General features: G+C 76.6%; 40 protein-coding genes. 15 read left to right on the top strand and 25 right to left on the bottom strand.

Annotation, left to right across the window (positions count from 1 at the left end; translation table 11 throughout):
- Positions 1 to 21: 21 nt before the first annotated feature.
- The 18 genes from wag31 to mraZ form a co-directional block, all read right to left on the bottom strand.
- Positions 22 to 747 carry a DivIVA-like cell division protein Wag31 gene (gene wag31, locus ACI79Y_RS16400; RefSeq protein ID WP_457159510.1) on the bottom strand — a complete coding sequence of 242 codons (726 nt, stop codon included), beginning with the start codon at positions 745 to 747 and terminating at the stop codon, positions 22 to 24.
- 97 nt (positions 748 to 844) lie between these two features.
- A complete protein-coding gene (locus ACI79Y_RS16395; RefSeq protein WP_457159509.1) occupies positions 845 to 1,144 on the bottom strand; it encodes a YggT family protein in 300 nt (99 codons plus the stop codon).
- Positions 1,145 to 1,196: 52 nt separating this feature from the next.
- Complete coding sequence (locus ACI79Y_RS16390) at positions 1,197 to 2,018, bottom strand: cell division protein SepF (protein WP_457159508.1); 822 nt, start codon at positions 2,016 to 2,018, stop codon at positions 1,197 to 1,199.
- 95 nt (positions 2,019 to 2,113) lie between these two features.
- Entirely contained in the window at positions 2,114 to 2,902 is a 789-nt protein-coding gene (locus tag ACI79Y_RS16385) for a YggS family pyridoxal phosphate-dependent enzyme (protein ID WP_457159507.1), read from the bottom strand.
- Positions 2,899 to 3,648 carry a peptidoglycan editing factor PgeF gene (gene pgeF / locus ACI79Y_RS16380; RefSeq protein ID WP_457159506.1) on the bottom strand — a complete coding sequence of 250 codons (750 nt, stop codon included), beginning with the start codon at positions 3,646 to 3,648 and terminating at the stop codon, positions 2,899 to 2,901. The genes ACI79Y_RS16385 and pgeF overlap by 4 nt, the downstream gene beginning before the upstream one ends.
- Before the next feature lie 4 nt (positions 3,649 to 3,652).
- Positions 3,653 to 4,927, bottom strand: coding sequence for a cell division protein FtsZ (gene ftsZ / locus ACI79Y_RS16375; protein ID WP_457159505.1), 1,275 nt, complete (start codon positions 4,925 to 4,927; stop codon positions 3,653 to 3,655).
- 371 nt (positions 4,928 to 5,298) lie between these two features.
- On the bottom strand, positions 5,299 to 5,970 hold the full coding sequence (locus tag ACI79Y_RS16370; protein ID WP_457159504.1) for a cell division protein FtsQ/DivIB: 672 nt from the start codon (positions 5,968 to 5,970) through the stop codon (positions 5,299 to 5,301).
- 143 nt (positions 5,971 to 6,113) lie between these two features.
- Positions 6,114 to 7,574, bottom strand: coding sequence for a UDP-N-acetylmuramate--L-alanine ligase (gene murC / locus ACI79Y_RS16365; RefSeq protein WP_457159503.1), 1,461 nt, complete (start codon positions 7,572 to 7,574; stop codon positions 6,114 to 6,116).
- A gap of 162 nt (positions 7,575 to 7,736) precedes the next feature.
- Entirely contained in the window at positions 7,737 to 8,882 is a 1,146-nt protein-coding gene (murG, locus tag ACI79Y_RS16360; RefSeq protein ID WP_457159502.1) for an undecaprenyldiphospho-muramoylpentapeptide beta-N-acetylglucosaminyltransferase, read from the bottom strand.
- Positions 8,879 to 10,573 (bottom strand): putative lipid II flippase FtsW, encoded by a 1,695-nt coding sequence (ftsW, locus tag ACI79Y_RS16355; RefSeq protein WP_457159501.1) that lies wholly within the window; start codon positions 10,571 to 10,573, stop codon positions 8,879 to 8,881. Before ftsW ends, murG begins: the two co-directional genes overlap by 4 nt.
- A gap of 22 nt (positions 10,574 to 10,595) precedes the next feature.
- Positions 10,596 to 12,053 carry a UDP-N-acetylmuramoyl-L-alanine--D-glutamate ligase gene (murD, locus tag ACI79Y_RS16350; RefSeq protein WP_457159500.1) on the bottom strand — a complete coding sequence of 486 codons (1,458 nt, stop codon included), beginning with the start codon at positions 12,051 to 12,053 and terminating at the stop codon, positions 10,596 to 10,598.
- Between the two features lie 11 nt (positions 12,054 to 12,064).
- Positions 12,065 to 13,141 (bottom strand): phospho-N-acetylmuramoyl-pentapeptide-transferase, encoded by a 1,077-nt coding sequence (mraY, locus tag ACI79Y_RS16345; RefSeq protein WP_457159499.1) that lies wholly within the window; start codon positions 13,139 to 13,141, stop codon positions 12,065 to 12,067.
- Positions 13,138 to 14,574: a UDP-N-acetylmuramoyl-tripeptide--D-alanyl-D-alanine ligase gene (locus ACI79Y_RS16340; protein WP_457159498.1), complete on the bottom strand. Its 1,437-nt coding sequence runs from the start codon at positions 14,572 to 14,574 to the stop codon at positions 13,138 to 13,140. The genes mraY and ACI79Y_RS16340 overlap by 4 nt, the downstream gene beginning before the upstream one ends.
- Positions 14,571 to 16,124, bottom strand: coding sequence for a UDP-N-acetylmuramoyl-L-alanyl-D-glutamate--2,6-diaminopimelate ligase (locus tag ACI79Y_RS16335; protein WP_457159497.1), 1,554 nt, complete (start codon positions 16,122 to 16,124; stop codon positions 14,571 to 14,573). The genes ACI79Y_RS16340 and ACI79Y_RS16335 overlap by 4 nt, the downstream gene beginning before the upstream one ends.
- A gap of 119 nt (positions 16,125 to 16,243) precedes the next feature.
- Complete coding sequence (locus ACI79Y_RS16330) at positions 16,244 to 18,097, bottom strand: peptidoglycan D,D-transpeptidase FtsI family protein (RefSeq protein WP_457159496.1); 1,854 nt, start codon at positions 18,095 to 18,097, stop codon at positions 16,244 to 16,246.
- A 3-nt stretch (positions 18,098 to 18,100) separates the two neighbouring features.
- The gene (locus tag ACI79Y_RS16325; protein WP_457159495.1) at positions 18,101 to 18,673 is read right to left on the bottom strand and encodes a hypothetical protein; all 573 of its coding nucleotides are present in this window, start codon (positions 18,671 to 18,673) and stop codon (positions 18,101 to 18,103) included.
- The gene (rsmH, locus tag ACI79Y_RS16320; RefSeq protein ID WP_457159494.1) at positions 18,670 to 19,683 is read right to left on the bottom strand and encodes a 16S rRNA (cytosine(1402)-N(4))-methyltransferase RsmH; all 1,014 of its coding nucleotides are present in this window, start codon (positions 19,681 to 19,683) and stop codon (positions 18,670 to 18,672) included. Before rsmH ends, ACI79Y_RS16325 begins: the two co-directional genes overlap by 4 nt.
- 390 nt (positions 19,684 to 20,073) lie before the next feature.
- Positions 20,074 to 20,508: a division/cell wall cluster transcriptional repressor MraZ gene (gene mraZ, locus ACI79Y_RS16315; RefSeq protein WP_457080880.1), complete on the bottom strand. Its 435-nt coding sequence runs from the start codon at positions 20,506 to 20,508 to the stop codon at positions 20,074 to 20,076.
- A gap of 248 nt (positions 20,509 to 20,756) precedes the next feature.
- On the opposite strand from mraZ, the gene ACI79Y_RS16310 reads away from it, so the two are divergent.
- The 4 genes from ACI79Y_RS16310 (at position 20,757) to ACI79Y_RS16295 (ending at position 26,541) form a co-directional block, all read left to right on the top strand.
- Positions 20,757 to 21,812 (top strand): AAA family ATPase, encoded by a 1,056-nt coding sequence (locus tag ACI79Y_RS16310; RefSeq protein ID WP_457159493.1) that lies wholly within the window; start codon positions 20,757 to 20,759, stop codon positions 21,810 to 21,812.
- A 25-nt stretch (positions 21,813 to 21,837) separates the two neighbouring features.
- Positions 21,838 to 23,181, top strand: coding sequence for a DUF58 domain-containing protein (locus tag ACI79Y_RS16305; protein WP_457159492.1), 1,344 nt, complete (start codon positions 21,838 to 21,840; stop codon positions 23,179 to 23,181).
- Positions 23,178 to 25,505, top strand: coding sequence for a transglutaminase family protein (locus tag ACI79Y_RS16300; RefSeq protein WP_457159491.1), 2,328 nt, complete (start codon positions 23,178 to 23,180; stop codon positions 25,503 to 25,505). Before ACI79Y_RS16305 ends, ACI79Y_RS16300 begins: the two co-directional genes overlap by 4 nt.
- Positions 25,506 to 25,584: 79 nt before the next feature.
- On the top strand, positions 25,585 to 26,541 hold the full coding sequence (locus ACI79Y_RS16295; RefSeq protein ID WP_457159490.1) for a ribose-phosphate diphosphokinase: 957 nt from the start codon (positions 25,585 to 25,587) through the stop codon (positions 26,539 to 26,541).
- A gap of 87 nt (positions 26,542 to 26,628) precedes the next feature.
- Here ACI79Y_RS16295 and ACI79Y_RS16290 read toward each other — a convergent pair whose 3' ends face one another.
- Both ACI79Y_RS16290 and dinB read right to left on the bottom strand, forming a co-directional pair.
- Complete coding sequence (locus ACI79Y_RS16290) at positions 26,629 to 27,039, bottom strand: DUF3040 domain-containing protein (RefSeq protein ID WP_457159489.1); 411 nt, start codon at positions 27,037 to 27,039, stop codon at positions 26,629 to 26,631.
- Between the two features lie 154 nt (positions 27,040 to 27,193).
- On the bottom strand, positions 27,194 to 28,453 hold the full coding sequence (dinB, locus tag ACI79Y_RS16285; RefSeq protein WP_457159488.1) for a DNA polymerase IV: 1,260 nt from the start codon (positions 28,451 to 28,453) through the stop codon (positions 27,194 to 27,196).
- A 216-nt stretch (positions 28,454 to 28,669) separates the two neighbouring features.
- Here dinB and ACI79Y_RS16280 point away from each other — a divergent pair, with 216 nt between their 5' ends.
- From ACI79Y_RS16280 to ACI79Y_RS16270, 3 genes are read left to right on the top strand one after another with little or no spacing between them, the layout of a single operon-like run.
- Positions 28,670 to 28,930: a BatC protein gene (locus ACI79Y_RS16280; RefSeq protein WP_457159487.1), complete on the top strand. Its 261-nt coding sequence runs from the start codon at positions 28,670 to 28,672 to the stop codon at positions 28,928 to 28,930.
- 2 nt (positions 28,931 to 28,932) lie between these two features.
- Complete coding sequence (locus ACI79Y_RS16275) at positions 28,933 to 30,273, top strand: cupin domain-containing protein (protein ID WP_457159486.1); 1,341 nt, start codon at positions 28,933 to 28,935, stop codon at positions 30,271 to 30,273.
- Between the two features lie 25 nt (positions 30,274 to 30,298).
- On the top strand, positions 30,299 to 31,228 hold the full coding sequence (locus ACI79Y_RS16270; RefSeq protein WP_457159485.1) for a sucrase ferredoxin: 930 nt from the start codon (positions 30,299 to 30,301) through the stop codon (positions 31,226 to 31,228).
- 9 nt (positions 31,229 to 31,237) lie between these two features.
- On the opposite strand, the gene ACI79Y_RS16265 is transcribed toward ACI79Y_RS16270, so the two are convergent.
- Together ACI79Y_RS16265 and ACI79Y_RS16260 are read right to left on the bottom strand one after the other, a co-directional pair.
- Complete coding sequence (locus tag ACI79Y_RS16265; protein ID WP_457159484.1) at positions 31,238 to 32,410, bottom strand: alkaline phosphatase family protein; 1,173 nt, start codon at positions 32,408 to 32,410, stop codon at positions 31,238 to 31,240.
- A 16-nt stretch (positions 32,411 to 32,426) separates the two neighbouring features.
- Positions 32,427 to 33,182, bottom strand: a complete 756-nt coding sequence (locus ACI79Y_RS16260; RefSeq protein WP_457159483.1) for a methyltransferase domain-containing protein — start codon at positions 33,180 to 33,182, stop codon at positions 32,427 to 32,429.
- Between the two features lie 170 nt (positions 33,183 to 33,352).
- Here ACI79Y_RS16260 and ACI79Y_RS16255 point away from each other — a divergent pair, with 170 nt between their 5' ends.
- Positions 33,353 to 33,559, top strand: a complete 207-nt coding sequence (locus ACI79Y_RS16255; protein WP_457159482.1) for a hypothetical protein — start codon at positions 33,353 to 33,355, stop codon at positions 33,557 to 33,559.
- 114 nt (positions 33,560 to 33,673) lie between these two features.
- On the opposite strand, the gene ACI79Y_RS16250 is transcribed toward ACI79Y_RS16255, so the two are convergent.
- Genes ACI79Y_RS16250 through ACI79Y_RS16240 form a run of 3 tightly spaced genes read right to left on the bottom strand, consistent with a single transcriptional unit; the run spans position 33,674 to position 38,267 of the window.
- Entirely contained in the window at positions 33,674 to 37,432 is a 3,759-nt protein-coding gene (locus ACI79Y_RS16250) for a DNA polymerase III subunit alpha (protein WP_457159481.1), read from the bottom strand.
- Complete coding sequence (locus tag ACI79Y_RS16245; RefSeq protein WP_457159480.1) at positions 37,429 to 37,944, bottom strand: SAV_6107 family HEPN domain-containing protein; 516 nt, start codon at positions 37,942 to 37,944, stop codon at positions 37,429 to 37,431. The genes ACI79Y_RS16250 and ACI79Y_RS16245 overlap by 4 nt, the downstream gene beginning before the upstream one ends.
- Positions 37,944 to 38,267, bottom strand: coding sequence for a DUF6504 family protein (locus tag ACI79Y_RS16240; RefSeq protein ID WP_457159479.1), 324 nt, complete (start codon positions 38,265 to 38,267; stop codon positions 37,944 to 37,946). Before ACI79Y_RS16240 ends, ACI79Y_RS16245 begins: the two co-directional genes overlap by 1 nt.
- A gap of 287 nt (positions 38,268 to 38,554) precedes the next feature.
- Between ACI79Y_RS16240 and ACI79Y_RS16235 the strand changes: the two genes are divergently transcribed.
- From ACI79Y_RS16235 to ACI79Y_RS16205, 7 genes are all read left to right on the top strand, one after another.
- Positions 38,555 to 39,076: a YbaK/EbsC family protein gene (locus ACI79Y_RS16235; RefSeq protein ID WP_457159478.1), complete on the top strand. Its 522-nt coding sequence runs from the start codon at positions 38,555 to 38,557 to the stop codon at positions 39,074 to 39,076.
- Complete coding sequence (locus ACI79Y_RS16230; RefSeq protein ID WP_457159477.1) at positions 39,073 to 39,654, top strand: GNAT family N-acetyltransferase; 582 nt, start codon at positions 39,073 to 39,075, stop codon at positions 39,652 to 39,654. Before ACI79Y_RS16235 ends, ACI79Y_RS16230 begins: the two co-directional genes overlap by 4 nt.
- Complete coding sequence (locus ACI79Y_RS16225; protein WP_457159476.1) at positions 39,651 to 41,285, top strand: phytoene desaturase family protein; 1,635 nt, start codon at positions 39,651 to 39,653, stop codon at positions 41,283 to 41,285. The genes ACI79Y_RS16230 and ACI79Y_RS16225 overlap by 4 nt, the downstream gene beginning before the upstream one ends.
- Positions 41,282 to 42,085, top strand: coding sequence for a carotenoid biosynthesis protein (locus ACI79Y_RS16220; protein WP_457159475.1), 804 nt, complete (start codon positions 41,282 to 41,284; stop codon positions 42,083 to 42,085). Before ACI79Y_RS16225 ends, ACI79Y_RS16220 begins: the two co-directional genes overlap by 4 nt.
- The gene (locus ACI79Y_RS16215) at positions 42,082 to 43,215 is read left to right on the top strand and encodes a glycosyltransferase (RefSeq protein ID WP_457159474.1); all 1,134 of its coding nucleotides are present in this window, start codon (positions 42,082 to 42,084) and stop codon (positions 43,213 to 43,215) included. Before ACI79Y_RS16220 ends, ACI79Y_RS16215 begins: the two co-directional genes overlap by 4 nt.
- A 117-nt stretch (positions 43,216 to 43,332) precedes the next feature.
- On the top strand, positions 43,333 to 43,893 hold the full coding sequence (locus ACI79Y_RS16210) for a peroxiredoxin family protein (RefSeq protein WP_457159511.1): 561 nt from the start codon (positions 43,333 to 43,335) through the stop codon (positions 43,891 to 43,893).
- 31 nt (positions 43,894 to 43,924) lie between these two features.
- Positions 43,925 to 44,581: a flavin reductase family protein gene (locus ACI79Y_RS16205; protein ID WP_457159473.1), complete on the top strand. Its 657-nt coding sequence runs from the start codon at positions 43,925 to 43,927 to the stop codon at positions 44,579 to 44,581.
- Positions 44,582 to 44,698: the final 117 nt, after the last annotated feature.

The raw sequence follows: 44,698 nt of genomic DNA, 5'->3' as shown, positions 1-44,698 counted from the left end.
GGGGGGGAGGGTGGTCCTTCGTCAGGCGTTGACGTGCTGGTTCTGCCGGCTGTTGGACGACGGCTCGGCCGAGCCGCGGCTGTCCAGGTCGCGCAGGTGCGACTCCAGGTAGGAGCGCAGCCGGGTCCGGTACTCGCGCTCGAAGGTGCGCAGCTCGTCGACCTTGCGCTCCAGGCTCGCGCGCTTCTCCTCCAGCGAGCCCATCGCCTCGACGTGCTTGCGCTCCGCGTCCTGCTGCAGGGCCGTGGCCTTGGCGCGGGCCTCGCGCTCCATCGTGTCGGCCCGGGTGCGGGCGTCGCCGAGCATGGCGTCGGCGCGCTGCTTGGCCTCGCCGACCATCTGCTCGCTCTTGGTGCGGGCCTCGGTCAGCATGCGGTCGCTGGTGCTCTTGGCGCTGCCGACCATCTGGTCGGCCTGGGCCTTGGCCTCGTTGACGTGCCGTTCGGCGGTCTCGGTGGCCAGCGCGAGCATCCGGGACGCCCGCATCGCCTCGTCCTCCCGCGACTGCGCGGCCGCCTGCGGCGGGGGCGGCGGCGCGGTGACGGTCATCGGTGCGGACTCGACGCGTTCCTCCGACCGGGCCGAGCCACCGGAGGCGCGGAGGTCGTTGTTCTCCTCGATCAGGCGGGCCAGCTCGGCCTCGACGACGTCGAGGAAGGCGTCGACCTCGTCCTCGTCGTAGCCACGCTTGCCGATCGGCGGCTTCTTGAAGACGACGTTGTGCACGTCGGCGGGAGTCAGTGGCATACGGCTCACCTCAGGTCGGACGGGCGGAACGAGGACGGGTGCGAACCGGCGGCGGACCGCCTGCGGCCCGCGCCCCTCCCCGGCTCGGTGGATCGGGTCATGCGGCGGAGTAGGCCATGCTCTGGATCACGCTGCGCAGCACGATCACCGCGATCAGCAGCACCATAAACCCGAGGTCCAGCCGGATGGACCCCAGGTTCAGCGGGGGGATCACCTTGCGCACCGCCTTCAGCGGCGGGTCGGTGGCGGCGTAGACGACCTCGAGCCCGGCGGCCACCGCACCCTGCGGACGCCAGCTGCGGGCCAGCACCATCACCCAGTCCACGACGAACCGGGCGAAGAGCAGGATCAGGAAGACGAGCAGGATCGACGAGACGATCTGCAGGAGAAGTGGCACGGTCCTCGCTCGTTCGGGGCACCGCGTGGCCGGGGGTCACGCGGTCGACTGGTCAGGACTGGTTGAAGAACCCGCCCTCACGGATCCGGGCTTTGTCCTCCGCGGTCACGTCGACGTCCTGCGGGCTGAGCAGGAACACCTTGGCCGTGACCCGCTCGATACTACCGTGCAGCCCGAACGTCAGGCCGATGGCGAAGTCCACCAGTCGCTTCGCGTCGGCGTGGTCCATGTCGGTGAGGTTCATGATCACCGGCATGCCGTCGCGGAACCTCTCACCGATGGTCCGCGCCTCGTTGTAGGAGGCCGGGTGCACGGTGGTGATCCGGTAGGAGTCCGGCTTCGGGGCGGGCTCGGGCGCGGGCGCCAGCACCGGAGCGGCCACCGGCTCGCGCATCGCCAGCCCGGCAGAGCCCGCGGCCCCGCCGCCACCGGCCGAGATGCCGCCGCCGCGCCCCGACCCGGCAGAGGCCAGCGGGGCCCCGGCCGAGGTGAGGCCGGCGCCACCGGCCAGCCGCGAGGAGGCGCTCGTGGAGCCGGTGGACCCGGCGAGGTTCAGCGGCCGGGCGGCCGGGCGACGCCCCAGCGAGACCGCGGGCTCGGGAGCAGCCTCGGCCGCCGGCTCGAACGGCTCCTCGGCGGCGTAGTCGTCGGCGTACTCCGACTCGTAGCCGTACTCCCCGGCCGGGTACGCGTCGTCGGCGAACCGGGCCTCGGTGTCGTAGCCGGCCTCATCGCGGGCGGCGTAGCGGTCGTAGCGCCGCTCGTCGCGGTCGTAGTCCGACTGCCGAGCGGCATAGCGGTCGTACCCGCCGCGGGTGTCGTCGTCCTCGACGAGGCCGAGGTAGATCCCCATCCTCCTCATGGCTCCGGCCATCCGGCGTCTCCCTCTGGTCTCGTGCGCTGGGCGACTCGCGCGCTGGTGCGGTGATGTCTTCGGCTGGTGCGGTGTCGTCGGGTGGTGCGGTGTCGTCAGGTGGTGCGGTGGTGCGGCTGGGGCTGGTGTGACTCGGGAGATCGCACGGGTCCCGCGGCAGCACCCCGATCGGAGGCTAGGGGGCGAGCGCCGAACAACGCGGTACCGACACGCACCACGGTGGCCCCAGCTGCCACAGCCGCCTCCAGGTCCTGGCTCATGCCTGCCGATAGCTCCGTGGCACCAGGATGGTCATGGCGCACGCGGACGGCGAGCTCGGCCAGCCGGGCGAACGCCGGGCCCGGATCGGCACCGCGCGGTGCCACCGCCATCAACCCACGCAGGCGCAGCGCGGGCTCGGCGGCGACCGTGTCGGCGAGCCCGGGCACCTCGGGGACGGCGGCCCCACCGCGGGCGCCGAGCTCCCCCGCCGGGCCACCCAGGTCGACCTGCACCAGCACGTCGAGCACCCGGTCGGACCGCTCGGCGGCCCGCGCCAGCGCCTGGACCAGCGACGCCCGGTCGACCGAGTGGACCGTCGCCCCCAGCCGGGCCACGGCCGCCGCCTTGTTCCGCTGCAGCTGCCCGACCAGGTGCCACCGCAGCGCCGGGACCGCCGGGTCGTCGGCGAGCTCACCGGCCTTGCCGAGCAGCTCCTGCACCCGGTTCTCGGCGAAGTCGCGCTGCCCCAGGGCCGCGAGCGCCCGGACGTCCTCGGCCGGCCAGGTCTTGCTCACCGCGAGCAGCCGGACCTCGGCCGGGTCCCGCCCGGCGGCCCGGGCGGCGTCGTCGATCCGCCGCCGGACCGCGCCGAGGTTGGCGCCCAGCCGGTCGGCGTCGGTCACCCCTGCCCCAGCGACGGGTCCAGCCAGACCAGCCCGGCCTGCCGACCGGTGACGCCCTCGCGGCGGTGGGAGAAGAGGGTGCGGTCCTCCACCGTGCACCGGGGGTCGTGGACGACCTGGCCGACGCCTGCGTCACGCAGCACCCCGGCGATGCCGGCCCGCAGGTCCAGCCCCGGGGTGCCGGCGCGGGTGCGCACCGCACTGGCCGGTGCGACCCGGGCCACCTCGGCCTGCATCGCCGCCGGCACCTCGTAGTCCGCCCCGCAGACGGCCGGGCCGAGGAGCGCCTCGACGTCGGCCGGGTGCGCACCGAGGCGGGTCATCGCGGCCAGCGCCGCCGGCACCACACCCCGCCGGACGCCCTCGCGCCCGGCGTGCACCGCAGCGACCACCCCGGCGACCGGGTCGGCCAGCAGCACCGGCACGCAGTCGGCGACCAGGACGCACAGCACCAGGCCGGGCGTGGCGGTGACGAGCGCGTCGACGTCGGCCACCGGGTTCTCCTCGGCGTCCTCGACGATCGCGACCCCGGTGCCGTGCACCTGGGTCATCCAGACCAGCTGCCGCCCGGGCACGCCGATGCCGTCGGCCAGCCGCTGCCGGTTGGCCGCGACGTCGGTCGGGGCGTCACCGACGTGGCTGCCGAGGTTGAAGGAGTCCCAGGGCGGCGCGGAACGGCCGCCCCGCCGGTCGGTGACCACCCGTCGGGTGCGCACCGCCGGCCGGGCGGCCGGACCGTCGCTCACTGCTCTACTGGCTGCGGAGGAACTCGGGGATGTCGAGCTCCTCCTCGAAGTCGTCCGTGGCCAGCGGGCGGCTCTTGCCGCCCGTCGCGCCCTGCATCGGCGGCAGCGGCGGGACGGTGATCCCGCCACCGGCCGGGGCGGCACCCGGCTGGCCGGGCCTGGGCGCGGCGGCCGACGGCGCAGGGGCGGCCTGGGCCGGGGGGACGGGGACCGCCTGCGCCGGGGGCGAGGAGACCTGCCCGGCCGTGCGTTCACCGGCCTGCGCCGGAACGGCCGGCCGGGACGACGCCGGGGCGGCGGTGGCCGCCGGGACGTCCTTGCGGTTGCCCGGCTTCCCCCCGTCGAAGCCCGCCGCGATCACGGTGACCCGGACCTCGTCCCCGAGGGCGTCGTCGATGACCGCCCCGAAGATGATGTTGGCGTCCGGGTGCGCGGCGTCACTGACCAGGGACGCCGCCTCGTTGATCTCGAACAGGCCCAGGTCCGACCCACCGGAGATCGACAGCAGGACGCCGTGGGCGCCCTCCATCGAGGCCTCCAGCAGCGGGCTGGCGATCGCCTGCTCGGCGGCGAGCAGTGCGCGGTTGTCGCCCCGCGCGCTGCCGATGCCCATCAGCGCCGAGCCGGCCCCCGACATGACCGACTTGACGTCGGCGAAGTCCAGGTTGATCAGGCCGGGGGTGGTGATCAGGTCGGTGATCCCCTGGACGCCGGACAGCAGCACCTGGTCGGCGGTGCGGAAGGCGTCCATCACGCTGACGTTCCGGTCGCCCAGCTGCAGCAGCCGGTCGTTCGGGATGACGATGAGCGTGTCGCACTCGTTGCGCAGCTCCTCGATCCCCGACTCGGCCTGGACCGCGCGCCGCTTCCCCTCGAAGGAGAACGGGCGGGTGACCACACCGATGGTCAGGGCACCGAGCTTGCGGGCGATCGAGGCGACGACCGGGGCACCCCCGGTGCCCGTGCCACCGCCCTCGCCCGCCGTCACGAAGACCATGTCGGCGCCCTTGAGCACCTCTTCGATCTCCTCGCGGTGGTCCTCGGCGGCCTGCCGGCCGACGTCGGGCTGGGCGCCCGCGCCGAGCCCGCGGGTGAGCTCGCGGCCGACGTCGAGCTTGACGTCGGCGTCGCTCATCAGCAGCGCCTGCGCATCGGTGTTGATGGCGATGAACTCGACCCCCTTGAGGCCGACCTCGATCATCCTGTTGACCGCGTTCACCCCGCCGCCGCCGATGCCGACGACCTTGATGACCGCAAGGTAGTTGTGCGGAGGTGTCATGCCGCGCTCCCCAACTGAACCCTCATCCTCATGTAGAGCCTTATAGTTATGTCAACTCGGGCGTTGGGGACGAAGTTAGGTGCCCCCCAGTGGCCCAGCAAGCACCCCTCTGGGCTCGGCGTGTCCCACGGGCACCACCTCACGAACCTCGGTCGACCCGTCGGTCACATCTGCCTCACTCGCCGTTACGACCCGCGCCAACGGCGTCTCATGTCCAGGTGCAGACGACCCGGACGTCCATCGGAACGCCGAGCTGAGGAAGTCGCTGGACAATTTCACTCCCGGGCGTGTCGCTGCGGGCGGCGCGTCCCCCCGCAGGTGGACGACCGGACCCCGTTCCGTCCAGCTCCCGCCGGCGGCGACGCGCAGACTCAGCGCAGCACGACGGCGTCGGGCGTGCTGACGTCGAGGGTGCCGGCGGGGTCGAGGGTCCCCGCGTCGATCTGGTCCAGCAGCGCGTCGAGCACCTCGGCCTTGCGTTCGGTGCGGGCGGCGCTCCCCCACAGCACCGCCCGGCCGTCGGTCAGGGTGAGGGTGACGTCGTCCGGTCCGGTCGCGGAGACCGCGGTGACCTGGGCCCGCACGTCGCCCGGGAGCGCGGTGAGCGCGCCCAGCGCGGCGGTGGTGGCGGCGTCGTCGGGGCCCGGGGTGCGGACGTCGAGCGGGACGACGCCGTCGGGCACCGGTCCGGTGATGGTGTCGAAGACGACGCCGGTGGCGTCCATCAGCTGCCGGCGACCGGCGTCGGAGACGACCGCCACCGGGCGCCGCTCGACCACGGTGACCACCACCGTGTCCGGCCAGCCGCGGGTGACCTCGACCGAGGCGACCGGCGGCAGCCGGCCGACCCGCTCGGCGGCGCCGACGGTGTCGACCCGGACCAGCGGGGTGCCCTCGGCGATCCCGGCACTGGCGACGACCTGCTCGGGCGAGAGGGTGACCGCACCGTCGACGCGGACCTCCTGCACGGCCAGCACCGGCGAGCCGAAGAGCAGCCAGGCGACCGCGGCGACCAGGCCCACGGCCACGGCTGCGGCGGCCACCAGCCGGCGCCGGCGCCGGGGCCGGGCCGTCCGGCGCGACCGGCGCCGGGGGCGCAGCGGCGTGACCGAGCTCGCCCCCCGCCCCGGGGCCGCCCCGCGCCGGACCGACCGGGCCCGGTCCCGCGTGGTCGACCCCGTGCGGTTCACCGGGGGGCCACCGGCGCGGCGATCCCCTCGGTCCCCGGCTCCGGCTCGGCGATCGCCGCCAGGATCTCCGGGCCGACCATGGAGACGTCCCCGGCGCCCATGGTGACCACCAGGTCGCCGGGGCGGGCCCGGGCGGCCATCGCGGGCGCCGCCGCCGACCACGACGGCTCGAACGCCACCCGACCCGCCGGCAGGGGCACCGCCTGGGCCACCAGCGCACCGGTCACCCCGGGCACCGGGTCCTCGCGGGCGCCGTAGATGTCCATCACGACCACCTCGTCGGCCAGCCCCAGCGCCGTCCCGAAGCCGACGGCGAACTCCGCGGTGCGGCTGTACAGGTGCGGCTGGAAGAGCACCAGCAGGCGGCCGGACCCGGTCACCGCCCGGGCGGCGCGCAGCTGGGCCGCCACCTCGGTGGGGTGGTGGGCGTAGTCGTCGTAGACCCGCACGCCGGCCGCGGTGCCCTTCAGCTCGAACCGGCGGTGCACACCGCCGAACCGGCCCAGGCCGCCGATCAGCCCGGCGGCGGGCAGGCCCAGCTCGAGCCCGGTCAGCAGCGCGGCCGCGCTGTTGAGCGCCATGTGCTCACCCGGCAGCTGGAGGTGCACCTCCCCGAGCACCCGGCCGTCCAGGACGGCGGTGTAGCGGGTGCCGTCGGGCCCGACCCGAACGTCGGTGAGGCGCAGGTCCGCGTCGTCGCCCTGGCCGTAGGTGCGGACCCGGGCGGGCGCCCCGACCCCGGCGAGCCGGGCGGCGCCCGGGTCGTCGGCGCAGAGCACCAGGAACCCGTCGGCGGGCACGGTGTGCGCGAAGGTGTCGAAGGCGGCCTCGACGGCTGCCAGGTCGCCGTAGTTGTCCAGGTGGTCGGCCTCGACGTTGGTCACGATCGCCGCGCGGGGGGCCAGCAGCAGGAAGGAGCGGTCGCTCTCGTCGGCCTCGGCGACGAACACGTCGCCCTCCCCCGCGTGCGCGTTGGAGCCGGACTCGTTGAGCGTGCCGCCGATGGCGAAGGAGGCGTCGACGCCGCAGGCCTGCACCGCCACGGTCAGCATCGACGTCGTCGACGTCTTGCCGTGCGTGCCGGCGACCGCGACGCTCCGCCGGCCGGCCATCACCGCGGCCAGCGCCACCGCGCGGGGCACGACCCGCAGGCCCCGCTCGCGGGCGGCGACCAGCTCGGGGTTCTCGGCCCGGATGGCGGTGGAGACGACGACCGTGGCCGCGTCGCCGAGGTGGGCCGCGTCGTGGCCGACCTCGACCCGGGCGCCCAGGGCCGCCAGCGCGCGCAGCGCCGGGGAGTCACGGCGGTCGCTGCCGGAGACCCGCAGGCCCCGGGCCAGCATGATCCGGGCGATCCCACTCATGCCGGCACCGCCGATGCCGATGAAGTGCACCGCCCCGAGGTCGTCCAGCGCCGGGATCGGCTCCCGCCACCCGGCCACGTCCGCTGCGCTCATCGCTCCACTCCGGACTCGTTCCGCTCCTCGGTCGCTGGCGCTCCCTGCGATGCTCGCTCACCCGTCGTCATCGCAGCGCTCATCGCTCCACTCCGGACTCGTTCCGCTCCTCGGTCGCTGGCGCTCCCTGCGATGCTCGCTCACCCGTCGTCATCGCAGCGCTCATCGCTCCACCACCGCCAGCACCATGTCGGCCAGTCTCTCGTCCGCGTCCCTGGCTCCCGCCGCGGCGGCGTGCCCGGCCAGCGCGGACAGCCGCGCCGGGTCGGTGAGCAACGGCACCAGCTCCGCGGCGATCCACTCCGGCGTCAGGTCCGCATCGGCCACCAGCAGCGCACCGCCGGCCTCGACCACCGGCAGCGCGTTCAGCCGCTGCTCGCCGTTGCCGATCGGCAGCGGCACGAACGCCGCGGGCAGCCCGACCGCGGACAGCTCGGCGACGGTCACCGCGCCCGACCGGCACAGCGCCAGGTCGGCCGCGGCGTAGGCGAGGTCCATCCGGTCCAGGTAGTCGACGACGACGTAGGGCGCGGCACCGGCCGGCCGGGCGGGCACCGCCACGTCGGTGTTCTTCGGCCCCCGCGCGTGCAGCACCTGCACACCCGCGGCGGTGAGCGCGTCGGCGGCGGACACCGCGGCCCGGTTGAGCGAGGCCGCCCCCTGGGACCCGCCGAAGACCAGCAGGGTGGGGCGGTCGGCGTCCAGGCCGAAGGTGGCCCGCGCCTCGGCGCGCCGCGCCGTCCGGTCCAGCCCGCTGATCGAGGTGCGCAGCGGCATCCCGACGTGCTCCCCCCCGCGCAACGGCGTGCCGGGGACGGTGACCGCGACCCGGGCGGCGAGCCGGGCCCCGACCCGGTTGGCCAGGCCGGGCAGCGCGTTCTGCTCGTGCACCACCACCGGGATGCCCGCCCGCCGGGCGCCCAGGTAGGCGGGCAGCGCGACGTACCCGCCGAACCCGACGACGACGTCGGCGCCGAGGCCGGTCAGCAGCGCGCGGGTATCCCCGACGGCGCGGCGCACCCGTCCGGGCACGCGGAGGAGGTCGACGGTCGGCTTGCGGGGCAGCGGCACCGGCGGGATGAGGCGCAGGTCGTAGCCGCGGGCCGGGACCAGCCGGGTCTCCATGCCGCGGGCGGTGCCCAGGCAGGTGACCCGCGGGGCGCCACCGGGTGCGGAGGTGCGCCGGGTCAGCGCGTCGGCGAGGGCGAGCATCGGCTCGATGTGGCCGCCGGTGCCGCCACCGGCGAGCACCACGTGGACGCCGGAGGGCACCCCGGCGGGGCCGGGGGCGGGGTGGGGCTGGGTCACTGCGGGCGTCCTGGCCGTTCCGTTCTCGGGCGGGACCGCGGGACCGACCGGCCCCGCGCCCCGGGAGCCGCCCCCGCGGCACGGCGGTCGCGGGGGTCGATGGGAGCGGGCACGGCCGGGGTGCGGCCGCGGTCGGTCGGGCGGTCACCGGCGGGCTGCCGGCCCCGCCCAGTCTGCCGCTGGACCACGTTCGGGCGCGCGTCCGGGGCGCCGGCCCACGGCGGCGGGGCAGCGCCGCGCGGCCCCGGGGGGGCGGCCCGCACGGCCTCCTGCTCCTGGGTGCGCAGCCCCGGCACCCGGGTCACCGTGCGGCCCTGGCGCCGCCGATCGGCGTCGGCCGCCGGCTTGGGGCCGGGACCCCGGCGGGCAGCCCGGCGCCGGCGGGACGGCGGCGGGTCGACCGGGGCAGCCGGGATCGGGAGCAGCAGCCGGGCCGCCCAGCCGCGGCGGCTGGCCCGCTGGTGGGCGATCGCGGCCGGCTCGGACCGGGCGAAGCGGGCGAGCAGCCCGATGACGAAGAGCGTGAGCACCAGCGAGGTGCCGCCGGCGGAGATGAGCGGGAGCGTGACACCGGTGACCGGCAGCAGACCGACGACGTAGCCCATGTTCATCGTGGCCTGCCCGACCAGCCAGAAGGTGATCGCGACGCTGGCCAGCTGGACGAACCGGTCGGTGCTGCGGCGGGCGATCCGGAAGCCGGCGTAGGCGAGCAGGCCGTAGAGGCCGATCACCACCAGGCAGCCGAGGAAGCCCAGCTCCTCCCCGATGATGGCGAAGATGTAGTCGGACTCCGCGTGCGGCAGCAGGTTCCACTTCATCGCGCTGTTGCCCAGCCCGACGCCCCACACGCCGCCGGTGGCCAGCGCGTAGAAGCCGCGGATCGCCTGCATGCCGTCGCCCAGCGGGTCGGCGAACGGGTCGAGGAACGAGGTGACCCGGGCCATCCGGTACGGCGCCACGGCGACCATCACCGCGACCAGCGCGGCGACCACCCCGACGGCGCCGGCGATGTAGCGCCGGGACAGACCACCAGCCCACATCAGCCCGGCGACGACCAGCCCGAGGCTGACCACCGCGCCCATGTCCGGCTCGGCGAGCAGCAGCAGGCACATCAGCAGGAAGACCGGGATGACCGGCACCAGCAGCGAGCGCGTGGTCAGGTAGCGCTCGCGCACGGCGATGACGTGGGCGCCCCAGAGCGCGAAGACCAGCTTGGCCAGCTCCGAGGGCTGGAAGTTGGTGACCTTGAGGTCGATCCAGGCCCGGGACCCGTTGAGCTCCAGGCCGATGCCGGGGATCAGCACGATCAGCAGCAGGAAGAAGCCCAGCAGCATGCCGCGGCCGGACCACTGCCGGATGCGCCCGACGGGCAACCGCATCGCGACGAGCATCCCGGCCAGGCCGATCAGGGCGAAGACCAGCTGCCGGACGCCGGGCAGCCAGGCGGGCTGGCCGGAGGTGGCTGCCTCGATCGCGGAGGCGGAGAACACCATGACCAGGCCGATGGCCAGCAGCATGCCGGCCGAGCCGAGGACCAGGTGCGAACTGGTCATCGGCCCCTCGAGCCAGGCCGGGCCGCGCAGCCGCCAGCGGACCCCGCCGGCCGGCCGGTCGCCCTGGGTCCGGTCGCCGGGGCGCCGGTCACCGGTGGGGTCGGCGCGCGGGCCGCGCTCGCGGGTGGTCGCGGTCATCGGCTGCTCACGGTCGGCTGCCTCAGCCCAGCGCACGGACCGCGTCGGCGAAGGCGCGGCCCCGGTGCGCGTAGTCGGTGAACACGTCCATCGAGGCGGCGGCCGGGGCGAGCAGCACCGTGTCGCCGGGGCCGGCCAGCCGCGCCGCGGCCGCCACCACCTGACGCATCACCTCGTCGCCGTACGTCACACGGCCCCCATCGGTCACCACCGCCCCATCGTCGCCGCTGGGGACCACGGTGCGCGGGACCGCCGGGGCGTGTCGCGCGAGAGACCGGGCGAACTGCTCCCGGTCCCGGCCCAGCAGCACCACCCCGGCCAGCCGCGGGGCGACCGCGGCGACCAGCGGGTCGACGTCGGCGCCCTTGAGCAGCCCCCCGGCGATCCAGACCACCCGCGGGTAGGCGGCCAGCGAGGCGGCGGCGGCGTGCGGGTTGGTGGCCTTGCTGTCATCGACGAAGTCCACGCCGTCGACGGTGCCGACCAGCACGGTCCGGTGGGCGCCACCGCGGAAACCGGCCAGGCCCCGGGCGATGTCGGCCGGTGCGATGCCGGCCACCCGGGCCAGCGCGGCCGCGGCCAGCGCGTTCACCGTGTTGTGCGGGCCGCGGACCTGCAGGGTGTCCAGCCCGGCGAGCACCTCACCGGCGGGCGCGGTGGCGAAGGCGCGGTCGACCAGCGCGCCGGAGCGGACGCCGAGCTGGCCGCGGGCGGGCTCGTCGAGGGTGACCGTGACCGGACGCCGGTGCCGGGAGACCAGGGCCGAGGCGACCGGGTCGCCCGCGTCGGCGACCGCGACCGGGGCGTGCAGCAGCAGCCGGGCCTTCGCGTCGCGGTAGGCCTCGGGCGAGCCGTGCCAGTCGACGTGGTCGTCGGCGACGTTGAGCACACAGGCCCCGGCCGGTGCGATCGAGGACGACCAGTGCAGCTGGAAGCTGGACAGCTCCACCGCCAGTGCGTCGTAGGCCGGGGCGCCGTCGGCGTCGGTGGCGGTGACCACCTCGACCAGCGGCCGCCCGACGTTGCCGGCGGCGACCGCGCGCCGCCCGCCGGCCTGCAGCACCGCCTCCAGCATCGTGACGGTGGTCGTCTTGCCGTTGGTGCCGGTCACCGCGTACCAGGGCGCCGGCTCACCGTCGGGGCCGGGCAGCCGCAGCCGCCAGGCCAGTTCCGGCTCCCCCACGACCTCCAGCCCGCGGGCCGCGGCGGCGAGCAGCAGCGGGTTGTCCGGGCGCCATCCCGGGGAGGTGACCACCAGGTCGACGTCCTCGGGCGGCTCGGTCAGCGGCCCCAGCCAGCGGGCGCCGGCGGCGACCAGTTCCGCCACCACGGCGGGCTCGGCCGCGTCGGTCAGCGCGACGTCCGCGCCGCGGGCCAGCAGCACCCGGGCGGCGGCCGCACCGGAGACGCCGAGGCCGGCGACGATGACACGGTCAGGCACACGGTCGGGGACGCGGGAGAAGTCGGTCGGGGAGGTCACCGGCCCAGCCTTCACAGTCCGGCGAAGGAGAGCCAGTCGGCGTAGAACAGCCCCAGGCCGAACGCCACCGCCATGCCGGTGACCAGCCAGAACCGGACGATGACGGTGTTCTCCGCCCAGCCGGCCAGCTCGAAGTGGTGGTGCAGCGGCGCCATCCGGAAGACCCGGCGCCGGGTGGCCCGGAAGAAGCCGACCTGGATCACCACCGAGAGGGTCACCGCGACGAACAGCCCGCCCAGCACCACCAGCAGCAGCTCGGTGCGGGTCACGATCGCCAGCCCGGCCATCAGACCGCCCAGGGCCAGCGACCCGGTGTCGCCCATGAAGATCCGGGCCGGTGACGTGTTCCACCACAGGAAGCCCAGGCAGGCGCCCATCGCCGCGGCGGCGACGAGGGTGACGTCGAGCGGGTCGCGGACGGTGTAGCAGCCGTCGACCAGCTCGGTGGCGCAGTCGTGACCGAACTGCCAGAACGAGATGATCACGTAACTGGCGAAGACCATCGCCGAGCAGCCGGCCGCCAGCCCGTCCAGCCCGTCGGTGAGGTTCACCGCGTTGGAGAAGCCGGCGATGAACAGGTACGCGAAGGCGACGAACAGGAACGCCGGCAGGGTCAGCGGCGCGATGTCCCGGACGAACGAGACCGCCGTGGTGGCGACCGCGGCGCCCTGGTCGTCCTGGATGAGCGCGAGGACGGCGAAGGTCACCCCGATCACCAGCTGCCCGACCAGCTTGGCCGTCTTGTTCAGGCCCAGGCTGCGCCGGTACCGGATCTTGAGGTAGTCGTCGAGGAAGCCGACGGTGCCCAGGCCGATGAGCAGGAACAGCAGCAGCAGCCCGGTGGCGGTCACGCCACGCCCGGGCTGGTCGATGAGGAACAGGTGGGCGATCAGGTAGCCGCCGACGGTGGCCAGCACCATGACGGTGCCCCCCATGGTCGGGGTGCCCTTCTTCGCCAGGTGGCTCTGCGGGCCGTCGTCCCGGATCTCCTGGCCGAACCCGTGCCGGCGGAACGCCTTGATCGCCAGCGGGGTCAGCAGGATCGAGATCACCAGCCCGAAGGCGGCCGCGACGAGGACGGACTTCACGCGCCGGCCCCGGGGTCGGTGGCAGGTACGTCAGCGGCGAGGACGTCGGCGGCCAGCTGCTCCAGGGCGTAGGCCCGGGAGGCCTTGACCAGCACCACGTCGCCCGGGGCGAGCACCTGGGCCAGCAACCGCCGGGCTGTCTCCCGGTCGGGCACGTGCACCACTTCCTCCTGTGTGTGGGCTGCCGCCGCGCCGCTCGCCGTCCGTTCGGCGAGCGCGCCGGTGTGCAGCCCGATGGCGTCGTCCCCCACGGAGACGAGCAGGTCCACGCCGCCGCGCACCGCGTCCCGGCCCAGCCGGGCGTGCTCGGCGTCGGCGCCGGGGCCCAGCTCCCCCATCGCGCCGAGCACCGCGATGCGGCGGCGCCCGGGCAGCTGGGCGAGCGCGGCGAGCGCGGCGCGCATCGACTCCGGGTTGGCGTTGTAGGCGTCGTTGACGACGGTGACCCCGTCGGCGCGGCGGGTGACCTCCATCCGCCAGCGGCTGCGCGGACCGGCGGCGGACAGGGCGGCGGCGACCGCCGCCGGGGTCATCCCGGCCGCCAGCGCGGCACCGGCCGCGGACAGCGCGTTGGCCACCTGGTGCACACCGACGACCTGCAGCTGCACCGGGTGCTCCTCGCCCCCGGCCACCAGGGTGAACCGGGCGCGGGCGGAGTCGTCGAGGCCGACGTCGACCGCGCGCACGTCGGCCCCGGCGCCGAGCCCGGTGCGCAGCACCGTCGCCGCGGTGCGCGGCGCCATGCCGGCCACCCGGGCGTCGTCGTCGTTGAGCACCGCGGTGCCCTCGGCGGGCAGCGCCTCGACGAGCTCGCCCTTGCTCTGGGCGATCACCTCGGCGCTGCCGAACTCCCCCAGGTGCGCGGAGCCGACGTTGAGCACCACCCCGATGCGCGGGCGGGCGATCCGGCAGAGCCGGGCGATGTGCCCGGGCCCCCGCGCGCCCATCTCCAGCACCAGGAAGCGGGTCGCGGCGTCCGCGGCGAGGACGGTCAGCGGCAGGCCGATGTCGTTGTTGAACGACCCCTGCGGGCTGACCGTCGAACCGGCGGCGGCGAGCACCTGGCCGAGCAGGTCCTTGGTGGAGGTCTTCCCCGAGGAGCCGGTGATCCCGACCGTGACCAGCCCACCGGCGACCAGTCGCCGGTGCACCTCGGCGGCCAGCCGGCCCAGCGCGGTCACCGGGTCGGCGACGACGACGGTGGGCAGCGCGGGGTCGGCCCGGGTGGCCAGCGCACCGGCCGCGCCGGCGGCCGCCGCGGCCGGCAGGTAGTCGGCGCCGTCGACCCGCTCCCCCGGCAGTGCGACGAACAGGTCGCCGGCCGCCAGCGCGCGCGAGTCGGTGACCACCGCACCGGAGACGGTCGGCGCGCCGGGCCCGGACAGCTCGCCGCCGACGGCGGCGGCCACCTCGGCCAGGGTGAGGGGGATCATGCGCTCACCCGTGCGGAGAGCACCTCGCGCAGCACGGTGCGGTCGTCGAAGGGGAACACCTGCCCTGCCACCTCCTGACCGGTCTCGTGGCCCTTGCCGGCCACCAGGAGCGTGTCACCCGGGCGGGCGAGCGCGACCGCGGCGGCCAGCGCCTCGCGCCGGTCACCGACCTCGAGCACCTCGGCCCGCCGGTCCGCCGGTACGTCGGCGGTCCCGGCGCGGACGGCGGCGCGGATGGCCGCCGGGTCCTCCGAACGCGGGTTGTCGTCGGTGATGACCAGCACGTCGCTGCCGGCCGCGGCGGCCGCGCCCATCGCCGGGCGCTTGCCGGGGTCGCGGTCGCCGCCACAGCCCAGCACGGTCAGCAGCCGGCCCGGGGTCGCGCCGCGCAGGGCGTCCAGCGCGGTGGTCACGGCGTCCGGGGTGTGCGCGTAGTCGACGACGGCGACGAACTGCTGACCGGCGTCGACCGGCTCCATCCGACCGGGCACCACGGTCTCGGCGAGGCCGGCGACCGCTGCCTCGACCGGCACGCCGACGGCGTCGAGCAGCGCGACGGCGAGGACGGCGTTGGCCACGTTGAAGGCGCCGGGCAGCCGCAGCCGCGCGGGCCAGGAGCGGCCGCCGGGCCCGTGCAGGGTGAACCGGGACCCCCCGGCCGGCAGGGCGCTGACGTCGGCGGCCGACCAGTCGGCGGTGGTGGCGTCCCGGGTCGAGACGGTGACCGTGCCGGGACGGGCCAGGCGGCGGCCGTACGGGTCGTCGACGTCGACGACCTCGACCGCCGCACGCCCGTCGAACAGCCGCGCCTTGGCGGCGAAGTAGCTCTCCATGTCGCCGTGGTGGTCGAGGTGGTCGCGGGAGAGGTTGGTGAAGCCCGCCGCGGCGAAGCGCACCCCGCCGACGCGGTCCAGCGACAGCGCGTGGCTGGAGACCTCCATGACCACGGCGCGCACGCCGGACTCGACCATCGTCGCCAGCAGGGCGTGCAGGTCGGGTGCCTCCGGCGTCGTCCGGGCGCTGGGCAGCGTGGTGGTCGTCGGCGTCCCGTCGGGGCCGGTGCCGCGGGTGCGGGTCTGCACCGTCCCGATCAGCCCGCTGGTCCAGCCGGCCGCGGACAGCCCGGCCTCGACCAGGTAGGCCGTCGTCGTCTTGCCGTTCGTGCCGGTGATGCCCAGCACGGTCAGCTGCTCGCTGGGCCGGTCGTACACCCGGCCGGCGACCGGGCCCAGCACCGCCCGGGGTCCGTCGACCACGCAGACCGGCAGCCGGGTCGCCCGGGCGTCGTCGGCGCCGTCGGGGTCGGTGAGGACGGCGGCCGCCCCGCGCTCGGCGGCGTCGGCGGCGAACCGGGCGCCGTGGGTGCGCGCGCCGGGCAGCGCCGCGTAGAGGTCGCCGGGGCGGACCTCGCCCGAGGCGTGGGTCACGCCGGTGACGGCGGTGCCGGCGTCGCCCTGGACCGGGTTCCCGACGAGGTCGGCGAGCTCGGCGAGGCGGAGCGGGCGGGTCCCCGCGGGCCGGGGCACCGAGCCGGGGACGGTCGGGGTCACGACAGGCCAATCTACCGGCGCCGGGCGCCGTGACCCGGCCGCCCACCCCTGCCCGTGTCGCGCGCCGTCCGTGCCCGCCGGACGGCCGGCCGGGGCCCGACCGGTCGGCGGCTGGCCGGTCAGGGGACCGAGAGGGTGAAGTCCGGGCGCGGCGCGCCCGAGGGCACCACGCCACCGGCGGTGAGCGCGTACCGCATCACGTCGGCGAAGACCGGCGCGGCGACCTGGCCGCCCTCGGCGTCGCTGGTCGGGCGCTCCAGGTCCACGGCGACGACGTACTGCGGGTCGTCGGCCGGGGCGTAGCCGACGAAGGTGGTGAAGTAGCCACCGCCCGCGTAGCAGCCGCACTCGGGGTTGGCCCGCTGCGCGGTGCCGGTCTTCCCGGCCACCCGGAACCCGTCGACCTCACCCAGCGGCGCGGTGCCGCCGGGCCCGACCACCGCCTCGAGCATGTAGGTGAGCTGATCGGCGGTGTCCTCGCTGACCACCCGGGTCGCCTCCGGCCGCGGCGCCTCGGTGACGGTGCCGTCGGCGGCGGTCACCGAGTCGACCAGCCGGGGCGGGATGCGCACCCCGCCGTTGGCCAGCGTCTGGTACACCGACGCCATCTGCAGGGTCGTCACCGAGATGCCCTGCCCGATCGGCACGTTGGCCGCGCGGCTGGCCGTCCACTCCGCGGAGTCCTGCAGGATGCCGGCGCTCTCGCCGGGGAGCTCGATCCCGGTGGTCGACCCGAGACCGAAGGCGCGCAGGTAGCGCTCGAACGTGCTGTCGCCGACCTCCCGGGCCAGCATGATCGACCCGACGTTGCTGGACTTGGCCAGGATGCCGGTCACGGTGAAGTCGATCGGCTCGTGGTCGTGGGCGTCGGTGACGACGACGTCGCCGGCGCGGATGTGCCCGTCGACGGTCAGCACCGAGTCCTTGGTCGCCTTGCCCTCCTCGATGGCGGCGGCCAGGGTGACCGCCTTCATCACCGAGCCGGGCTCGTAGACCTCCGAGACCACCGGGTTGCCCAGCAGGTCGGGGTCGGTGGTGTTGTAGGAGCCCGGGTCGTACCCCGGGCAGCCGGCCATCGCCGCGACCTCGCCGGTGGCCACCTCCAGCACCACGGCCGAGGCGGTGGTGGTGAAGCCGTCGGCGCAGGCGGCGTCCAGGCGCTGCTGGACGACGAACTGCAGGTCCTCGTCGAGGGTGAGCGCGACGGTGCTGCCGTCGACGGCGGGCACGGTGTCGTCGATGCCCGAGGGGATCGGGTTGCCCCGGCCGTCGACCTCGACCCGCTCCTGGCCGTCGGTGCCCGACAGCACGTCCTCGTAGCGCTGCTCGATGCCGGCCAGCCCGTCGCCGTCGTACCCGACGAAGCCGACCACCTGGCCGCCGACCGCCCCGGCCGGGTAGAGCCGCACCGGGTCGTCCTCGAAGAACAGGCCCTGCCGCTCCTCCAGCGCGCGGATCCGGTCGGTCACCTCGGTGGAGACCTGCTCGGCGAGCACCACGTAGCGGCTGTCCTCGGACAGCTTCGCGGTGAGCTCCGCGGCCGGGACGTCCAGCAGCGTGGTCAGCGCGAGGGCGGTGCGCGCCGGGTCCTCGACCAGCGAGGGGTCGGCGGTGACTCGTTCGGCGTCCACCGAGTACGCCAGCAGCTGGCCGTCGCGGTCGGTGATCGCGCCGCGGACGGCGGCGATCGGGTAGACCTTCATCCGGTCGTTCTCCGCCGCCTGCGCGTAGGGCGCGCCGTCGACACCCTGCAGCACGACGAGCTTGGCGACCACGACCACCAGCAGGGTGACCAGGAACGCCAGGCCCCACCGGTTGCGCTGGTCGCGCTGGGCCAGGCCCAGCGGCTCCCGCCGCCCACCCTCCCGCCGGGGCCGCAGCCCGCCGGCGCGGCCGGCCGGACCGGTGGGTCGCGACGGGGTCCGCCGGGCCGTGCCCGGGCGGAACGGGGGCGGAGGACCTGCTGGCGGCACGGATCAGTTCCCGGGGGTCTGGTTGCTCTGCGGGGAGTCGGTGTTCTGCGGGGAGTCGGGGTCGGCGGTCTCGGGGGCGGGCGCGGGGGCGGCGGTGCCGACGAGCACCGAGGTGCCGTCGGGCTGGAGCACGAGATGCCCGGCGGAGCCGGGCGGGACCAGGCCCCCCTCGGTGGCGGCGCGGGCCAGCTCGGCTGCACTGTCGGCAGCGACCACCCGCTGCTCCAGTCGAGCCACCTCCTGCGCCTGCTCCGCGTTCGCCGTCCGCTGGCGGGTGGCCTCCAGGGAGTCGACGGCGATGGCGGTGTTGAGCAGCAGCAGGCCCAGCGTGGTGGCGACCAGCAGGCCGACGACGAGGAGCGCGAAGGGCGCCCGCCGGCGGCGGGTGGTGCGGGAGGGGCGCGGGGTGGGGCGGGAGGCCCCGGCGTCCCCGGGCACCAGCCGCAGCTGCGGCCTGGGCACCGGGCCGCTGCGCCGGGTCGGCGCGGTGCGCGGCACGTGCACCGGCCCGGTGGCGGCGGTGCGGGCACGGGGCGGGCCCGCCCGGCCGGCCGTCGTCCGTGCCGGGGCGCTCACGCGGCCCTCCGGACCCGCTCGGCGGCGCGCACCCGGGCCGATGCGGCCCGCGGGTTGACCGCGACCTCGTCCTCGCCCGGGGCCTCGCCGCCACGGGTGACCAGGCGGAGCACCGGGGCGTGCTCCGGCATGGGCACCGGCATCCCGGGCGGGGTGCGGTCGGTCGCCTCGGCGGCGAGGGTCTGCTTCACGATGCGGTCCTCGAGGGAGTGGAAGCTGATGACGGCCACCCGGCCACCGACGGCGAGCGCGTCGATGGCGGCCGGGAGGGCACGGGTGAGGACGCCGAGCTCGTCGTTGACCTCGATGCGCAGGGCCTGGAAGGTCCGCTTGGCCGGGTGGCCGCCGGTCCGCCGGGTCGCGGCCGGGATGGCGTCGCGGACGAGCTCGGCCAGCCGGGCGGTGCCGGTGAACGGCTCGCGCGCCCGCTCGCGCTCGATGGCGGCGGCGATCCGGCCGGCGAACCGCTCCTCGCCGTAGACCCTCAGCACCCGGGTCAGCTCGCCGCGGCTGTAGGTGTTGACCACGTCGGCGGCGGTGCGGGGAGCGCCGGGGTCCATCCGCATGTCCAGCGGGGCGTCGGTGGAGTAGCTGAACCCGCGGGTGGGGCGGTCCAGCTGCAGCGAGGAGACACCGAGGTCGAACAGGACGCCCTGGACCTCGTCCACACCCAGGTCGGCGAGCACGTCGGGCAGCTCGTCGAAGACGGCGGGCACCAGGGTGGCGCGCTCGGCGCAGCCGGCGGCCGCGATCCGGGCCGCGGCCTCGGCGCGGGCGTCGGGGTCGCGGTCCAGGCCGATCAGGCGCAGCTCCGGGTGGGCGCGCAGCAGGGCCAGGGAGTGGCCGGCCAGTCCGAGGGTGCAGTCGACCAGCACCGCGCCGGGGGCCTGCAGGGCCGGGGCGAGGAGCTCGGTCACCCGGTCCAGGAGCACCGGCACGTGCACGGCCGGGCCGGTGGCCGCTGCGCCGTCCAGGAGGCCGTCGGGGAGGTCGTCCGGGGTGGTGCTCATCGACGGACTCCTCTCCGGGCGCGTGGTCTGGTGCGGGGCGGGGACGGCGGTGTGGCGACTGGGTGGGGCGTGGTGGGGGCGGTGGAGTGGGGTGGAGCCCTGGTGGGTGCTCGGTGGGGGTCCACCCGGGCCCGCCGCCCCGCAGGGCCCGCCTGGCGCCGGGGAAGCGGTACCAGGTGGAGCCCTGCTGGGGCGGCTCGGGCGGGCGGTGCCCTGCGCGGGTGGTGCGGGACGTCGAGCCGGGGGGAAGTCGGCTCGCTGTCCAGGGGCCCGAGCCGGGAGGAAGCCGGCTCGGAACCCGGTGGGTCGAGCCGCGGGGAAGTCGGCTCGGCCCGGTGAGTGGGTCGGTGGTGCAGGTCGGTGGTGGGGGCTGGTGGGGTGCTGACGGACTCAGGAGAGGGTCGGCATCCCCTCGCTCTCCATGGCGGCGAAGACGGCTTCCTGCTCGGCCACGTAGGCGTCCCAGGTGGCGCTGTCCCAGATCTCGAACCGGGTGTCGACGCCGACGACCACGACGTCGCGGTCCAGGCCGGCGTACTCCCGGAGGCTGGCCGGGATGGTGATGCGGCCGGTCTTGTCCGCCTCCACCTCGACCATCGAGCCGAAGCTCATCCGGGCGTGCATGCGGGCGGCGTTGGTGTCGGCGGGGGCCATCGCCTTCAGCGCGGCGCTCTGCTCGGCGACCCGGGCCATGGTGAGGCCGTAGATGCAGCGCTCCTGGCCCTTCTTGATCACCATGCCGTCGGCCACCAGCTCGCGGTAGCGGACGGGGAGTGCGAGCCGGCCCTTCTCGTCGAGGCGCAGGGGGTAGCTGCCGACGAACACCGGATCACCCCCCGCATCTGTCCTCCCGTGGCTCTGCCGGACCCTTCCGTGGTCCCGGCCTCCCCATCCGGCGACACATTAACCCACTGGCCCCCACTGGACACCACTTCGCACCGTGTCGTCCCCTCCGCTCCACCGCCCTCCACCGGGCTCCCCCGGCGGGCCGCTCCGGCCGCCCCGGCGCCCCCGGGCGCACCCCCACCCGGCGGGCACCCCACCGGCGGGTTTTCGCACGTACCGTGGGCCGGGTGACGGAGGGCACCACGGAGCTGGATCCGCGAGCGGCCGGGGCGGGGCTCGGGGTGGCGGCCCTCGGCCGAACCCCGGACGGTGCCGGTATCGACCCCGCCGAGATCGACCCCGCCGAGATCGACATCGCGGCCGCGGGTGCGCAGCTCGCCGCCTCGATCGGCCGGGTGGTGGAGGGCAAGCCCGACGTCGTCCGGCTGGCCCTGGCCGTCCTGCTGGCCGAGGGGCACCTGCTCATCGAGGACGTCCCCGGCGTCGGCAAGACCACGCTGGCCAAGGCGCTGGCCCGGTCCATCGACGGCACCGTGCGCCGGATCCAGTTCACCCCGGACCTGCTGCCCAGCGACGTCACCGGCGTGGCGGTCTACGACCAGGAGAGCCGGGCCTTCGAGTTCAAGCCCGGCGCCGTCTTCGCCAACGTCGTCGTCGCCGACGAGATCAACCGCGCCTCGCCCAAGACCCAGTCGGCCCTGCTGGAGTGCATGGAGGAGCGGCAGGTCACCGTCGACGGCGTCACCTACGAGCTGGCCCGGCCGTTCATGGTGGTGGCCACCCAGAACCCGCTGGAGATGGAGGGCACCTACCCCCTCCCCGAGGCCCAGCGCGACCGGTTCACCGCCCGGGTCTCGATGGGCTACCCCGACCGGGACGCGGAGCTGGCGATGCTCGACGAGCGGTCCGGCACCGACCCGCTGGGCGAGGTGACCCCGGTCATCGACGCGGCGGGCATCCGCGCCCTGGTCGGCGCCGTCAGCCGGCTGCACGTCGCCGAGCCGTTGCGCCGTTACGTCGTGGCGCTGGTGGAGGCCACCCGCCGCTCCCCCGACCTGCGGCTGGGCGCCTCGCCGCGGGCCGGTCTGCAGCTGCTGCGGGCCGCGCGGGCCGCGGCGGCGCTGGCCGGCCGCGACCACGTGCTCCCCGACGACGTCCAGGCGATGGCGGTGCCGGTGCTCGCCCACCGGCTGCTGCTCAGCCAGGACGCCGCGATGGCCCGCCGGGACACCCAGCGCGTGGTCAGCGACCTGCTCGCCACCGTCCCGGCCCGCGGCCGCTGAGCCCGGCGCCTCCCGAGGTCATCCGGTGGCACGCACCCGGCTCAGCGACGCCGTCTCCTCGCTGACCCTGCGCGGCCGGTGCCTGGTGGCCGCCGGGGTCACCCTCGCGGCGCTCGGCGCGCTGCTCGGCGAGCGCACGCTGCTCCAGCTGGCGCTCTTCGTCCTCGCCCTGCCGGTGCTCTCCGCCGTCGGGGTGGCCCGGCAGCGCTTCCGGCTGGCCTCCCGCCGCTCGGTCACCCCCGGCCGGGTGCCCCGCGGCAGCGACGCCGAGGTGCTGCTGGAGGTGACCAACACCGACCGGCGCCCCGGCGGACTGTGGCTCCTCGGCGAGCAGGTGCCCGGCGAGCTCGGCGTCCGGCCGGAGTTCGTGGTCGAGCGGCTGGCCGCCGGCGCCACCGCCGCGCTGCGGTACCGGGTGCACGGGGCGCGGCGCGGCCGGTTCGCGCTCGGCCCACTCCGGCTGCGGCTGGTCGACCCCTTCGGCCTGGTGCTGCGCAGCGCCGCCGGCGCCGACACCGCCGCGCTGGTCGTAGTCCCCCGGGCGCGCCCGCTGTCCGGCGCCGGCCCGCTCTCCGGCGTCGGCGGCACCGGCGGGGAGGGCGCCCGTCGGTCGATCGCCGTCCACGGGGAGGACGACGTCAGCACCCGCGAGTACCGCCACGGCGACGACCTGCGGATGGTGCACTGGCGGGCCACCGCCCGTACCGGCGAGCTGATGGTGCGGCTGGAGGAGCGGCCCTGGCGGGCGTCGGCGACGCTGCTGCTGGACTGCCGGGCGACCAGTCACCTGCTCGGCGGCGCGGTGGCCGGCCCACCCGGCGACCCGGCGCCGCCTCCGGACACCCTGGAGTGGGCGGTCGAGGCCGCGGCGAGCATCGGCAGCCACCTGATCGGCCGCGGCGCCGGGTTGCGGGTGGTCACCGAGGCCGGCGAGCTCCGCCCGGCGACCGGTGCCGGCGCGCTGGGTCCGGGCGAGCTGCTCGACCGGCTGGCCGACCTGGGCCCCTCCCGGCACGCCGCCCTGCAGCCGGGGCTGCAGGCGCTGCGCGGGTCCGGGGACGCCGGTCCGGTGATCGCCCTGCTGGGGCTCCTGGGCCCCGAGGACGTGCAGGCGCTGGCCCGGGCGCGGTCCGGCCCGGGCACCGTCCTCGCCGTGCTGGTCGACCCGGCGAGCTGGCTGGACGGCGGCGCCGCGCGGGGCCGGCGCCCGCTGGCCCCGGCCGCCCGCGCCCAGGTGGTCGCCCAGCAGCAGCAGGCCGCCGAGCTGCTCGCCGCGGCCGGCTGGCAGGTCGCCCTGGCCCGGGCCGACGCCGGCGTCGACCAGCTGTGGCAGTCCCTCGGCACTCCGGCCGCGCAGGTGCCCGCATGACCCGCCCCGCGCCGTCCCCCACCCCCGTCGAGCGCCCGGGCACCGCGCTGGCCGCCACGGCCGCCGTCGCGCTGGGCAGCCTGGCGCTGGCGCCGGTGTTCGCCACACCGGCGTGGCTGCCCCCGGTGCTGCTCGTCGTCGTCGCGGTGGGGCTGGGTGGGCTGGCGCTGCGCGCCGGCGTCGCGCGGCTGCCCGACCCGGTCGCCCGCCGGGCGCGACCGCTGGTGCCGCTGGGTCAGCTGGCCCTCGTGCTGACCGCCCTCACCGTCGTCTTCGCGCCGGACGGGGCGTGGGCCGGGGTGGTGCCGACCCCGGGCAGCGTCGGCGAGCTGGCCGGGCTGCTCGCCGACGGCACCGAGGAGATCCGCGAGCAGGCGACCCCGGCGCTGCCGCTGGCCGGGCTCGTCGCGCTCACCGCCGTCTTCGTGGCGCTGGTCGGGCTCGCCGTCGACCTGCTCGCCGTCCCGGCCCGGCAGCCGGCGCTGGGCGGCCTGGGCCTGCTGGTCCTCTACTGCGTACCGGTCAGCACGATCACCGGCGACGTCGCGCTCGTCGCCTTCCTCGGCCCGGCCATCGGGTTCGCCCTGCTGCTGTGGGCCGACCAGCGCGCCCGGCTGACCACCGGTGCGCGGGCGGGCAGCGGCTCGCCGCTGGGCACCGGCACACTGCCGGCGCTGCGGACCGGTGCGATCGCGCTCGTGCTGGGGGTGCTGCTGTCGGCCGTCGTGCCCACGCTCTCCGAGGGCTCGCTGGCCGCCCGGTGGGGCACCGGCGGCCAGGGCACCGGCACCGCACTGGACCCGGTGGCCGAGATGCGCGGGCAGCTCAACCGGCCGACCCCGGTCGACCTGCTCAGCGTGCGGTCCGACGGCGACCTGGGCTACCTGCGCTCGGTGGTGCTCGACCGCTTCACCGCCGACGGCTGGGAGCGGGGCGACGCCGACGGCCGGCGCTCCATCGCCGGTGACGACTCGCTCGCGCCGCTGCCCGGCGGCGTGGCCCACGAGCGGGTGACGGCGCGGATCACCGTCGTCGGCCACGACGACCAGTTCCTCCCGGTGCCCTACTCCCTCCAGGAGGTGGACGTCGCCGGCGACGGCGACTGGCGGTTCGACCGCGCCGGCCGCACGGTCTTCGGCCGGGGCACCACCACCGCGGACCTGGCCTACCGGGTCACCGCCGACCGGCCCGACCCGAGCCCTGCGGACCTGGCGGCGGCACCGCCGGCCCAGCCCGGCAGCGACGGCATCGACCGCTACCTCGAGCTGCCCCCGCTGGACCCGGGCGTCACCGACCTGGTCGACCGGCTGACCTCCCCGGACCAGCCCCCCTACGAGCGGGTGCGGGCGGTCTTCGACCACCTGACCGACCGGGGCAACGGGTTCGTCTACAGCCTCTCCACCCAGCCGGGCACCTCCGGGGACGACCTCGCCGACTTCCTGGAGCGCAAGCGCGGCTACTGCGAGCAGTACGCCGGGGCGATGGCCGTCCTGGTCCGCGCGGCGGGGGTGCCGTCCCGGGTGGTGCTCGGCTACACGCGCGGCGAGGAGCGGCCCGACGGCACCCGGGTGGTCACCAGCGACGACGCGCACGCCTGGGTGGAGGTCTACTTCCCCGGGCAGGGCTGGGTGCCCTTCGACCCGACGCCGATCGACGTCGACCGCGCGGCGCAGCTGCCGTGGGCGCCGCGCGCCGACGCCGTGGCCGCGCAGACCACCGCCCCGGCAGCCCCGAACGCCCCGCTGCCGGCACCGGCCGGGCCCACCGCCCAGCTGGACCGGGACGACCAGTACGTCCCCCTGGCCACCCCCGACGCGGCGACCCCCTCGCCGGGCCCCTGGCTGGCCGGCGTGTCCGGCCTGCTGCTGGTGCTGGCGCTGGCCGCGCTGCCGGCGGTCGTCCGGCACCGCCAGCGGCTGGGCCGGCTGGCAGACGGCCGGCCGGCGGCGCTGTGGGACGAGCTGCTGGCCACCGCGACCGACCTGGGCGTGCCGGTGACCGGCAGCGGCACCACCCGACAGCTGGCCCGGCAGGTCACCGAGCAGGTGGCCGGCCCCGACGGGGCGCGGTCGGGCGGGACGGCCGGCACGGTCGACGCCCTGCGGGTGCTCACCACCGCCGAGGAACGGGCCGTCTACGGCCCGCCCGCGACGGGGCCGGCCGACCCGGAACTGCGCGCGGCGACGGCCACGGTGCGGCAGGCGCTGCTGCGCAGCGTGGGACGGCGGCAACGGGTCGTGGCGGCGGTGTGGCCGGCGTCCACCCTGGCCGACGCCGGTCGCTGGGTGGCCGACCGGGGTGCGCGCCGCCCGCGCTCGGCCTGACCCGGCCGGCCGGGCGGACGCTCGTTACGGTCGTGCTGCCGGCGAGCACGCCGGACCGCCCCGATCCCCGGAGTGCCTCGTGCGCGAGATCGCCGTCTTCGCCGGCAGTGCCCACCCCGAGCTGGCCGGGGAGATGTGCGCCCACTTGGGGGTGCCGCTGCAGCCGGTGCGGCTGACCCGGTTCGCCAACGACTGCCTCGAGGTGCAGCTGCAGGCCAACTGCCGGGAGCGCGACGTCTTCCTGGTGCAGCCGCTGGTGACCCCGGTGCAGGAGAACCTGGTCGAGCTGCTGCTGATGATCGACGCCGCGCGGGGCGCCTCCGCGGCCCGGATCACCGTGGTCATGCCGCACTACGCCTACGCCCGGTCGGACAAGAAGGACGCGCCCCGGATCTCCATCGGCGGCCGGCTGATCGCCGACCTGCTGGTCGCCGCCGGCGCGAGCCGGGTGCTGGCCATGACGCTGCACTCCCCCCAGGTGCACGGGTTCTTCAGCGTCCCGGTCGACCACCTGCACGCTCTGCGGGAGCTGGCCGACCACTTCAGCACCCTCGACCTGTCGCGCACCACGGTCGTCTCACCGGACCTGGGCAACGCCAAGGAGGCGGCCGCCTTCGCCCGACGTCTGGGCGTGCCGGTCGCCGCGGGGGCCAAGCAGCGCTACGCCGACGACCGGGTGAGCATCAGCGCGGTCATCGGTGACGTCGCCGGCCGGGACGTGATCGTGCTGGACGACGAGATCGCCAAGGGCAGCACGGTGCTGGAGCTGATCGACCGGCTGCGCGACGCCGGGGCCCGGTCGATCCGGGTGGCGTGCACCCACGGGCTGTTCGCCGCGGGTGCGTTGGAGCGGATCGGCGCCCAGCCGGACGTGCTGGAGATCGTCTGCACCAACACGGTGCCGGTGCCGGCCGGGGGGGCGGAGAAGCTGACCGTGCTGTCGGTCGCCCCGGCGCTGGCGCAGGCGGTGCAGCGGATCCACGACGGCGAGTCGGTCAGCGCGCTGTTCGACGCCGTGCCGTCGGCCGCCGGCTGACCCGACCCCGCCACCGGCCGGCGACCGGGACAGCGCAGCCGCCGTCCCGGTGGGCGGCGGCTGCGCTGGTGGTCGGGCCTGCGGCGGCTACTGGTCGTAGCGGCGGCGGAAGCGCTCCTCGAGGCGGTTCTTCAACGGCGGGCGGCCGGCCTTGCTCTTGCCGACCTTGCCGCGGGCGGCCGTGGCGCCCCCGGGGCCGGTCGCGGCCGGGCCTGCCTCGACGGCGCCCGTGGCGGCCTTGTAGTTCAGCACGCCGAGGGCGGCGCCGCCGAAGGCGATCAGGGAGCCCAGCACGCCGACGACGACGTTGGGCAGGGCCACGCCGCTGACCATCACCGCCAGGCCGACGACGACCAGCAGGGCGCCCAACTGCACCTTGCGGCGGGCCTTCTGCCGGCGGTCACCGGTGCGAACCGTCGAGGCGAACTTCGGATCGTCGTCGACGAGGGCGCGCTCGATCTGCTCCAGCAGACGCTGCTCGTGCTCGGAGAGCGGCACGTCGACCTCCAGGTGCGCAGTACACAACCCACTGACGACAGTCCGCCTGTGGTGGTTCCGAGGATACGAGCCGTTCGCGGGGTGCGAAAGGCGAGCGGCTCCCGACACACCCGGGAGTGCGGTGATCTGCCTCCCGCAGCGCACTCCCGGCAGGTCAGCGGGGCGCTCTGGGCGGCTGCCGCACCCCCTTCCGCGGCGCTGCCGGGCGCGCCACCGGGTGCTCGCCGGGCACGCGCGTGCGGCCGAGCAGGGTCGCCGGGCGGACGGCGCCGGCGCCGAACCTCCGGGCGGCCCGGTCGGCGGCCAGCTCGGCGTCCCGCCGGCCGTGCTCGCGAGCGCCGAGCTCGAGCTGCCGGGCGGTGGCGTCGGCCTCCACCAGCCCCTCGGCCCGCACTCCCACCAGCCGGATCCGGGCCCGGTCCAGCCCGAGTGCGTCGAAGAGCGTGCGCGCGGTGTCGTACAGCTCCTGGCCCACGTCGGTGGGGACCTTCAGGGTGCGGGAACGGGTGATCGTGGTGAAGTCGGCGAAGCGGACCTTGAGGGTGACCGTGCGGGCCAGGGAGCCGGTCGAGCGCAGCCGCCCCGCCGTCCGCTCGGCCAGGTGCAGCAGCTCCCGGTGCACCACCTGCGGGTCGTCGACGTCGGTGCCGAAGGTCTCCTCGGCCCCGGTGGACCGGTCGGGCTCGTCGGGGACCACCCGGCGGGGGTCCCGGCCCCAGGCCAGCTCGTGCAGGTGCGCCCCGGCGGCGGAGCCGACCGCGCGCTGCAGGGTGCGCGCCGGCACGTGCGCCAGGTCGCCCACCGTCTTCAGCCCCAGCCGCAGCAGCACCTCCTCGGTCTTGGCGCCCACGCCCCACAGCGCCCCGACCGGGAGCGGGTGCAGGAACTCCATGACCTCGGCCGGGCGGACCACCAGCAGCCCGTCGGGCTTGGACCGGGTGGAGGCGAGCTTGGCGACGAACTTGCTGCCGGCCACCCCCACCGAGCAGGTGATGCCCTGCTCGTCGTAGACCCGGGCCCGGATGTGCTCCCCGATCACCACCGGGTCGCCCAGCCGCCGGCCGGCACCGGAGACGTCCAGGAACGCCTCGTCCAGGCTCAGCGGTTCGACCAGCGGGGTGATGGACCGGAACAGCGCCATCACCGAGCGGGACACCTCGGCGTAGAGCGCCAGGTCGCCGGGCAGCACGGTGGCGGTCGGGCACAACCGCAGCGCCCGGGACGTCGGCATCGCGCTGCGCACCCCGTAGGCCCGCGCCTCGTAGGTGGCCGAGGTGACCACGCCGCGGTTGCCGGCGCCGCCGACGATCACCGGGGTGCCGGCCAGCTCGGGGTGCCGGCGCACCTCGACGCTGGCGAAGAAGGCGTCCATGTCGACGTGCAGCACCGTGCAGCCGGCAGCCCGATCGGACACTCCGCGACACCCCTCACCACCCCGCGCCCCCGCGCGCACCCGGTACCCGCGCGACGGCCGTCTTCCCCACGGTCGTCGAACAGGTGTTCGATGCCGACGAGCGTAACCGGTCGCCGGCCGGCGGGCCCGCCACTCGGAGGTGTGGCGAGTCGATCATCGCGGTAGAACAGCCCCGGGCCCGCCGACCGGCGGCCCGACTCGACGATCGGAGGAGCCATGGCGCTCGACGACGAGGACATGACCAGCACCGAGGGCCCGGCCGACTCCGGTGCCGGTGAGGGCACGCCCGGCCAGCACGACGGCGGCGCCGACGGCGGCGCGGACGGCGGCGCGGGTGCCGACGGTGGCGCGGACGGCGGTGCCGACGGCGGTGCCGACGGCGGCGCGGACAGTGGCGCCGAGGGCCCGGCCGACTCGGGTGCTGCGGACGGCGGCGCCGCGGGCGTGCACGACGGCGGCGCGGACGGCTCGGCCTGACCGTGCCCGACCCCGATCTGCAGGACCGGGCGCCGTCCTCCCCCCGGGAGGGCGGCGCCCGTCCCGCGCTGCGGCGCTGCATCGCGGTCGACCCCGAGGAGTTCGCCACCGGGCACTGGTCGCGCCGTCCACTGCTCTCCACCGCCGCCGAGCTCGGCGGCACCTTCACCGACCTGCTCAGCCTCGAGGCGGTCGACGAGCTGCTGAGCACCCGCGGCCTGCGCACCCCGTTCCTGCGGATCGCCAAGGACGGCGCGGTCGTCGACCCCAAGCGGTTCACCAGCCCGCAGGGCGCCGGTGCCGAGGTGGCCGACCAGGTCTCCTCCGACGCGGTGCTGCGGCTGTTCGCCGACGGGGCCACCGTCGTGCTGCAGGGCCTGCACCGCCTCTGGCCGCCGCTGATCGCCTTCGCCGGCCAGCTGGCCGCCGACCTCGGCCACCCCACCCAGGTCAACGCCTACGTCACCCCGCCGTCCTCGCGCGGGTTCTCCCCGCACTACGACGTGCACGACGTCTTCGTGCTGCAGGTCGCCGGGGAGAAGCACTGGACCATCCACGAGCCGGTGCTCCCCGACCCGCTGCGCACCCACCCCTGGACCGACCGGGCCGCCGAGGTGGCCGCCGCGGCCGAGCACCCGCCGGTCATCGACGCCGTGCTGCGCCCCGGCGACGCCCTCTACCTGCCGCGGGGTTACATCCACTCCGCGGTCGCGCTCGGTGAGATCAGCGCCCACCTGACCGTCGGGATCCACCCCGTGACCCGCTGGGGCGCGGTCGAGTCGGCGCTGGACCTGGTGCGCACCCTCGCCGCCGACGACCCGGCGCTGCGCGGCTCGCTGCCGCTCGGCGTCGACCTCGCCGACCCCGACGCCACCGCCGACGACGTCGCCGCGGTGCTCAGCGGGCTGCAGCGCTGGATCGGCGAGGTCGACCCGGCCGCGGTCGCGGACTCCCTGCGCGCCCGCGCCTGGGGGCAGGTGCGCCCCGCGCCGGTCTCGCCGCTGGCCCAGTCCACCGCGCTTGCCGCGCTCGACGCCGGCACGGTGCTCCGGGTGCGGCCCCTGCTGCGGGCCCAGCTGCGCGAGCCGGTGGGCGACCGGGTGGCGCTGGTCGCCGGCCGGCGCACCCACGACCTGCCGGCGTCCACCCGCCCCGCGCTGGCCGCGCTGCTGGCCGCCGGGGAGCTGAAGGTCGGCGACCTGCCCGGCTTGGACCCCGCCGACCAGCTCACCCTGGCCCGCCGGCTGGTGACCGAGTCGATCGCGGTCGTCCCCGATGCCCGTGCCGGGGCGCCCGCGCGCACCGGCGGGCACGATGGGGGTCATGGCGCCGTCGGTGGGTGAGGAGCCCCCCACTCCACGGCATCCCGTGCCCCGACCGGCCGGCCGGCTCGACGACGCCCGCTGCTCGGTGCAGGCGCTGCTGCGCGGCGACGCCCCGACGGCCACCGCGCCGCCGGCCCGGCGCTGGTTGCTGGTGGAGCAGCCCGGGCCCTGGGGTCGGGACGCGCTGCTGGAGTCCCGGTTCGACCGGGCGGTGGCCCCGCGGCTGGCGGCGCGGGCGCGGGAGGCCGGCGTCCGGGTGCAGCTGGTGCGCCGGCCCGGCGGACGGCTGGCCGACACCGGCCGCCGGTGGGCGCTGGCCGACACCACCCCCGGGGTGGAGACGGTGCGCTGGGCTGCCCGGGAGTCCGACGCCGAGCTGCTGGAGGTGCCCTGGGACGGCTCGGTCGGCGAGCCGACCGACGTCCCCACGTACCTGGTGTGCACGCACGGCTCCCACGACGCGTGCTGCGCCGTCCGGGGCCGGCCGCTCACCTCGGGCCTGGCTGCCGCGGGGGCGGCGGAGGTCTGGGAGACCAGCCACCTCGGCGGGGATCGGTTCGCCGCGAACGTGCTGGTGCTGCCCACCGGGCACGTGTACGGGCAGGTGCCCGGCGACGGCGCGGAGCTGGTGGCCGCCCACGCCCGCGGTGAGGTGGCGCTGCCGTGGCTGCGCGGCCGGTCGGGCTGGGCCCCGCCGGTGCAGGCCGCGCAGCAGCACGCCCGGGCCGAGCTCGGCCTGCTCGGGGTCGGCGACCTGCCGCTGGTGCACCTGGCGCAGCTGCCCTCCCCGGGCGAGGGGGTGGAGCGCTGGGCGGTGACGCTGGGCGCGCCGGACGGCCACGTGCTGGTGGCGATCGAGAGCCGCCGGTCCGAGGTGGCCGCGCTGACCACCTGCCAGGCACCGCGACCGGTGCACTGGCGCACCTGGCACCCGCTGTCGCTGCGGGTGTCCGCGCCGGCCGGACCCGCCTGACCGCGCGGCTCAGCGCAGGGCGCGCCCGCGGGCGGCCAGCAGCGGGATCGCCAGCTCCGCCGAGGTGAGCGAGCCGTGGTAGGCGGCCAGCAGCGCGGCGTGCGGGGGCTCGGTCGCCCCGGCGGGGAACGCCCAGGTGCCCCGGGCGAGGACGACGACGTCGCCGATCCGCTCGGCGACCGCCGGGTCGACCGGCCCGAACACCCCGGCGGCGACGGCCTCGTCCCGGCCGACCACCCAGGCGCGCTCGCCGAGCACCTCCCGCCAGGTGGCCAGCACGTCGTCGGCGGCGCCGGGCTCGGTGTGCACGTAGCGGGCCCGCGGCTCGCCGGTGAGCAGCCGGATGCCGTCGGTGAGCGCCGGCTCCTCGGTGACGTCCAGCCGGGTGTCGCCGGGGACGTCGACCATGCCGTGGTCGGCGGTGACCAGCAGGACGGCGTCGTCGGGCAGGCCGGCGGCCAGCTGCTCCACCACCGCGTCGACGACGCCGAGCTGGGCCCGCCAGCTGGGCGAGTCGACCCCGCGGACGTGACCGGTGAGGTCGAGCTCGGCGGTGTAGGCGTAGACGAGGCTGGGCTCCCCGGCGGCGAGCGCGCTGTGCACCAGCGCCACCAGGTCGCCGGGGCTGTAGGCGGGCGTGTACTCCGCTCCCCGGTACGCCGCCCGGGTGAGCCCGGAGCCGGCGAAGGAGTGCGGGCCGACGGCCGTGCAGCGGACCCCGGCGGCGCTGGCCTGCTCGAAGACGGTGGGCCGGGACTGCCACTGCCGCGGGTCGGGGTCGTCCTTCCACTGCACGTGGTTGAGCGTCCGGCCGGCGCCGGGCACCTCGGTGACGAAGCCCAGCACCCCGTGGCTGCCCGGCGGCAGCCCGGTGCCCAGCGTGGTGAGGCTGACCGGGGTGGTGCTCGGGCAGGGCGCGGAGAGCACCCCGGCGGGGGTGCCCAGCGCGTTGAGCACCGGTGCGGTGTCCGGGTGGGCGGCGACCAGCTCGGCCCCGAGCCCGTCGACCAGCAGGACGACGACCCGGCGGGCGCCGTCGAGGGCCTCGGTGAGCCGCAGTGGGTCGGCGGGCAGGTCCCCGCGCTGCACCGGGACGCCCAGCGCGGTCGCCACGCTGGGCAGGACGTCGGCGAGGGTGGCGCTGCCGTAGGCCGGGACCGCGAGATCCGGGGGCAGGCTCATCTCGCGTCGCCGCGGCTCAGACGGTGGCCGGCCGGGTGGCCAGCACGTGCAGTCCGGTGGCGACGTCGCGGTAGGGGGAGGCGCCGGAGAGCGCGAGCTCGAGGGCGCGGACCGCGTCGGGGGAAGCCCCGGAGGAAGCCTCCAGCAGGTCGGCGACGACGGAGACCCCGCGCCACTCCCCCGGCTGCAGGCCGGCGCCGGCGACGAGGGCGAGCAGCTGCTCGGGGTCGAAGCGCCGCCGGGCCGGGCCGCCGCGGGCCGGGGCGGGGTCGCGGTCGGCGAGCAGCTCGCGGGCCTCGACGGGGTGCCCACCGACGGCGCGGGCGAGCACCGCGCCGGCCCGGTTCGCCGCGGCGAGGGACAGGGTGCCGCCGGGCCGGAGCACCGCGGCGATCTGGCCGAGCGTGCTGGCCGGGTCGTCGACCACCTCGAGGACGAAGTGGCACAGGGCCAGGTCGAACCCGGGGGCCTGCGGGTCGTCCGCGGTGACCGGGGGCATCCGATCGGCGTCGCCCTGCAGGCCGCGCACCCGCTCGCCGACGCCGGCCGTGTCGGCCCGCCGGCGCAGGGTGGCCAGGGCGTCGGCGCTGGGGTCGACGACGGTGACGGTGTGCCCCAGCTGGGCGAGCGGCACGGCGAACATGCCGCTGCCGCCGCCGACGTCGAGGACCTGCAGCGGGCGGCCGGCGGTGACGAGCGGGTCCAGTGCCGCCCAGACGGCCGCCGTCCGGGCGGGGGCCTGGGTCGGCGCGGCGGAGGAGGTGGGCGGCACGTGCGGAGCCTAGTGCGGGTCGGGCGGGCGCACAGCACGGTGGGACGGCCCCGCCTCACCGACCCGCCGGGCACGGACCGGTGGGGCGGGGGGTGACTGTTGGGACAGGCGTCACTTCCGGTTCGCGCGCCTGCCGGGCACGTGGCGATGTCCTTCCCTACCGTCCCGCCATGCCGAGCTACCGACTGATGGACGGGTACGGGTACCCGACCGACACGTTCACCGCGGACTGCGACGAGGACGCCAGGGTCTTCGCGATGTCCCGGGCGGAGGACTACCCGCGGCCCGAGCCCCGTTTCGGTGGCCGCCGCGACTTCCAGGTGCACCGCCAGGACGGCGAGCGCTGGCGCCTGCTGCTGGCCTGGGCCCCCGCCTGAAAAGAACCCCGTCCCCGTCCCCGTCCCCGGCCCCGCCGCAGGGACCCGCCGCAGGGACCCGCCGCAGGGACCCGCCGCGAGCGTGCGAGTGGCGGGGGGCGGTGAGGTCCTTCATCAGTGTCCCGAGCTGCCGGGGCTGGAGTGCCACAGCTTCCGCGGTGGCGCTGCCGCTGCCCGGCGGGCCGCGGTCGCGGCATCGTCGCCGGCCGGCCTGATGTCGGCGTAGGGCGACATCCGGAACCCGGTCGGGTGCACCAGCACCGGCCGCACCACCACCGGCCGTGAGCCGTGCGAGGCCGCCGCCCCGGCGATCGCCTGCTCGGTGTACTCCCCCGGGGCCGCCATCAGCTCCGCCACCGCGGCCGGCCCGCCGGTCTCCCACGCCTCGTGCAGCGCGGGGAGCTCCCAGGCCCCGGTCGCGCGCAGGGACACCCCACGCGGGCCGGTGCGGCGCAGCACCCCGCGGACCACCAGCAGCCACGAGTGGAAGACCGTGCCGGCGTAGGGACCCTGGGCGTCCTCGAAGAAGGTCGAGTCCGCGCAGCCGGTGCCGTCGTCGAGGGTCACGAACACCACCCGCCGGCCGGACCTGATCGGTGGAGTCTGGGTGGCCACCTTCACCCCGGCCACCAGCACCTCCGACCCGCTCCGGCAGCCCAGCAGGTCCTCGGCGGGGACCGCACCGAGCGCGGTGAGGAACGGCCGGTAGAAGTCGACGACGTGCCGGCTGGCGTCCAGCCCCAGCACCTCCAGCTCGGCGCGCACCCGCTCGGCGTCGGTGAACTCCGGCAGACCGGAGGGGACGAACTCCGGCGGCCCGCCGTCCCCGCCGTCCTCGTCCCCGGCGCCGGTGTGGGGTTCCTCCAGCCCGAACAGGTCCAGCCCGAGCTGGCCGGTGCTGCCGGCCTTCCGGCCGCTGCGGCTCCACCGGTCCAGCTCGCCGATCTGCAGCAGCAGGTCGCGGCGGGTCAGCTGCTGGCGTCGGCGGGCCGGCCGGCCGGCCTCGCTGTCGCGCACCCCGAAGCCGTAGACCGAGTCGAAGCCCCCGGCCAGCACCAGCCGCTCCACCACCGGCCGGGACACGTTCGCCCGGGTCCAGAAGTCGGCCAGCGAGCGGTACGGCTGTCCCGCGACGATCCGGCCCACCTCGTCGTCGTCGATGCCCTTGACGTCGGCCAACGACAGCCGGATGCCGTACCGCGCGGGGGCGGGCATCGACGCGGGCATCCACTCCGGCCGCTGCCATCCCGCCCCCTCCCGCCCTGACGCGGCGGCCCCGTCCCCGTCGACCCGCTCCACCCGGTAGGCGCCGGTGGAGGCGTTGACGTCCAGGCCGAGCACGCGCACCCCGAAGTTGCGGGCGTCGTCGAGGATCAGCCGCTTGGGGTACATCCCCGGGTCGTGGGTGAGCACCCCGGCCAGGAACGCCGCGGTGTGGTGGGTCTTCAGCCAGGCCGACTGGTAGGTGGGCAGCGCGAACGCCGCGGCGTGCGCCTTGCAGAACCCGAAGGAGCCGAAGGCGACCAGCACCTCCCACACCTGCTCGACCACCGCGACGGGGAAGCCCTCGGCCAGCGCGCGCGGGGCGAACCAGGCCTTCACCTCCGGGTGGGCGTCGCGCTCCCCCAGGGCCCGGCGCACCTCGTCGGCCTCGGCCAGCGAGCAGCCGGTCATCGCCGCGACGACCATCAGCACCTGCTCGTGGAAGACCACCACCCCGGCGGTCTGCTCCAGCGCCGGCTTCAGCGCGGGGTGCAGGTACTCCGGGTCGCGCCAGCCGTTCCGGGCCAGCAGGAACGGGGTGACCATGTCGCTCTTGACCGGGCCGGGCCGGAACAGCGAGATGTCGACGATGAGGTCCTCGAAGGTCTGCGGGCCGAACTTGCCGACCAGCTCCCGCTGCCCGGGTGACTCGATCTGGAACATCCCCAGCGTCCGGGTGCTGCGGATCAGCTCGAAGGTGGCCGGGTCGTCGCGCGGGACGGCGTCGATGTCGACCTGCTGCCCGTCGACCCGGGCCACCTCGTCCATCGCGTGGGCGATCGCCGACTGCATCCGGATGCCCAGCAGGTCGAGCTTGAGCAGCCCGAGCTCCTCGACGTCGTCCTTGTCGAACTGGCTCATCGGGTAGCCGAGATAGCTGCTCTCCACCGGGGTGCGGTCCAGCAGCGTGGCGTCGGACAGCAGCACCCCGCACGGGTGCAGGGCGATGTGCCGGGGCAGCCCGTCGAGCCGGGCGACCAGGTCGAAGAGCAGGTCCAGGTCGCCGGAGCCGCCCGACCGCCTCGACCCCAGCCGGCTGGCCCGCAGCTCCGGCAGGTCGCGCAGCGCCGCGTGCACCTGGTCGGCCCGGATGTGCGGGAACGCCTTGGCCACCGCGTCGATCTCGGCCGGGGGCAGCCCGAGGGCGGCCCCGACGTCGCGGATGGCGTGCCGCACCCGGTAGGTGTCCATCATCGAGATGCAGCTGACCCGGTCGGCGCCGAAGCGCTCGATGACCGCGTCGTAGACCTCCATCCGCCGGGCGGACTCCACGTCGATGTCGATGTCGGGCAGCTGGTGGCGCAGCGGGGAGAGGAAGCGCTCCATCAGCAGGCCGTAGCGGATCGGGTCGACGTCGGAGATGCCCAGCAGGTAGGTGACCAGGCTGCCGGCGCCCGAGCCCCGGGCCGCCGCCCGCACCCGCAGGCCCTTGATCAGGGCGACCACGTCGGCGACGGTGAGGAAGTAGGAGGGGTAGCCGAGGGAGTCGATCACCGCCAGCTCGTCGGCCAGCCGCTCGCGCACCGCAGCGGTGGGGGTCATCGCCCGCCGGCCGAAGCCCGCCTCGCACCGGGCCCGCAGCACCTGGGAGGGGCCCATCCCCCGCTCGGCGGCGGTGGTGACCACGTCGAGCTCGGGGTAGCGGACGCTGCCGATGCCCAGGTCGGCGCGGACGTCGACGGCGCACTGCTCGGCGACCCGGGCGGTGGTCTCCAGCAGCCGCAGCGCCGCGTCGCGGTCGGGCCCGGCCAGCTCGGCGGCGAGCTCGGCCATCTCCTTGCCCGACTTCAGGTAGCCCTCGGCGGTCCGCCGGTCGACGTGCCGCTGCCCCAGCGGCACCAGCCGGCGGGCGGCGTCGAGGACGTCGGCGGTGGGGGCGTCGAGCGCGTCGACGTAGCGCACCGCGTTGGTGAGCACCGCGGGCACGCCGGTCTCGGCCGCCAGCCGCAGCATCGCCTGGGCGCGCGCCCGGTCGCCCCGGCCGCGGTGGTGCACGACCTCGAGCACCAGCCCGCCGCCACCCTCCCCGCCGTCGAGGACCGCACGCCAGGCGGCCAGCCGGGCGCGGGCGAGGTCGGCGTTGCCGGCGGCCAGGGCCCGACCCACCGACGAGTCGGGGCCGAGCACCGCCAGCAGCCCCGCAGCGTGCTCCCCGGCCAGGGTCAACGAGCTGACCGGCTCGCCGCGGGTGCCGCCCAGGTGGGTGGCGCTGGTCAGCCGGCACAGCGAGCGCCAGCCGGCGCCGTCGCGGGCCAGGAAGGTGACCCGGGGCAGCCGGGGGTCGACGCTGGCTCCGCCGCGGGCCGGCGACCGGCGGCCCGCGGGGTGCTGCGCCCGGTGCAGCTCCGCCGAGCGGACCCGCCCGGTCTCCCCCGGCTCGCCGCCGGCGACGGGGTCGACGGCGAGGTCGACGCCGAACAGCGGCCGGATGCCGGCCGACCGGCAGGCCAGCGCGAACTTGACCGCGCCGTAGAGGCCATCGCGGTCGGTCAGCGCGAGCGCCCCCATGCCGTGCTCGGCGGCCCGGGCCACCAGGTCGGCCGGGTGGTTGGCGCCGTGGCGCATCGAGTACCCGGAGGCGACGTGCAGGTGGACGAAGGGGTCGCTCACGAGGCGGGGCCGGAGCCGGGACGACCCGGGTCGCGCCGGCGGGAGCCGGGGTCGACCGCGCGCAGGCGTGCGGGCGCCGCCGGTGCCGGGCGGCTGATCGTGGTCTCGACGACGCCGAGGAACGTGCCGACGTCCCGGACGAGGTCGTCGGCCTCCCGTTCGGTGACCGCGTGCGAGAGCCCCGCCTCGGCGGCGGCGCGCTTGGCCGCCCCGGCGGCGAAGAACGCCGCCCACTCCGTCAGCTCGGGGGCGACCTGACCGATCAGCACCCAGGCGCTGCGCGGACGGCGCCGCCCGGCCTCGGGCCGGGTGCGGGCGGCCAGCACGGCCGCCGCGGCACGCAGGGCGGCCAGGTGAGCGGTCGCGTACCGCCAGGCCGCATCGGGGCTGCTGGCGGCCTCGGCCAGCCCGCGGTGGGCCTGACCGAGCAGCTGGGCGGCGGCGGCCGGCAGCGGCGGGAGCAACGGGAGCTGCCCGTCGGCGGCGGCCGGGAGGGCCCGGGCGGCGCCCATCAGTCGTGCACCCGGACGAGCAGCCACTGGTTGTCCGCCGGCTCCCAGGACAGGTCGAAGACCCCGGCGAAGCTCATCCGGGACCGCCCCGCCCGGACCGCCTCCACCCGCCACACCTGGCGGGTGGCCACCAGCTCCGCCGACGCGCCCCCCTGCCCGGTGAGGGTCTGCCACCAGGGCGAGGTCTCCACCCAGGAGTCGAGCAGCTCCCCCACCACGTAGCGGGTCGAGCCGCGCCAGAACTGCGCCGGCCCCTCGGCTCCCCGCTCGACCTGGACCTCTTCACCGACGCGGCCACCGGCCCCGACGAGCACCCGGCTCATGACAGACTCCCGCCTCTCGCCCCCACCGGCCGCGCGCCCGTCCGGCGGGGAAGCGCCCCCGGAGGGCGCCGGACAGGGTGTGCGACCAGTGTTCGAACAGGTGTTCGAACACCGACGAGTAGACCGGACCCGTCGAGGGGCGTCAAGCCGGAACGGGCGTGTCCTGCCCGTGTCGTTACAGCGGCTGCACCCGAGTGCCACACCCGACCGAACGGTGCGCCCGGGCCGCCACCGGCGGCTGATCACCGGTGGCGCACGTCCCGGCCGGCGGTGGGAGGATCGCCGGCATGACCGCAGCGGAGGAGACCCCGCACCACCCCCGGGTCGCCGAGGTCGTGCGAGTGCTGCGCGCCGCCGGCGCCCCGGGCGAGGTCCGCCTGCTGCCCGACAGCGCCCGCACGGCCGCGGCCGCCGCCGCCGCGCTCGACGTCCCGGTCGGCGCGATCGCCAACAGCCTGGTGTTCGACGCCGGCGGGCACCCGGTGCTGGTGCTGACCAGCGGCGCGCACCGGGTCGACGAGGCACTGGTGGCCGACCTGCTCGGCGTGCCGTCGCTCGCCCGGGCGACCCCGGCGTTCGTCCGCGAGCACACCGGCCAGGCCATCGGCGGGGTCGCCCCGGTCGGGCACCCGGCGCCGATCGGCACCCTGGTCGACGTCGAGCTCGCCCGGTACCCCACGGTGTGGGCCGCGGCCGGCCACCCGCACGCCGTCTTCCCCACCACCTACGACGAGCTGCTGCAGCTCACCGCCGGCACGGCCGCCGAGGTCGGCCCCGGGCCCGCGGTCCCCCAGGAGGGCCTCCGATGACCGGCACCACCCCCGCCACCCGGGTCACCGAGCTCCCGGCCGGCTGGCTGCGCGAGCACCTGCACGAGGCGCTCGCCGTCTACGGCGCGGCGATGGGCTACGGCGAGTCCGTCGTCGCCGGCCGCTACGGCTACGCCGTCCAGCACACCGAGCGCCCCGGCTTCCGCGCCGTCGGCGCGTTCGCCGAGGGTGCCGACGGCGCCGAGCAGCTGGTCGGCTTCGGCTACGGCTACCTGGTCGAGCCGGGCCAGTGGTGGCACGACCAGGTGCGCAACGCGCTGGACCGGCGCACCGCCAAGCAGTGGCTGCCCGGCGCCTTCGAGGTGTGCGAGCTGCACGTGCTGCCCGAGCACCAGAGCCGGGGCATCGGCCGCCAGCTGCTGCACGCACTGGTGGCCGGCCTGCCCTACCCGGCCGCGCTGCTGAGCACCCCGGACACCGACACCAAGGCGTTCCGGCTGTACCACGCCGACGGCTTCGTCGACCTGGCCCGCGGCTACCACTTCCCCGGCGACGCCCGGCCCTTCGCCATCCTCGGCGCCCGCCTCCCGCTCACCCCGGCTGCCCGGAGGGCGTGATCGGCACCGACAGCGCCGTCGACGCCGTCGTCATCGGCTCCGGGCACAACGGCCTGGTCGCCGCCTGCCACCTGGCCCGTGCCGGCCTCCGCGTGGAGGTGGTGGAGCGCGACGAGGTGATCGGCGGCGCGGTCTCCACCGTCGAGCGCTGGCCCGGGGTGCGGGTCGACCGCGGCTCCAGCGCGCACGTCATCATCCGGCACAGCGGCGTGGTCGAGGAGCTGGAGCTCGAGCGCTTCGGGCTGCGCTACGTCGACTGCGACCCGTGGGGCTTCGCCCCCGCCCCGGCGCCCGGCGACCCGGGTCCCGCCGGCCGCCCGCTGGTGTTCTCCGTCGACCTGGACGCCACCTGCGCCTCGATCGCGGCGGCCTGCGGGGACGCCGACGCCGCCGCCTACCGCCGGTTCGTCGAGGTCTGGGGGCCACGCAGCACCGCCGTCGTCAAGGCGTTCGGCGACCGACCGGCGATGAGCCGGCTGGTCCGGCACCTCTGGCCCGTCGGCGCGCCGCGGCGCGGCCAGCCGCGCACCCCGGGCGGGGAGATCGCCACCGACTTCCTCGGCTCCGGCGACGCCCTGCTGGACCGGTGGTTCACCAGTGAGCGGCTCAAGGCGGCGCTGGCCTGGTTCGGTGCCCAGTCCGGGCCCCCGATGTCCGAGCCGGGCACGGCGGCGATGGTCGCGTGGGTCGCCCTGCTGCACGACGTCCCGCCCGGGCACCCGGTGGGCGGCTCCGGCGGGCTCACCGAGGCGCTGGCCGCGCGGCTGGCCGCCGACGGCGGGCGGGTCACCCTCGGCGACGGCGCGGCCCGGCTGCTGGTCGACGACGGCCGGGTGACCGGTGTGCTGACCGAGTCCGGCCGGCGCATCCGGGCCGACACCGTCGTCGCCGCCTGCCACGTGCTGGCCACCAAGGCCCTCGCCGGGGACGACGCACCGCCGGCGCTGGCCGCCGCCGAGCCGCCGGTGGGCAACGGCTTCGGCCTGGTCCTGCGCGCGCAGACCGACGCTCTCCCCCGCTACCCCGGCGCGGGCGACGAGGCGTTGCAGGGACTGCAACTGCTGTGCACCGACCGGGCCCAGCTCGCCCGCGCGCACGGCGACTGGCTGGCCGGCGAGCTCCCACGAGAGCCGGTGCCGCTGGCGATGTCCTTCTCCGCGAGCGACCCGACGCTGGCCCCGCCCGGCCAGCACGTGGTGACCATCTGGGGGCAGTGGTACCCCTACGAGCTCGCCGACGGGTCGGACTGGGAGGAGATCGCCGACCGAGCCGCCCAGCAGCTCATCGCCGCGGTCGACCGGTACGCCCCGGGCTTCGCCGACTCGGTACAGCGGCTGTACGTGCAGACCCCGTTGAAGCTGGAGCAGGAACTGTCCCTGCTGCGTGGCAACGTCATGCACGTGGAGATGGGCCTCGCCAGCATGTTCGGCTTCCGGCCGACCCCCGCGCTCTCCGGGCACCGCGTGCCGGGCCTGGCCGGGCTGTACCTCGCCGGGGCCTCCACCCACCCCGGCGGCGGGGTCTCCGGGAACTCCGGGCGCACCGCCGCCCGGGTGGTGCTCGCCGACCGGCGGCCGGCCGCCCGGCTGCGCACCCTCGCCACGGCACGCCTGCGGGGTGCGCGGCGGTGACCGGCACGGTCACCCGGACGCCCCCGGCCGCCGACCGGGCGCCGGTGCCCTGGCTGCCCTGGGCGCTGGCGGCCGGCGTGGTCGCCACCGCGATCGCCTACCCGCTCACCGACGGCGACGCCCGGAACACGGTCAGCTGGACGATCGTGCTGCTCGGCACGGGGGTGTCGATCTCCTCGGCCACGGTGAGCCGGGGCTGGCGCACCGGGCTGGGCGTGCTGGTCCTCGTCGGCGCCGTCGCGGTGCTGTTCGAGGCGCTCGGGCTGGCCACCGGCTTCCCCTACGGCGAGTACGCCTACAGCGACGTCCTGGGGCCCACCCTGCTCGGGGTGCCGTTCCTGGTGCCGCTGGCCTGGCTGATGATGGCCTGGCCCAGCTGGGTGCTGGCCGCGTGGCTGACCCGCCGGCTGGGGCGTCCCCGGGTCGTCCGGGTGCTGGTGGCCGCCTACGTCTTCGCCGCCTGGGACGTCGTGCTCGACCCGCAGCTGGTGCAGGCCGGCTACTGGCGCTGGGCGCACCCGGAGCCCGGCCTGCCCGGGATCGACACGGTGCCGCTGACCAACCTGGGCGGCTGGCTGCTGGCCGGGCTGCTGCTCATGACCCTGCTGGACCTGCTGGTCACCCGCACCGCGCGCCCCCGCCGCACCGGCGACGCCGCGCCGCTGCTGGTGCTGGCCTGGATGACCCTGGGCGGGGCGCTGGCGCACGCCGGGTGGCTCGGCCTGCCCGGCTCCGCGCTGTGGGGCGTGCTGCTGGCGCTGCCGGTGCTCGCCGCCGTCGCCGCGCAGGCCCGCCGGTGAGCCGGCTCGTCCGGGCCTGCGCCGGCCTCTCGGTGCTCGGCGCCGTGCACGCCGCGGTGAACACCCGGCTGCTGCGCCGCCCGCCGGCGGTCCCCCCGCCGGTCGCCCGCCGGGTCACCGTCGTGCTGCCGGTCCGCGACGAGGCCGAGCAGGTCGCCGACTGCCTGGCCGCGGTGCTCGACCAGCGCGGGGTGCCGGAGCTGGCGGTCGTGGTCGTCGACGACGGGTCGACCGACGGCACCGCCGAGCGGGTGCCCACCGACGAGCGGGTCACCCTGCTCCAGGCGACCCCGCCCGCGCCGGGCTGGCTGGGCAAGCCGAACGCCTGCGCGCAGGGCGCGGCCGCCGCCGGCGACGCCGACGTGCTGGTCTTCCTCGACGCCGACGTCCGGCTGATGCCCGATGCGGTCGCGGCCGCGGTGGCGCTGCTGGACGAGGCCTGGCTGGACCTGGTCTCCCCCTGGCCCCGGCAGCTGGTCGGCAGCGCCGCCGAGCGGCTGGTGCAACCGCTCCAGCAGTGGCTGTGGGCCACCCTGCTCCCGCTGCGCGCGGCGGAGCGGTCCCGCCGGCCGTCGCTGGCGGCGGCCAACGGGCAGTTCCTGGTGGTCCGGCGGGCCGCCTACGACCGGGCCGGCGGGCACGCGGCCGTGCGCGGCGAGGTGATCGAGGACGTCGCGCTGCTGCGCGCGGTGAAGGCCGCCGGTGGCCGCGGCGTCGTCGTCGACGGCTCCACGCTGGCCGCCTGCCGGATGTACCGCGGCTGGCCGGAGGTGCGCGCCGGGTACGCCAAGTCGCTGTGGTCGGCCGTCGGCGGGCGGCCGGCGGCCGCCGGAGCCGCCGCCGTCGGGCTGACCGCGGTGTGGCTGGTCCCGCCGCTGGCCGCGCTCACCGGCTCCCGGGCCGGGGCGGTCGGCTACGCCGCCGGGGTGGCCGGGCGGGCCGTCGTCGCCGCCCGCACGGGCAGCCGGTGGTGGCCCGACGCCCTGGCGCACCCGGGGTCGATCGCCCTGCTCGACGTGCTGGTCGCCCGATCGCTGGTCGAGCGCCGCCGGGGGACGCTGACGTGGCGGGGGCGGACCCTGGCGGCGACGGGTGCGGACCACCCGGCGTCCTCGGCCCAACGCACCTAGCCTGGGGACATGGACACCAGCGACCTGCTCACCCTGCGCGCCGACGATCGCGCCGCGCTCGTCCTGGTCGGTCTGCGCGGCGACTGGTAGCCCTACTGCTGCGCCCAGGCGGTCCGCCTGGCCCGGTCCTCGTCCCGCTTCTCCGCCGCCGGTGCGGAGGTGGTGCTCGCCTCGGTCGATCCGCCGGAGGTCCAGCTGGCCATGAACCGGACGTGGCACCTGCCGTTCCGGTGGGCCAGCGACCCCGACGGGGAACAGCTGGCCAAGCCGCTGGACGCCTGGGACGCCGACGCGTCGATCTTCCGGCCGCTCGTCGTCGTCCTGGCCCCGGACGGCCGCGAGGTGTTCCGGGAGCTGTCCCAGGACTTCACCGACCGCACCGACGACGAGCCGGTGCTCGCCGCGGTCGAGGCACTGCAGCTGCCGGCGCTGCCCGAGCCCCCGGCCTGGGCCCCGGCCGGCGTGACCCCCCGACCGTCGGAGCGGGCGTTCCAGCCCCGGTCGTTCACCCCGTACTTCCGGGCGATCCGGTTCAACACGATGGCGCTGAGCCAGCGGATGGTCGACGACCGGGACCGCGACCAGCTGGTCACCGAGCAGCGGATGGCCGAGTCGTTCCTCGCCGCCTTCGACGACTGGCGCGCCGAGCACCCACCGGAGCACCAGGGCCCGAGCTGAGCCACGACCGGCCGGGCGCGAGGATGACCGGGTGACCGAGCAGAGCAACCCACCGAGGGTGGACTTCGACCCGGCCGCGATGGACGGCGGCGCCTTCTACCGGGTGCTCAACTCCGTCGTGGTCCCCCGGCCGATCGCCTGGGTGTGCACCCGCTCGGCCACCGGCGTGCACAACCTCGCGCCGCACTCCTTCTACACGGTGGCCAGCGTGCAGCCGCCGGTCGTGCAGTTCACCTCGGTGGGCCGCAAGGACTCGCTGCGCAACGTCGAGGAGACCGGCGAGTTCACCGTCAGCCTGACGCCCGAACCGCTGTTCGAGCAGGTCAACGCCACCGCCACGGACTTCCCGCCGGACACCGGCGAGGCCGAGCAGACCGGCGTGCGGCTCGAGCCCAGCCGGGTGGTCGGCGTGCCCCGGGTCGCGCAGTCGCCGGTGGCGGTGGAGTGCACGCTGCACGCCACCCTGCGACTGGGCGACAGCACCGTCGTCTTCGGCCGGGTGGTCAACATCGCCGTCGCCGAGGCCGCCGTCGAGGACGGCCGGCCCCGGATCGAGCACCTGCGCCCGCTCGCCCGCCTGGGCGGCGACGAGTGGTCGACGATCGGCGAGGTCCGCTCGATCCGGCGCATCCCCCACCGCGACTGGGTCGCCGACCCCACGATCGGCGAGCGCCTGCGCGGCGACTGACCCACCCCGGGGGGGGGGGGGGGGGGGGGGGGGGGGGGGGGGGGGGGGGGGGGGGGGGGGGGGGGGGGGGGGGGGGGGGGGGGGGGGGGGGGGGGGGGGGCGGGGGGGGGGGGGGGG

This window comes from Modestobacter sp. SYSU DS0875, assembly GCF_054050915.1.
Note: the sequence above shows the minus strand (reverse complement) of the source record. Positions and strands in the feature narration are given on the sequence as shown.

What these genes read in the sequence shown, in the direction of transcription:
- ACI79Y_RS16300 (WP_457159491.1), top strand. Translation starts at nt 23,178, where the DNA reads ATGACCCGCCCCGCGCCGTCCCCCACCCCCGTCGAGCGCCCGGGCACC.
- ACI79Y_RS16390 (WP_457159508.1), bottom strand. Translation starts at nt 2,018, where the DNA reads ATGGCCGGAGCCATGAGGAGGATGGGGATCTACCTCGGCCTCGTCGAG.
- ftsW (WP_457159501.1), bottom strand. Translation starts at nt 10,573, where the DNA reads ATGACCGCGACCACCCGCGAGCGCGGCCCGCGCGCCGACCCCACCGGT.
- ACI79Y_RS16230 (WP_457159477.1), top strand. Translation starts at nt 39,073, where the DNA reads ATGACCGGCACCACCCCCGCCACCCGGGTCACCGAGCTCCCGGCCGGC.
- ACI79Y_RS16340 (WP_457159498.1), bottom strand. Translation starts at nt 14,574, where the DNA reads ATGATCCCCCTCACCCTGGCCGAGGTGGCCGCCGCCGTCGGCGGCGAG.
- rsmH (WP_457159494.1), bottom strand. Translation starts at nt 19,683, where the DNA reads ATGAGCACCACCCCGGACGACCTCCCCGACGGCCTCCTGGACGGCGCA.
- ftsZ (WP_457159505.1), bottom strand. Translation starts at nt 4,927, where the DNA reads ATGACACCTCCGCACAACTACCTTGCGGTCATCAAGGTCGTCGGCATC.
- ACI79Y_RS16240 (WP_457159479.1), bottom strand. Translation starts at nt 38,267, where the DNA reads ATGAGCCGGGTGCTCGTCGGGGCCGGTGGCCGCGTCGGTGAAGAGGTC.
- ACI79Y_RS16280 (WP_457159487.1), top strand. Translation starts at nt 28,670, where the DNA reads ATGGCGCTCGACGACGAGGACATGACCAGCACCGAGGGCCCGGCCGAC.
- ACI79Y_RS16235 (WP_457159478.1), top strand. Translation starts at nt 38,555, where the DNA reads ATGACCGCAGCGGAGGAGACCCCGCACCACCCCCGGGTCGCCGAGGTC.
- ACI79Y_RS16255 (WP_457159482.1), top strand. Translation starts at nt 33,353, where the DNA reads ATGCCGAGCTACCGACTGATGGACGGGTACGGGTACCCGACCGACACG.
- ACI79Y_RS16265 (WP_457159484.1), bottom strand. Translation starts at nt 32,410, where the DNA reads ATGAGCCTGCCCCCGGATCTCGCGGTCCCGGCCTACGGCAGCGCCACC.
- murC (WP_457159503.1), bottom strand. Translation starts at nt 7,574, where the DNA reads ATGAGCGCAGCGGACGTGGCCGGGTGGCGGGAGCCGATCCCGGCGCTG.
- wag31 (WP_457159510.1), bottom strand. Translation starts at nt 747, where the DNA reads ATGCCACTGACTCCCGCCGACGTGCACAACGTCGTCTTCAAGAAGCCG.
- ACI79Y_RS16245 (WP_457159480.1), bottom strand. Translation starts at nt 37,944, where the DNA reads ATGGGCGCCGCCCGGGCCCTCCCGGCCGCCGCCGACGGGCAGCTCCCG.